Annotated in this window: 51 protein-coding genes and 1 pseudogene (1 of these 52 running past the window's edge); 31 read left to right on the forward strand and 21 right to left on the reverse strand. The window is 64.9% G+C overall.

Annotated elements, in window-relative coordinates; translation table 11 throughout:
• A pseudogene (locus CH289_RS06705) lies at positions 1–175 on the reverse strand (NTF2-like N-terminal transpeptidase domain-containing protein); the annotation flags it as partial.
• A 184-nt stretch (positions 176–359) separates the two neighbouring features.
• On the reverse strand, positions 360–2,183 hold the full coding sequence (locus CH289_RS06710; RefSeq protein ID WP_441347094.1) for a penicillin-binding transpeptidase domain-containing protein: 1,824 nt from the start codon (positions 2,181–2,183) through the stop codon (positions 360–362).
• A 245-nt stretch (positions 2,184–2,428) separates the two neighbouring features.
• On the opposite strand from CH289_RS06710, the gene CH289_RS06715 reads away from it, so the two are divergent.
• Together CH289_RS06715 and CH289_RS06720 are read left to right on the forward strand one after the other, a co-directional pair.
• A complete protein-coding gene (locus CH289_RS06715; protein WP_094727619.1) occupies positions 2,429–3,991 on the forward strand; it encodes an ABC-F family ATP-binding cassette domain-containing protein in 1,563 nt (520 codons plus the stop codon).
• A gap of 9 nt (positions 3,992–4,000) precedes the next feature.
• On the forward strand, positions 4,001–5,686 hold the full coding sequence (locus CH289_RS06720; RefSeq protein ID WP_094727620.1) for a SulP family inorganic anion transporter: 1,686 nt from the start codon (positions 4,001–4,003) through the stop codon (positions 5,684–5,686).
• Position 5,687: 1 nt separating this feature from the next.
• Here CH289_RS06720 and CH289_RS06725 read toward each other — a convergent pair whose 3' ends face one another.
• Positions 5,688–6,011, reverse strand: coding sequence for a winged helix-turn-helix transcriptional regulator (locus CH289_RS06725; protein ID WP_230594018.1), 324 nt, complete (start codon positions 6,009–6,011; stop codon positions 5,688–5,690).
• 78 nt (positions 6,012–6,089) lie between these two features.
• On the opposite strand from CH289_RS06725, the gene CH289_RS06730 reads away from it, so the two are divergent.
• Positions 6,090–6,983: an imine reductase family protein gene (locus CH289_RS06730; RefSeq protein ID WP_094727621.1), complete on the forward strand. Its 894-nt coding sequence runs from the start codon at positions 6,090–6,092 to the stop codon at positions 6,981–6,983.
• 4 nt (positions 6,984–6,987) lie between these two features.
• Positions 6,988–7,773 (forward strand): alpha/beta fold hydrolase, encoded by a 786-nt coding sequence (locus tag CH289_RS06735; protein WP_037139877.1) that lies wholly within the window; start codon positions 6,988–6,990, stop codon positions 7,771–7,773.
• Positions 7,774–7,916: 143 nt separating this feature from the next.
• On the opposite strand, the gene CH289_RS06740 is transcribed toward CH289_RS06735, so the two are convergent.
• Positions 7,917–9,233, reverse strand: coding sequence for an MFS transporter (locus CH289_RS06740; RefSeq protein WP_020112349.1), 1,317 nt, complete (start codon positions 9,231–9,233; stop codon positions 7,917–7,919).
• A gap of 101 nt (positions 9,234–9,334) precedes the next feature.
• On the opposite strand from CH289_RS06740, the gene CH289_RS06745 reads away from it, so the two are divergent.
• Positions 9,335–10,486, forward strand: a complete 1,152-nt coding sequence (locus tag CH289_RS06745; RefSeq protein ID WP_094727712.1) for an LLM class flavin-dependent oxidoreductase — start codon at positions 9,335–9,337, stop codon at positions 10,484–10,486.
• A 14-nt stretch (positions 10,487–10,500) separates the two neighbouring features.
• On the opposite strand, the gene CH289_RS06750 is transcribed toward CH289_RS06745, so the two are convergent.
• The 6 genes from CH289_RS06750 to CH289_RS06775 form a co-directional block, all read right to left on the reverse strand.
• Positions 10,501–12,183: an AMP-binding protein gene (locus CH289_RS06750; RefSeq protein ID WP_170949252.1), complete on the reverse strand. Its 1,683-nt coding sequence runs from the start codon at positions 12,181–12,183 to the stop codon at positions 10,501–10,503.
• Positions 12,184–12,298: 115 nt separating this feature from the next.
• Positions 12,299–13,405, reverse strand: coding sequence for an ABC transporter ATP-binding protein (locus tag CH289_RS06755; RefSeq protein WP_019667815.1), 1,107 nt, complete (start codon positions 13,403–13,405; stop codon positions 12,299–12,301).
• A gap of 18 nt (positions 13,406–13,423) precedes the next feature.
• Complete coding sequence (locus CH289_RS06760; protein WP_019667814.1) at positions 13,424–14,305, reverse strand: carbohydrate ABC transporter permease; 882 nt, start codon at positions 14,303–14,305, stop codon at positions 13,424–13,426.
• Complete coding sequence (locus CH289_RS06765) at positions 14,305–15,255, reverse strand: carbohydrate ABC transporter permease (protein WP_019667813.1); 951 nt, start codon at positions 15,253–15,255, stop codon at positions 14,305–14,307. The genes CH289_RS06760 and CH289_RS06765 overlap by 1 nt, the downstream gene beginning before the upstream one ends.
• Positions 15,252–16,604, reverse strand: a complete 1,353-nt coding sequence (locus tag CH289_RS06770; RefSeq protein ID WP_441347093.1) for an ABC transporter substrate-binding protein — start codon at positions 16,602–16,604, stop codon at positions 15,252–15,254. Before CH289_RS06770 ends, CH289_RS06765 begins: the two co-directional genes overlap by 4 nt.
• The gene (locus CH289_RS06775) at positions 16,601–17,641 is read right to left on the reverse strand and encodes a sugar-binding transcriptional regulator (RefSeq protein ID WP_080738078.1); all 1,041 of its coding nucleotides are present in this window, start codon (positions 17,639–17,641) and stop codon (positions 16,601–16,603) included. Before CH289_RS06775 ends, CH289_RS06770 begins: the two co-directional genes overlap by 4 nt.
• 92 nt (positions 17,642–17,733) lie before the next feature.
• Between CH289_RS06775 and CH289_RS06780 the strand changes: the two genes are divergently transcribed.
• Positions 17,734–18,756: an NAD(P)-dependent alcohol dehydrogenase gene (locus CH289_RS06780; protein WP_094727713.1), complete on the forward strand. Its 1,023-nt coding sequence runs from the start codon at positions 17,734–17,736 to the stop codon at positions 18,754–18,756.
• Complete coding sequence (locus tag CH289_RS06785) at positions 18,753–20,225, forward strand: mannitol dehydrogenase family protein (RefSeq protein ID WP_094727622.1); 1,473 nt, start codon at positions 18,753–18,755, stop codon at positions 20,223–20,225. Before CH289_RS06780 ends, CH289_RS06785 begins: the two co-directional genes overlap by 4 nt.
• Positions 20,226–20,268: 43 nt before the next feature.
• Here CH289_RS06785 and CH289_RS06790 read toward each other — a convergent pair whose 3' ends face one another.
• Together CH289_RS06790 and CH289_RS06795 are read right to left on the reverse strand one after the other, a co-directional pair.
• Positions 20,269–21,483, reverse strand: a complete 1,215-nt coding sequence (locus CH289_RS06790) for an L-talarate/galactarate dehydratase (RefSeq protein WP_020112357.1) — start codon at positions 21,481–21,483, stop codon at positions 20,269–20,271.
• A gap of 161 nt (positions 21,484–21,644) precedes the next feature.
• A complete protein-coding gene (locus tag CH289_RS06795; RefSeq protein ID WP_019667807.1) occupies positions 21,645–22,724 on the reverse strand; it encodes an ABC transporter ATP-binding protein in 1,080 nt (359 codons plus the stop codon).
• A gap of 161 nt (positions 22,725–22,885) precedes the next feature.
• On the opposite strand from CH289_RS06795, the gene CH289_RS06800 reads away from it, so the two are divergent.
• Entirely contained in the window at positions 22,886–23,698 is an 813-nt protein-coding gene (locus tag CH289_RS06800; RefSeq protein ID WP_094714277.1) for an NAD-dependent epimerase/dehydratase family protein, read from the forward strand.
• Positions 23,699–23,780: 82 nt separating this feature from the next.
• On the opposite strand, the gene CH289_RS06805 is transcribed toward CH289_RS06800, so the two are convergent.
• Positions 23,781–24,959 (reverse strand): hypothetical protein, encoded by a 1,179-nt coding sequence (locus tag CH289_RS06805; RefSeq protein WP_094714276.1) that lies wholly within the window; start codon positions 24,957–24,959, stop codon positions 23,781–23,783.
• Positions 24,960–25,004: 45 nt separating this feature from the next.
• Between CH289_RS06805 and CH289_RS06810 the strand changes: the two genes are divergently transcribed.
• The 6 genes from CH289_RS06810 to CH289_RS06835 all read left to right on the forward strand — a co-directional run bounded on the left by CH289_RS06810 (position 25,005) and on the right by CH289_RS06835 (position 31,532).
• The gene (locus tag CH289_RS06810; RefSeq protein ID WP_094714275.1) at positions 25,005–26,075 is read left to right on the forward strand and encodes a dienelactone hydrolase family protein; all 1,071 of its coding nucleotides are present in this window, start codon (positions 25,005–25,007) and stop codon (positions 26,073–26,075) included.
• 279 nt (positions 26,076–26,354) lie between these two features.
• A complete protein-coding gene (locus CH289_RS06815; RefSeq protein WP_033190310.1) occupies positions 26,355–27,296 on the forward strand; it encodes a carbohydrate ABC transporter permease in 942 nt (313 codons plus the stop codon).
• Positions 27,297–27,300: 4 nt separating this feature from the next.
• A complete protein-coding gene (locus CH289_RS06820) occupies positions 27,301–28,182 on the forward strand; it encodes a carbohydrate ABC transporter permease (protein ID WP_026348247.1) in 882 nt (293 codons plus the stop codon).
• A gap of 3 nt (positions 28,183–28,185) precedes the next feature.
• Positions 28,186–29,511, forward strand: a complete 1,326-nt coding sequence (locus CH289_RS06825) for an ABC transporter substrate-binding protein (RefSeq protein ID WP_019667800.1) — start codon at positions 28,186–28,188, stop codon at positions 29,509–29,511.
• A 12-nt stretch (positions 29,512–29,523) separates the two neighbouring features.
• Entirely contained in the window at positions 29,524–30,684 is a 1,161-nt protein-coding gene (locus CH289_RS06830; RefSeq protein WP_020112362.1) for an enolase C-terminal domain-like protein, read from the forward strand.
• 44 nt (positions 30,685–30,728) lie between these two features.
• Positions 30,729–31,532 carry an IclR family transcriptional regulator gene (locus CH289_RS06835; protein WP_179276756.1) on the forward strand — a complete coding sequence of 268 codons (804 nt, stop codon included), beginning with the start codon at positions 30,729–30,731 and terminating at the stop codon, positions 31,530–31,532.
• Between the two features lie 13 nt (positions 31,533–31,545).
• Here CH289_RS06835 and CH289_RS06840 read toward each other — a convergent pair whose 3' ends face one another.
• Both CH289_RS06840 and CH289_RS06845 read right to left on the reverse strand, forming a co-directional pair.
• Positions 31,546–32,481, reverse strand: a complete 936-nt coding sequence (locus tag CH289_RS06840) for a 2-hydroxyacid dehydrogenase (protein WP_256977073.1) — start codon at positions 32,479–32,481, stop codon at positions 31,546–31,548.
• Positions 32,482–32,492: 11 nt separating this feature from the next.
• The gene (locus tag CH289_RS06845; protein WP_094727625.1) at positions 32,493–33,842 is read right to left on the reverse strand and encodes an enolase C-terminal domain-like protein; all 1,350 of its coding nucleotides are present in this window, start codon (positions 33,840–33,842) and stop codon (positions 32,493–32,495) included.
• A gap of 192 nt (positions 33,843–34,034) precedes the next feature.
• On the opposite strand from CH289_RS06845, the gene CH289_RS06850 reads away from it, so the two are divergent.
• The 6 genes from CH289_RS06850 to CH289_RS06875 all read left to right on the forward strand — a co-directional run bounded on the left by CH289_RS06850 (position 34,035) and on the right by CH289_RS06875 (position 40,877).
• On the forward strand, positions 34,035–34,859 hold the full coding sequence (locus tag CH289_RS06850) for a siderophore-interacting protein (protein ID WP_094727626.1): 825 nt from the start codon (positions 34,035–34,037) through the stop codon (positions 34,857–34,859).
• A gap of 26 nt (positions 34,860–34,885) precedes the next feature.
• On the forward strand, positions 34,886–35,902 hold the full coding sequence (locus tag CH289_RS06855) for an ABC transporter substrate-binding protein (protein ID WP_033190316.1): 1,017 nt from the start codon (positions 34,886–34,888) through the stop codon (positions 35,900–35,902).
• Positions 35,903–36,062: 160 nt separating this feature from the next.
• Positions 36,063–37,661: an aldehyde dehydrogenase (NADP(+)) gene (locus CH289_RS06860; protein WP_020112367.1), complete on the forward strand. Its 1,599-nt coding sequence runs from the start codon at positions 36,063–36,065 to the stop codon at positions 37,659–37,661.
• 31 nt (positions 37,662–37,692) lie between these two features.
• The gene (locus CH289_RS06865; RefSeq protein ID WP_020112368.1) at positions 37,693–38,619 is read left to right on the forward strand and encodes a 5-dehydro-4-deoxyglucarate dehydratase; all 927 of its coding nucleotides are present in this window, start codon (positions 37,693–37,695) and stop codon (positions 38,617–38,619) included.
• Positions 38,619–39,899, forward strand: coding sequence for a glucarate dehydratase family protein (locus CH289_RS06870; protein ID WP_094727627.1), 1,281 nt, complete (start codon positions 38,619–38,621; stop codon positions 39,897–39,899). The genes CH289_RS06865 and CH289_RS06870 overlap by 1 nt, the downstream gene beginning before the upstream one ends.
• A gap of 84 nt (positions 39,900–39,983) precedes the next feature.
• Complete coding sequence (locus CH289_RS06875; protein WP_020112370.1) at positions 39,984–40,877, forward strand: LysR family transcriptional regulator; 894 nt, start codon at positions 39,984–39,986, stop codon at positions 40,875–40,877.
• Between the two features lie 67 nt (positions 40,878–40,944).
• Here the strand turns inward: CH289_RS06875 and CH289_RS06880 are convergent, their stop codons facing one another.
• From CH289_RS06880 to CH289_RS06890, 3 genes are all read right to left on the reverse strand, one after another.
• On the reverse strand, positions 40,945–41,790 hold the full coding sequence (locus CH289_RS06880) for a DUF559 domain-containing protein (RefSeq protein WP_094654802.1): 846 nt from the start codon (positions 41,788–41,790) through the stop codon (positions 40,945–40,947).
• Positions 41,791–42,094: 304 nt separating this feature from the next.
• Positions 42,095–42,490 carry a universal stress protein gene (locus CH289_RS06885; RefSeq protein WP_037184075.1) on the reverse strand — a complete coding sequence of 132 codons (396 nt, stop codon included), beginning with the start codon at positions 42,488–42,490 and terminating at the stop codon, positions 42,095–42,097.
• On the reverse strand, positions 42,487–43,482 hold the full coding sequence (locus tag CH289_RS06890) for a 2-hydroxyacid dehydrogenase (RefSeq protein ID WP_027498917.1): 996 nt from the start codon (positions 43,480–43,482) through the stop codon (positions 42,487–42,489). Before CH289_RS06890 ends, CH289_RS06885 begins: the two co-directional genes overlap by 4 nt.
• A 343-nt stretch (positions 43,483–43,825) precedes the next feature.
• Here CH289_RS06890 and CH289_RS06895 point away from each other — a divergent pair, with 343 nt between their 5' ends.
• The 7 genes from CH289_RS06895 to CH289_RS06925 are packed head-to-tail and all read left to right on the forward strand — an operon-like array spanning position 43,826 to position 51,216.
• On the forward strand, positions 43,826–45,406 hold the full coding sequence (locus CH289_RS06895) for an ABC transporter substrate-binding protein (protein ID WP_037140225.1): 1,581 nt from the start codon (positions 43,826–43,828) through the stop codon (positions 45,404–45,406).
• Positions 45,407–45,415: 9 nt separating this feature from the next.
• Positions 45,416–46,345: an ABC transporter permease gene (locus CH289_RS06900; protein ID WP_020112376.1), complete on the forward strand. Its 930-nt coding sequence runs from the start codon at positions 45,416–45,418 to the stop codon at positions 46,343–46,345.
• A gap of 8 nt (positions 46,346–46,353) precedes the next feature.
• The gene (locus CH289_RS06905) at positions 46,354–47,337 is read left to right on the forward strand and encodes an ABC transporter permease (RefSeq protein ID WP_094727628.1); all 984 of its coding nucleotides are present in this window, start codon (positions 46,354–46,356) and stop codon (positions 47,335–47,337) included.
• On the forward strand, positions 47,334–48,359 hold the full coding sequence (locus CH289_RS06910) for an ABC transporter ATP-binding protein (protein ID WP_020112377.1): 1,026 nt from the start codon (positions 47,334–47,336) through the stop codon (positions 48,357–48,359). Before CH289_RS06905 ends, CH289_RS06910 begins: the two co-directional genes overlap by 4 nt.
• Positions 48,352–49,362: an ABC transporter ATP-binding protein gene (locus tag CH289_RS06915; RefSeq protein ID WP_020112378.1), complete on the forward strand. Its 1,011-nt coding sequence runs from the start codon at positions 48,352–48,354 to the stop codon at positions 49,360–49,362. The genes CH289_RS06910 and CH289_RS06915 overlap by 8 nt, the downstream gene beginning before the upstream one ends.
• 28 nt (positions 49,363–49,390) lie before the next feature.
• A complete protein-coding gene (locus CH289_RS06920; protein ID WP_026348092.1) occupies positions 49,391–50,107 on the forward strand; it encodes a sulfite exporter TauE/SafE family protein in 717 nt (238 codons plus the stop codon).
• Positions 50,108–50,142: 35 nt separating this feature from the next.
• The gene (locus CH289_RS06925) at positions 50,143–51,216 is read left to right on the forward strand and encodes an SDR family oxidoreductase (RefSeq protein ID WP_020112379.1); all 1,074 of its coding nucleotides are present in this window, start codon (positions 50,143–50,145) and stop codon (positions 51,214–51,216) included.
• 1 nt (position 51,217) lies between these two features.
• On the opposite strand, the gene xylB is transcribed toward CH289_RS06925, so the two are convergent.
• Positions 51,218–52,606, reverse strand: coding sequence for a xylulokinase (xylB, locus tag CH289_RS06930; protein WP_020112380.1), 1,389 nt, complete (start codon positions 52,604–52,606; stop codon positions 51,218–51,220).
• A 123-nt stretch (positions 52,607–52,729) separates the two neighbouring features.
• Between xylB and CH289_RS06935 the strand changes: the two genes are divergently transcribed.
• From CH289_RS06935 to CH289_RS06950, 4 genes are all read left to right on the forward strand, one after another.
• Entirely contained in the window at positions 52,730–53,425 is a 696-nt protein-coding gene (locus CH289_RS06935; protein ID WP_020112381.1) for a TetR family transcriptional regulator, read from the forward strand.
• A 133-nt stretch (positions 53,426–53,558) separates the two neighbouring features.
• A complete protein-coding gene (locus CH289_RS06940) occupies positions 53,559–54,716 on the forward strand; it encodes an acyl-CoA dehydrogenase (protein WP_019666868.1) in 1,158 nt (385 codons plus the stop codon).
• A gap of 5 nt (positions 54,717–54,721) precedes the next feature.
• Positions 54,722–55,567, forward strand: a complete 846-nt coding sequence (locus tag CH289_RS06945; RefSeq protein ID WP_026348093.1) for a 3-hydroxybutyryl-CoA dehydrogenase — start codon at positions 54,722–54,724, stop codon at positions 55,565–55,567.
• A 164-nt stretch (positions 55,568–55,731) separates the two neighbouring features.
• Positions 55,732–56,643, forward strand: coding sequence for an SDR family oxidoreductase (locus CH289_RS06950; protein WP_020112382.1), 912 nt, complete (start codon positions 55,732–55,734; stop codon positions 56,641–56,643).
• Positions 56,644–56,686: 43 nt separating this feature from the next.
• On the opposite strand, the gene fabG is transcribed toward CH289_RS06950, so the two are convergent.
• Together fabG and CH289_RS06960 are read right to left on the reverse strand one after the other, a co-directional pair.
• Complete coding sequence (fabG, locus tag CH289_RS06955) at positions 56,687–57,445, reverse strand: 3-oxoacyl-ACP reductase FabG (protein ID WP_019666871.1); 759 nt, start codon at positions 57,443–57,445, stop codon at positions 56,687–56,689.
• Between the two features lie 68 nt (positions 57,446–57,513).
• Positions 57,514–57,671: the 3' end of a 1-acyl-sn-glycerol-3-phosphate acyltransferase gene (locus tag CH289_RS06960; protein WP_019666872.1), read on the reverse strand. 577 nt of this gene lie beyond the right edge of the window; 158 of the gene's 735 nt are visible here — the last part of the coding sequence; its start codon lies off the right edge, out of view; the stop codon is at positions 57,514–57,516.

A 57,671-nucleotide genomic window follows, 5' to 3' on the forward strand; every position in this document is an offset into this window, starting at 1 on the left:
CCCCCAAACCGTCGAACATCTGTTGGAGACTCGCAGCCGCAGCGTTCGGATACGTGGTCAACGCCGCCGCAGCCTGGACATCACGGTCGTTCAGCGCCGCCACGAACTGGTCCACGACGCGCTCGCCCTCACTGGGCGGACTGTCCAGCGCCCAGAACGCAACAGTCGACGTCACAGCAAGACTTGCCCCCACAGCAACCACGTAGCGGCCGCGTATCCGGCGCACAACCGGCATCCCCACAGAACTCATGAGTCACAATATTCACTAGAGTCACACGAGTAACAAGCACGGTATTCACTCGCTCCGGTCACGATTCGGCGTCGCCGGCTCCCTCTTCGGTCAATGCACCGCCCGACGCTCAGCGCAGGAATCGACCTGCAGCGTCGACGGCGGGTGCGGAGCTCTGGGCGTCGTACACGAAGACTGCGAAGGCGAGGTCGTCCTGAATGCCGACGAACCAGCCGTGTGCGCCTTCGTTGCTGGGACCGAATTCGGCGGTGCCGGTCTTGCCGAGCAGGCCGGGGATGTCCTGCAGCTGAGTGGCCGTTCCGGCGGTGACTGTTTCTCGCATCATCGTCTTGACCTGGTCGGCGACGGTGGCATCGACAGGCGCCACCGTCTTGTCGGCGACACCGGGTTGACCCTGGACCAGGGTCGGGGGCTTCAGGGATCCACCGGCGATCGACGACGCCACCAGCGCCATCCCGAACGGTGTTGCCGTGACGGCTCCCTGACCGATGGCCGACTCGACGCGTGCAGCCGGGGTGTCCGCGAGAGGGACGCTGCCGGTGACGGAGGTCAGCCCAGGAGTCACGTAGTCGACGCCGAGGCCGTACTGCAGTGCCGTCTGCTGGAGTCCGTCGGCGGGCAGGCCGACGCCGAGTCGTCCCATCGTCGTGTTGCACGAGCGAGCGAATGCCGTGTGCAGTGGCACGTCGCCCAGATCGAAGTTGTCGTCGTTGGGTATCTGCCTGCCCTCGATGTTCTCGGTGCCGGGGCACGGCAGGATCGTGTCGGGGGTCGCTGTTCCGGCTTCGAGGGCGGCGGACGTGGTGACCGTCTTGAACGTCGACCCGGGCGGGTAGAGACCGGTCAGCGCGATCGGCCCCTGCGCATCGGCGGCCGAGTTCTGCGCGACCGCCAGAACGTTGCCGGTGGACGGTTGCAGTGCGACGATCGCCGCTTGCTGCGGGATCGACGCAAGCGCGTTCTCTGCTTTCAGCTGCAGGCCGGTGTCGAGCGTCGTCGCGATGTCCGGCGCGGGGGTGGCGTCGAGCCCGGCGAGCTGCGTCACCGTACCGTCGGCGTTCACCGACTGAACGGACCAGCCCTTGTTGTCGTCGACCTGGGACTGCCACAGCTCGGACACCCCGGTCAGCGCGGGCGACGTCAACGCTCGGTCGGTGGTGAGCAGTCGAAGCTGCGGGGCAAGCGTGACGCCCGGCGTCGCGGACAGGGGTGCGGCGATCGGATCGATGTCCGACTGCCGGAGCGACACCACCGTTGTGGAATTCCCCTGAGAAGCAGCCTGATCGGCGGCAATCGACTCCGCCGTGATGGTCGGCACGATCGGCGTGATGTACGACGCGACGGCCGCCGGGTCGGCGGTGGAATCGACGTTCACCAGGGTGACCGTCTGCTGCGACATCAACTCGGTGCCGCTTCGGTCGAACACTCGGGGAGCGACGAGCGCGTCGGTCGGGGTGTATCTGACGGTGGTGTCGGCGGACAGTCCCGGTGCCAGTACGGCCGGGTCCCATTGAATGCGCCAGCCCTGGTCGGTTTCGGTTGCCGTGGCGGAGGTGTCGTACTGCCACTGCTTCGGTTCGCCGTCGGGTTCCTCGGTGCCGTCGTTGGTCGTCGAGAACCGCCAGGTGGCGTCGAGGGTCACCGCGCCGCCCTCCTCGGATGCCGAGGCGACCTCGAAATCGGGAGTCGCCGTCACGGTGCCGCCCCCGCTCAAACCGTCGTACAGGCCGTTCAGCGACGCTGTCGCGGCGGCAGGGTCGGTGGTGAGCGCGGCCGCCGCGTCGGCCGACCCGCTGTTGATCGCGTCTACGAATGCTTGCGCGGTGGTCATGGGTTCCGGTGGACCGTCGTCCCCGCAGCCGGCAAGAACCAGTGCCACCACAGCACACAGAGCGGGAACCGTCTTCATGGATGTGCGCACCCGTCCGATCATGCCTGATTCCTACGTGAGTGGAAATGACAGGTGATTTCTGGTCGCTCCGCAGGCTCCGCGCCTGTCCCAGGGCCTGCATTTCCACTCACGTAAATGGGTTGCGGGGGACCCGAAGCGGGTCTATCGTGGTTCTCGCCTTGCTGCCAACAGAATCGGAGAGGCCGTTGCTCTTCTAGAGGTTTTCTCGCCTGCATCCCTGCACGCACACCTCTGGAGCAATCATGTCTACATCCCCTTCCTTGCGCATGTCCGATCTCACCTTCGCGTGGCCGAGCGGCGATCCCGTTTTCGACGGACTCGACGCTGTGTTCTCCTCCGGCAGAACAGGACTCGTCGGATCGAACGGGGCCGGTAAGTCCACCCTGCTGAAGATCGTCACAGGCCAGTACACACCGACCCGCGGTTCGGCCACCGTCGACGGAGTCGTCGGCTACCTTCCACAGGACATCGCCCTGCACACCGATCGCCGGGTCGACGACATTCTCGGCCTTCGTGCTCTCCGAGAAGCGTTGCATCGCATCGAATCCGGTGACGGATCCGAGAACGACTTCGGTGTGGTCGGCAACCGCTGGGACGCCGAGGACCAGGCCGTCGCACTGCTCGGGCAACTCGGTCTTGGCCACATCGTTTCTGTCCGAACCGATCTGGACCGTGTCATCGGAACCCTGTCGGGCGGGGAATCGATGCTGTTGGCTCTGACCGCACAGTTGCTGGCGGAGCCGGACGTACTGCTGCTCGACGAGCCGACGAACAACTTGGATCTGCACGCTCGCGCCCGGCTCTACCAGGCTGTTCAGTCGTTCGACGGCGTCCTGGTGGTGACGAGTCACGACGTCGAACTCCTCGATCTCATGGACTCCACGGCCGAGCTGAGGGCCGACCGATCCGGGCCGACTCGGCTGCGGATGTTCGGCGGCAACTACTCGCACTATCGATCGGTGATCGATGCCGAGCAGGAGGCTGCTCGGGCCGCACTGCACGATGCCAAGAACGACGTTCGCAAACAGGAACGCGAATTGGTCGAGGCCAGAACGAAGATCGATCGACGGGCGCGGTACGGCAAGAAGATGTACGAGCAGAAGCGCGAGCCCAAGATCGTCATGGGCGCGCGTAAACGGGCAGCTCAGGTTTCGGCGGGCAAGTTACGCAACAACCACATCGAGAAGGTCGACGACGCTCAGGAGGTACTTGCCGCTGCCGAGGAACGGCTCCGTGACGACAAGGAGATTCGCGTCGACCTTCCCGACACGGAAGTGTTTGCCGGACAGCAGATCACGGCGGTCGACGAACTCGCCATCGTCGGTCCGGAGCGGATCGCGTTGATCGGGCCGAACGGCAGCGGGAAGACCACCCTGCTGCGTGCGATCGACAAGGCGGGACCATCGGTACCGTGGCGGTACCTGCCGCAGCGCCTCGATGTGTTCGACGAATCACGAACGGTGGCAGAGAATGTCGCCGATGTGGCCGTTCACGCCACCAACGAGCAGATCCGCGCCCAACTCGCGAGATTCCTGTTCCGCGGCAGCGACGCGGACGCCGTGGTGTCGACGTTGTCGGGCGGGGAGCGCCTGCGGGCGGCGATCGCCCGAATCCTGCTTGCCGACCCTGCACCGAAACTGCTCATGCTCGACGAACCGACGAACAATCTGGACCTCGCCAGCAAGAAGCATCTGACCGAGGCGCTGGCGAGCTACCGGGGCGCACTCGTCGTCGTCAGCCATGATCTGCCGTTCCTACGAGACCTCCAGCCGACGAGATGGGTGGAGTTGGGCCCAGACGAGGAGACCGATTTGCCGGAGTCACTGTAGGTTCGAGCGATGACCGTAGCGGGAATCGTCGGCCGACTGCCCGGAGTAGTCACTGCCCGCGGTTACCGCCGCGAGTGGCTGCGCAGCGACATCACGGCAGGCCTGGTACTGACAGCTCTTCTCATTCCAGCCGGAATGGGATACGCGCAGGCAGCAGGGTTGCCCGCGTACGCCGGGTTGTACGCCACGATCGTTCCGCTGCTCGCGTACGCGGTCGTCGGTCCGTCGAAGATTCTGGTCCTGGGGCCGGATTCGTCGCTGGCGCCACTCATCGCCGCCGCCGTCATCCCGTTGGCCGTCACCGACGACCCGTCGAGCGCTCTGGCGTTGGCGGGGATCCTCGGCGTGCTCGTCGGCGTGATTTTGATCGCGGGTGGCTATCTTCGGCTCGGGTTCGTCACCCAGCTGCTGTCGAAACCCATCAGGCTCGGTTATCTGAACGCGATAGCGCTCATCGTCATCGTCGGCCAGCTGCCGAAGGTCCTGGGGTTCTCCGTGGATGCAGACGGTGTGACGGGGCAGTTCACGGAGATCGTCCGTTCCGTTCTGGGCGGCGACATCGACCCGGTCACCGCTGCTGTCGGACTCGGATGTCTCCTCGTCATTCCCGCTTTCCGACGGTGGATCCCGCGCATTCCCGGCGTTCTCGTTGCGGTCGTCGGCGCGATGGCCGCAGCCGCGCTTCTCGATCTCACCGATCGATTGTCGATGGTCGGCGAGCTACCCCGCGGACTGCCTCTCCCCTCGTTCGGAGGGGTCGACTGGGGTGACGTCGTGTCGCTGATCGGGCCCGCCGCCGCGATAGCCCTGCTGGCGTTCGCCGACACGGGCGTTCTGTCCCGCACTTTCGCGGCCCGACACGGCGAAGAGGTGAACGGCAGCACCGAGATGAAAGCCATCGGCGTGGCCAACGTCGCCGGGGGTTTGTTCGGCGGATTCCCGATCTCGGCGAGTGGATCTCGAACACCGGTCGCCGAACAGAACGGTGCTCGAACTCAACTGACCGGCGTCGTGGGAGCCCTCGCGGTCCTCGCGTTCGTCCTCGCCGCACCCGGGGTCACCGCCTACCTCCCCGACGCGGCGCTCGGTGCCGTCGTGATCGTGGCCGCGACGTCGTTGATCGACGTGTCCGGTCTCGTACGGATGTGGCACATGAGCCGGGTCGAATTCGGGCTGGCGGCAGCCGCTTTCCTCGGCGTCGCCCTCGTCGGGGTGCTGCAAGGAATACTCGTCGCGATCGCCCTGTCGTTCTTCGCCGTCGTCGCGCGCGCCTGGCAGCCGTACCGCACCGAGCTGGTCCGAACGTCGGACCGTCCTGGCTTCCACGACATCGACCGGCATCCCGACGGTGAACGGATCCCGGGTCTGCTTCTCGTCCGATTCGACGCGCCGCTCTTCTTCGCCAACGGCGACATCTTCGACCAGTACATTCGCACTGCCGTCGCAGATGCTCCGGTCCCGGTGGAATGGGTGGTCGTGGCTGCCGAACCCATCACCGGGCTCGACACCACAGCCGTCGACGAACTCGTCGAGCTCGATCAATTCCTGGAGGACAAGGGAATTCGCCTTGCTTTCGCCGAGATGAAAGGCCCGATCAAGGATCGGCTCATCCGTTTCGGCGTGGGCAGCAGATTCGACGGGTCCAGATTCCACTACACCGTCGAAGCCGCCGTCGATGCCTTCCATCGCCGCTGAACTACTCCCGCGATCTGCGCGCGAACAGGCGATCACCCCATTCCGACAGGGGATCGAGAAGTGAGTTGAGCTCGCTCCCGTCCGTGCTGAGCCGGTAGTCGACGCGCAACGGAAACCCGTCGGCTGCGGTGCGCACCACGAGACCGTCACGAACGAGCTCGCGCAATTGGTCGGCAAGCACCTTCTCGGAAATCCCACCGATCTGTGTGCGCAGCTCCGCGAAACGACGATCGCCCTCCGCGAGCCGCCACAGAATCGTCGGCTTCCACTTCGACCCGATCAAGCCGAAGACCACGTTCACTCCACATGGATTCGGATCGTTCACGACGCACCCCTCCCGCGGCTGTACTTACTTCATTGTGCGTACTCGACGGCAGCGCTGCACCCGGGAATCATTCCGATCATGACCAAGTCGACAGCAATTCTGGGCCTCGGCGCGATGGGTGAAGCAATCACACGTGCAGCGGCGGGCAAGGGACATCACCTTCGCGCATGGAACCGAACCCCGAGGACGATCGATGGAATCGACGTCGAGATGTCGGCAACGGTGGAGGACTGCACGCAGAATGCCGTCATCGTCGTCGTGTGCGTGCGAAACCACGAGATCAGCCGAACCGTCATCGATCGCATTCCAGCAACGAACACCAGCGGAGTGTTGATCAACTTCTCGACAGGTACTCCCACCGACACCGTCGACTCGGCTGCGCTGGCCGCTGCCCGAGGAGTCCGGTACGTGACCGGCGCGATGATGGTGCCGACTTCGATGGTGGGAACCGAGCACTGCTCGGCGCTCTACGCGGGCGCGGAGGAGGACTTGACCGCCGCACAGCCGATCCTCGACGCACTGGGAGGAAGCAGCGACATCGTCGGGGACGATCATTCGACGCCACCGGCGCTCGATCTCGCGATGCTCGACATCTACTTCTCCGGCATGTACGCCTACTTGCACGCAGCTGCATTGGCCGCAGCTCACGGTGTCGAGCCTGCAGCGTTTCTGCCCTATGCCCGGGGGATCGTCGACACTCTCGGCGGTTCCCTGCCCGCGTCGACGACGTCGCTTCGACACCGTCGGTACGACCAGGGCGACGCCCGGCTGGACATGTGCTTGTCGTTCCTGACGCACATCGTCGAATCGAGTCACCAAGCGGGAATCGACCCCGGTCTGGCGGAACACGTCAGAGCAGCGTCCGCACGGGCTTTGGACCATTGGCCCGCTGCCACGGATTGGGATGTGGTGGCAGAGAAGTTCCTGGGCGAATCCCGCTCCCGACCACGTATGGCCGATACAGGACAATGATGCGGTGGACTTCGCTACCAACCCCGCCGACGGAACCCGCATCGCCTTCCAGGTCGTGGGATCAGGACCACCGTTGCTGCTGGTGCACGGCAGCCTGCTGACGCACACGATCTGGCGAACCTTCGGATACGTCAAGGCACTTCGACCCAGCCGGACGTTGATCCTCGTCGACATGCGCGGCCACGGGCGAAGCGACAAGCCGCACGAGATCGAGGCGTACACGATGGACTCCATCGTCGGCGACCTCGTGGCAGTCCTCGACGCGGTAGGCGTTCCCAGCGTCGATTACTGGGGCTACTCCTACGGCGCCCGAGCCGGCCTGACCCTGGCAGCGCGCGCACCCGAGAGGGTGACCAAGCTGATCTCCGGCGGCGGTTCTCACGGACCGCAGAAAGGCGCCTTCGACCGGCTGTTCTTCCCCGGTTGCGCCGACGTCCTCGCCGACCGAGGAATGGACGGATTCATCGAGGAGTGGAACAAGCACCGACTGTTCCCCGTCGACGCCGCTACACGTGCTGTGTTCTCCGCCAACGACTCCGACGCCATGGCGGCCTACTTCCGGGCATCCGACGCAGAACCCGGACTGTCCGACGCCGACCTGCGCGGCCTGAAGATCCCGTCACTGTTCTACGTCGGATCCCAGGACACCACGCGACTCGACGACACCGCATCCGCAGCCGCACTCGTGAAGAACTCCGAACTGCACACCATCCGCGGATTCGACCACTCGACCACCCCCGCCGCAAGCGCCGAAGTCCTCGCCGTCGTCGAACCGTTCCTGAAGCATTAGCGTCGTACCCGCTTTTCGGACACCCGCTTTCGGGCTCCCGCCTTTCGGGCTCCCGCTTTTCAGGCTCCCGCTTTTCAGGACCGAATGTGCCGTTCGGTCACTTGAAGTGACCGAACGCCACGTTCGGTCCGGAAAAGACACGGTCAGAGGTACAGATCCCGCTTACGGACGAGGGCTGTGGCGATGACGCTGATGACGGAGGTTCCGACGAGGAACGTGCAGGCCAGCCAGGGTGATCCGCTGCCTGCTGCGATGAGGGCGGTCAGGATCAACGGTGTGACGCCCGAGGCGTAGATGCCGGAGAACTGGTAGACGATGGACAGTCCGGTGTAGCGGATTTCCGTCGGGTAGAGGCTTGCGTACAGCGTTCCTTGTGCGCCGTAGAACAGGGCGTGGACGAATCCGAAGACCAGGACGAGGCCGAGGCCGAACAGCCACAGGCTTCCGGTATCGAAGAGGGCGAACACCGGGAACACTGCCGCTCCGTAGAGTGCGATGCCGATGACGTAGATCCTCTTGGCGCCGTATCGGTCGACGAGCAGTCCGGACAGCGGGAGCAGCAGTGCCATGACGACGGCTGCGACGGTGACGACGAGCAGCACCGGAACCTTCTCGAAATCCAGTTGTGTCGTTGCGTAGGTGATGGCGAAGACACCCCACGTGTTGAAGGCAGCGCCTTCACCCCACCGCGAGAGAAGACCGAGCACGGTTCCTCGAATGGACTTGCGCGCGAACACCTCACGGACCGGTGCCGACGAGCGTTGCTTCAGGTCGGTGACTTCCTGGAACGCCGGTGTCTCTTCCACTTTCAGGCGTACCACGAGGCCGACTGCCACGAGCACCAAGCTGAGCAGGAACGCGATGCGCCATCCGTAGGCGAGGAAGGCGGCGTCGTCGAACACTGTTTGCAGAAGCGCGAACACCGCTGTGCCGAGCGCCAAGCCGAGTGCCAGTCCGATCTGCGGGATGCTTCCGAACAGGCCGCGCTTCTTCGCCGGACTGTGCTCGACGGCGAGCAGTACGGCGCCGGCCCATTCGCCACCGAGTGCGAAGCCCTGGAGTATCCGAAGAAGGAGCAGAAGGATCGGTGCGAGTACGCCGATCTGTTCGGTCGTCGGCAACGCGCCCATCAGTGCCGTGGCGATGCCCATGATGAACATCGTCAGAGCGAGCGTCTTCTTCCGGCCGATCCGGTCGCCGAAGTGCCCGAACACGACGCCGCCGATGGGTCTGACGACGAATCCGACGGCGAAGGTCGCGAACGACAGCATCGTGCCGACGAACGAGCTCTGATCGGGAAAGAAGAGTCGGTTGAACACCAGGCTTGCGGCGGTGGCGTAGAGGAAGAAGTCGTACCATTCGACTGTCGTTCCGAGGAGGCTCGCCGCGACGACGGTGCGGAGTCGTTTGCGTCTGGCCGGGTCCGATTCGGCCGGTGCGGCCTCGGCGAATGCAGTCATGTGGAGCCAGAGTAAGCCTGCTTCGACAGCAGGTCATGGATTCGAATCAGCCTGATTGCAACCCTGGACACCGTCTGTGGACGTTGCCAGAATCGGACAACATGTCTCTACGCTTCCATTGGTTCCTGCCCACGTACGGCGACTCCCGCAATCTGATGGCGGGCGGACATGGATCGTCGATGTCCGGAGATCGACCCGCGACGCTGAAGTATCTCAACCAGATCGGCGCCGCAGCGGAGAGCAACGGATTCGAGGCGGTCCTGACGCCAACGGGTGCGTGGTGCGAGGACGCGTGGTTGACGACGGCGATGATGATCGACACCACCGAAACCCTCAAGTTCCTTGTCGCCCTACGGCCAGGTCTGCTCAGTCCGACGTTGGCCGCTCAGATGGCCGCGACGTTCCAGTGGCAGTCCGGCGGACGTCTCCTGCTGAACGTCGTCACCGGTGGCGAGGACCACGAGCAGCGACGGTTCGGCGATTTTCTGGACAAGAACCAGCGCTACGAGCGCTGCGGTGAATTCCTCGACGTCACCCGTCGCCTCTGGGCGAACGACGGGCCGGTGTCCTTCGACGGCAAATACATCAAGGTGGAAGAAGCTGCGCTGCAGCGTCATCCGGATCCGGTGCCGCCGATCTTCTTCGGTGGTTCGTCGCCGGCCGCGGGAACGGTGGCGTCGCAGTTCGCGGACACCTACCTGACGTGGGGGGAACCAGTAGCGGCGGTCGCATCGAAGATCGCGTGGATCAGGGACCTGGCGGAGGTGCAGGGCCGCACCCTCGATTACGGCATCCGGCTGCACGTCATCTCACGAGACACGTCCGAGCAGGCGTGGGCAGAGGCGGACCGCCTGCTCGGCGGCCTCGATCCCAAGACCATCGAAGCGGCGCAGGAAAGCCTGTCCCGCTCGGTGTCCGAGGGCCAGCGTCGTATGCGTGAACTGCACGGCGGCGGCAGCGCGTACACGGCAGGCGCCGACGCCCGCTCACTGGAGATCGCGCCCAATCTGTGGACGGGAGTCGGCCTGGTCCGCGGAGGGGCGGGCACAGCCTTGGTGGGCTCACACGAGGAAGTGGCCGATCGCATCGCCGAGTACGCGTCGATCGGGCTCGATCACTTCGTTCTCTCCGGTTACCCGCACCTCGAAGAGGCCTACCACTTCGGTGAAGGCGTGCGGCCGATCCTCGAGAAGCGCGGTCTCACACGGGCCCGTGACTCGAGAAATGTTTCGGTCGGAACACCTTTCATGTGATGCTCCTATGAGCATCACATGCGGATGGTGTCGTCTCGATACTCCCCGGACAGGACTTCACCGGAGTTCTCGCGGGCTCGAAGCTCGACGCGTCGAATCTTGCCGGAGATGGTCTTCGGAAGCTCGAAGAACTCGATTCGACGCACCCGCAGGTACGGCGCCAGATGTTCGCGGGCGTACTTCAGGATCTCGATTGCTGTGTCCTCGTTCGGTTCCCAGCCGGCGGCGAGGGCAACGTAGGCCTTCGGCACGGCCAGGCGCGTCTCGTCGGGAGCAGGGACGACGGCCGCTTCGGCCACGGCTGGGTGCTCGATGAGCACGCTTTCGAGCTCGAAGGGCGAGACCTTGTAGTCCGACGCCTTGAACACGTCGTCGGTGCGTCCGACGTAGGTGATGTAGCCGCGTTCGTCACGGGATGCCACATCGCCGGTGTGGTAGTACCCGCCGGACATGACTTCGGCGTTGCGAGCCGGGTTGTCCAGATAGCCGGTCATGAGATTGAACGGATGCTGCTCGAGGTCCAGGCAGATTTCACCCTCGTCCGCGCGCTCACCGGTCACCGGATCGATGATCACGACGGGCACACCGGGGAGCGGTCGACCCATCGAACCGAACTTCAGCTCCGCGCCCGGCGTGTTCGCCACCAGCGCAGTGGTTTCCGTCTGACCGAAACCGTCACGGATGTTCAGGCCCCACTGCTTCTGCACGTGCGAGATGACTTCCGGGTTCAACGGTTCGCCCGCACCGATGGCCTCACGCAGCGCACCCCGGCCACCGGAAATGTCGGCCTGAATCAGCATGCGCCACACCGTCGGCGGGGCGCAGAACGTCGTCACCTCGGCGCGACGGATCTGCGCGAGCAGAGCCTTGGCGTCGAACCGGGTGTAGTTGTAGACGAAGATCGTCGCCTCGGCGATCCACGGTGCGAAGAAGCAGCTCCACGCGTGTTTGGCCCACCCGGGTGAACTGATGTTGAGGTGGACGTCGCCCGGCCTGACACCGAGAAAGTACATCGTGCTGAGGTGGCCGACGGGGTAGGACACCTGGGTGTGCTCGACCAGTTTCGGCTTACTCGTCGTTCCCGAGGTGAAGTACAGCAGAAGGCGATCGTCGGGGGCTGTCACCGTCTCGAACGGTTGCGCGTCCTGGACGTCGTACGCCGAACGGAAGTCTGTCCAACCGTCGTGCGCACCGACCGACAGCTTCAGATACTCACCCGGCACCTCGTCGAACTTCGGTGCGTCGGCGGGGTTGACGATGACGGCCTTGGCTTTCCCGCGCTGCAGGCGGTCGGTCAGGTCCGCGGAGCCGATCGCCGTGGTCGTCGGCATCAGAACGGCGCCGAGCTTCATGACGGCCAGCATCGACTCCCAGAGCTCGACCTGGTTGCCGAGCATCAGGATCACCGAGTCGCCTCGGCCGATGCCCAGAGATTCCAGCCACCGCGCCACCTGGTCGGAACGCCGCGACATGGCGTCGAACGTGTACTTGCCCTCGGACCCGTCCTCCTCGACGATCCACAGGGCGGTGCCGTCGTTGCCTCGTGCGTACGCGTCGAACCAGTCGATGGCCCAGTTGAACTTCTCACCGAAGGCGGGCCACTGGAAGTTCTCCGTCGCAGCGTCGTAATCGCCGTAGGCATCCAGCAGTACGTCGCGGGCCTGCTTGAACGCGGTGTAGGCCGTTCCGTCCGTCATGATCACTCCCTAGCTGTGGCGCACATCTCACTTACTCTTCACGCTATTGAGTCGAGTGGTGAGCGCGCTACCCCCGAACAGGGGTACGGGGGTAGCCGCTTGGTTCCGGGGGTGCTCAGATCCGCTCACCCGATTCCGGGTGGAACAGGTGAATTGCACCGTCCAGCCGTGTGAGGGCGACGCTTTCGCCGATCTTCGCGGGAGCGCGAACGGCCGAGCGTGCGACGAGGGACACCGGTCCACCGTCGAGTCCCTTGACCTTGGGGTCGTCGAGGTGGGCGTAGACGTACGATTCGCTGCCCAGCTCCTCGATGAGGTCGACCTTGCCCTCGAAACCTTCCCCGCTTCCACGCGTGATCCCGAGCTGCTCGGGCCGAAGCCCGACGGTCACGTTGTCCAGTCCGAGCGAGGCGAGCTTGGTCAGTTCGTCGCGTTCGAGAGGCAACAGGAAGTTGCCGATCTGCACTCCGCCGGACCCGATGGGCACCGTCATGAGGTTCATCGCGGGCGAGCCGATGAAGCCGGCGACGAAGGCGTTGACCGGATTGTCGTAGAGGTCGGTGGGCGACGCGAACTGCTGCAGCTTGCCACCGCGCAGCACGGCAACCCGGTCACCCATCGTCATGGCCTCGACCTGATCGTGGGTGACGTACACGGTCGTCGTGCCGAGACGACGCTGCAGGGCCGCGATCTGCGTACGCGTCTGCACGCGCAGTTTGGCGTCGAGGTTGGACAGAGGCTCGTCCATGCAGAACACCTGGGGCTCACGAACGATGGCGCGGCCCATGGCAACTCGCTGACGCTGACCACCGGAGAGCTTGCCCGGCTTGCGGTCGAGGTACTCCGTCAGGTCGAGGATCTTGGCGGCCTCCGCGACCTTCGCCTTGCGCTCCTCCAGCGGGACGCCGCGCATCTTGAGCGCGAAGCCCATGTTCTCCCCGACGGTCTTGTTGGGGTAGAGCGCGTAGTTCTGGAAGACCATGGCGATGTCGCGGTCCTTGGACGGCACGCCCACCATGTTCTTGCCACCGATCTCGATGGCACCGCCGTCGATCTCCTCGAGCCCGGCGAGCATGCGCAGAGCGGTGGACTTGCCGGAACCGGACGGTCCGACGAGGACGACGAACTCACCGTCCTGGATGTCGAGGTCGAGTGAATCGACGGCGAGCTTGTCGGCACCTTCGTAGACGCAGGATGCCTTCTTGTACGTGATTGCAGCCATTTCAGTGAGCTCCTGTACCTATTTGATGGCGCCGAAGGACAGACCGCGCACGAGCTTGTTCTGCGCGAACCATCCGGCAAGGACGACGGGGAGGGCTGCGAAGGTCGCAGCGGCGGACAGCTGTGCCCAGTACAGGCCCTGTCCGGTGATGAAGCCGACGAGGTAGACCGGAATGGTCTGTGCCTGAACGGCGGTGAGGTTGACGGCGAAGAAGAACTCGTTCCACGAGAAGATGACGCAGATGAGCGACGTCGCGGCGATACCGGGAGACACGAGCGGCAGGATCACCTCACGCACCGAGGTCCACAGCGATGCACCGTCCATGCTGGCGGCCTCGAGCAACTCGCTCGGAACTTCCAGGAAGAACGACCGCATCATCCACACCGCGATGGGGAGATTCATTGCGGTGTAGAGGATCACGAGTGTCCAGATGTTGTCCAGCATGCCGATGTCGCCGACGATGACGTACAACGGAACGATTGCCGCGACCACCGGGAGCATCTTGGTGGAGATGAAGAAGAACAGCACGTCCTTCGTCTTCTTCACCGGCCGCAGCGACAGAGCGAACGCGGCCGGAACACCCAGCAGCAGAACGAGAAGCGTCGAGACCACGGTCGCGAACGCCGAGTTGAGCAGGGTGGTGCCGATACCGCTCTCGAGCACTCCGCGGTACTGATCCAGCGTCGGGGTGAAGAACAGCTTCGGTGGGTCCGAGTAGGCGTCGGCCTCCTGCTTGAAACCGGTCAACACCATCCACAGCACGGGGAAGAAGAACGTGATGCCCGCGACCCAGGCGACGAACGACCAGATGGTGCCCGGGCCCCACTTGCTCTTGCGCTTGATGGCGACACCGTCGGATGTCTGCGGTACTGCTTTCTTGTTCGTGGTAGCGGTACTCATCACGCAGCCTCCTCGTTTCCACTGAAGCTCTTGAAGATCAGTCTCAGCGCCAAGGTGCTGACGATGATGGTGGCCACCACCGTGACCACACCCATGGCCGCGGCCTGCCCGATGTCGAATCCGAGGAAGGCGCGCTGGTAGATGTAGAACGGCAGGTTCGCCGAGGCGACACCCGGGCCGCCCGAGGTCATCATGTACACCGCGTCGAAGGTGTTGACCAGGTAGATCGCACCGAGGACGGCACCGAGTTCGATGAACCGCCGCAGGTGCGGGAGGGTGAGCTCCCGGAACAGCTTGAAGGGCCCTGCGCCGTCGACTCGCGCCGCCTCGGAGATGTCCTTGGGCATCGACTGCAGACCGGCGAGAATCAGCAGCATCATGAACGGCGTCCACTGCCAGATCAGGTTGGCCATGACGGCCGGCAGCGGGTAGCGAGAGACCCAGTCGATCTGGTCCACGCCGAACGGGCTGAGCACGAAGTTGATCAGGCCGAAGACCGGATCGAACATCGTGGTCTTCCAGATCAGCGCACCGGCGACCGGAGTGATCAGGAACGGTGTGATCAAGAGCGTACGGATCAGGCTGCGGCCGATGAACTTTCGATCCAGCAGCAACGCCAGGAACAGACCGAGGATCACCGAGATGATGACGGTGCCGACGATCATGATCACCGTGTTCAGTGCGACTTCACGAAACTGACTGTCGCGGAACACGTCGACGTAGTTGTTGAGCCAGTTGAACTCTCGCGAACCAGGTCGGACGAGGTTCCACGACTGAGTCGAGTAGTACAGCGTGAACAGGAAGGGGATCTGGGTGACGACGATAGCGAACACCATCGCGGGCAGGAGCGGGCCTCGTCGACGCCACCCCTCGGCCTTGGAGATGGTTCTCGGTCTCGGTACGAACTTCTCGGAATCGGCTTCCGCCGATCGCGTTTCGGTGGTGGTCATCCCTGGCCCTCCTGGTACGTCTTACCGACCACTTCGGCGTACTGCTGCGCTTGTTCGAGCGCGTCCTGGACGCTGATTCGTCCTGCTACTGCTGCACTGATCTGCTGGCTGACACGAGTTCCGAGGTCCTGGAACTCGGGAATGGTCAGGAACTGCACGCCCGTGTACGGGACGGGGTCGACCGTCGGATTGTTGGGGTCCGCACCGTTGATCGAGTCCAACGTCACCTGGCCGTACGCCGCAGACGCTTCCTTGTACTCGGGAATCTCGTAGGTGGACAGGCGGCTTCCGGGCGGAACGCGCTCCCACCCCAGCTCGTTTCCGACCTTGTTCAGGTACTCCTTGCTGGTCATCCACGACACGAACTTCCATGCGTCGTCGGGATTCTCCGAGGTGGTGGGGATTCCGAGCGCCCAGGAGTACAACCAGCCATTGTCGCCCTTGGCTTCGCTCGGGGCCTTGGCGTATCCGATCTTGCCGACGACGTTGCTGGACGTCGGATCCTCGAGCACCGACACGGCGGAGGTGGCGTCGTACCACATCGCGGTGTTGCCCTGCGAGAGCTGCGTTCCGCACTCGCTGAATCCGCTGGTTGCGGCGCCGGGCTGGCCGTGCTCGCGGACGGTGTCGACGTAGAACTGAACGGCGGCTTCGGTTTCCGGGCTGGTGAGCTGTGCGTTCCAGTCCTCGTCGTACCAGCGTCCACCGAACGAGTTGATGACGGTGTTCAGCGGGGCGAGAACCTCTCCCCAGCCGGGCTTTCCGCGGAGGCAGATTCCCGAGACGTCAGGGCTGTCGAGTTTCGCGGCGGCGTCGGCGACTTCCTGCCACGTCGGCTCCTCCGGCATCGTGATGCCTGCCGCTTCCATCAGATCCTTGCGGTACATCAGGAACGACGACTCACCGTAGAACGGGACGGAGTACATGCTGCCCTCGTAGGACAGTGACTCCTTCAGCGTCGGAATGAAGTCGTCCTCGTCGTAGCCAGGCGTCGCGTCGGCGTACTCGGACAGGTTGGTGAGCCAGCCGTTCTCGGCCCACTGCGGGGTCTCGAAGTTGCTGATCATCACGACGTCGAACTCACCGCCACCGGTGGCGACGGACGCGGTGATCTTGGCACGAGCCTCGTTCTCCGACAGAGACACGAACTTCAGATTGATACCCGGGTTCTCGGCCTCGAACTCGGGCGCCAACGAGATGGCGTCGGACATCTGCGAGTTCGACACGATGGCGACGGTGATCGTCGTGCCGTCACCGTCACCACCGATCGAACCTGCGCCGGCACAGCCGGACAGCGTCAGGGTCGTCGCGAGCGAGGCCGCGACGACCACCTTGGGTAATAACCTCACTGGGACACACCTTCCGTTGTATGCGCCATCAACCAACGCGCACTTTCGATGTCGGTGACGAGTACGGAGGCGAAGCCACCGCGAAGTGCACCGAGTATTGCCTGGTGTTTCTTCACACCACCGGAGATCAGAATTGCCCGGTCGCACGACCGAATGGCGTCGAGTCCGACGGACACCGTTCGGTCCGGAAGCGAACCGCCCGTCGGGGTCCCGTCGGCATCGAAGAATCGTCCACCGATTTCACCGACGGCGCCGAGACTGCGGAGCTCGTCGATGATCTCCAAGTCGATGAAGCTGCCCTCGAACAGCGTGGTCGACGTGGAAACGGGACCGAGGCCGTACATCATCGCTTCGGCCTCGGTCCCGGCTTGTAGGGCGCGGGATATCACCGAATCCTGCTGCAACGCCGTCACTGTCGCCGGATCGGCGTACAGCGGCGCGTTGAGCCGGACGGGCCGCGCCTGCAGATATTCCGCGCAGCGGCCCAGGGTGTACTCCACACCGGTCTGGTAGTCGGCCGAACTCATCGACCCGTCGAGCTGGACCACCTGGGCGCATTTCGCGCCCCTCGACTTCAGCGAGTGTGCGACGGCCACGGTTTCCGGGCCCCACGTGAATCCGAGTGTGTCGGTCGACGCCAACCGCCTTGACAGCACCGCGGCCGCGGCACGCCCCAGCGATCCGTACCCCCGGTCGGTGCCGTCGATGACGTCGGGAACGACGAGAGCTTCCGTCAGCCCGAAGGTTCGCTCGAGATCGCGCTCGATATCGGCGTGCACGGTGCCCTGCAACTCATCGGGCACGTTGATCTCGATGGTGACCAGCCCGAGCGCTCGCGCTTTGGCGACCAGCCGTCCTGCGGTGGGGCGGGAGACCCCGAGCTTGGCGGCAATCTCCGCCTGCGTCGCCCCCTCGACGTGATACATCGACGCCGCACGGAGGGCGAGCCGCAGGTCGTCGGTGGTTTTCGACGAACGCTGCGGTCCCGGAACCTCGGGGACCGAAATTGTCACAACTCTCCTGCGGACGGTGAGCATATGCTCAGGGTGTGTTCTTCTGCTCATTAAGCTAACATTCAGGTGTGATCTACACAACACCAACCCAAGAGGAGTTTCAGGTGCCACAGTCGATGCAGGTCAGCGTTCTCAGCGGACCCCACGAGATTCGACTGGAGGAGCGACCGGTTCCCACCCCGGCGGCCGACGAGGTTCTGGTCCAGGTCACCGCCGTCGGAGTCTGCGGATCCGACGCGCACTACTACCGGGAAGGCCGAATCGGCGACCACGTCGTGAACGGCCCACTGGTACTCGGACACGAAGCAGCAGGCGTGATCGTCGGAGTCGGTTCCGCAGTGGCCGACACCCGAATCGGCCAGCGCGTCTCGATCGAACCTCAGCGCCCGGATCCGACGAGCGCACAGTCGCGCGCCGGCCGATACAACCTGTGCCCGTCCATGGAGTTCTTCGCGACGCCGCCGATCGACGGCGCCCTCGCCGAGTACGTGTTGATCCAGTCGGTCTTCGCGCACACGATTCCCGACGAGATCTCCGACGAAGCCGCTGCCCTCTTCGAACCGTTGTCGGTCGGCATCGCGTCGGCCCAGAAGGCACGGATCACGGCGGGTTCCAGCGTGTTGATCGCGGGCGCGGGCCCGGTAGGCCTCGTGACCGCACAGGTCGCCCGCGCATTCGGCGCCACGACCGTGATCGTCAGCGACATCGACGCGGCTCGTCGGGTCAACGCATCCACCTTCGGCGCGACGCAGGTCCTCGACCCTGCAACGGACGATGTTCGAGAGCTCGAGGTCGACGCGTTCATCGACGCGTCCGGTGCGGCCAGGGCCGTCGTCGACGGCATTCATGCGGTTCGGCCCGCAGGTACCGTGGTGCTGGTGGGTATGGGTGGATCCGACTACGCGTTGCCGATCTCGTTGATCCAGAACCGCGAACTCGTACTGACCGGAGTGTTCCGCTACGCCAACACCTGGCCCATCGCTCGTGAACTGGTTCTCGGCGGACTGGTCGACCTCGACGCAATGGTCACCGCACGGTTCGATCTCGCTCACGCCGAGGACGCGTTGAACGCGGACAAGGCCGCTGGAAGCATCAAAGCTGTTGTCATCCCAGGACTCTCGAAGGAGACCGACGTATGAAGCTGAACTCGCGCACACTCGACGACTTCATCGAGGACGTCGCAGTGCCCACCTACGATCGGTCCGACGTGACGGCCGGGATCGTGCATTTCGGTGTCGGCGGGTTCCACCGCGCCCACCAGGCGATGTACGTCGACCGACTGCTTCAGCAGGGCGAGGCGTCGGAGTGGGGAATCTGCGGTGTCGGCGTCCTCCCCGGTGACCGGAAGATGAAGGACGTCTTGGACGCCCAGGACTGCTTGTACACGCTGGCGCTCAAGCACGCGGACGGCACCTGGGACACCCGAGTCATCGGGTCCATCGTCGAGTACCTCTTCGCACCGGACGATCCCGAGGCCGTGATCGAGAAGATGGCCGCGGAGTCGACGCGTATCGTCTCGCTCACCATCACCGAAGGCGGATACAACTTCTCCGCGACGACGGGCGAGTTCGACGCCGAGAATCCGTCCATCCAGGCCGATCTGAAGGACGGGGCCGTTCCGTCGACGACGTTCGGGTTGGTCGTCGCCGCTCTCGCGCGACGCAAGGACCGCGGACTGAAGCCGTTCACCATCATGTCCTGCGACAACATCGAGGGCAACGGGCACATCGCGCAGTCGACATTCACTGCGTTCGCGCACCTGAAAGATCCCGAGTTGGCGCAGTGGCTGACCGCCGAGGGCACATTCCCCAACTCGATGGTCGATCGCATCACGCCGGTGACCACTCCCGAAGTGGTGCAGAGCCTTTCGGAGCGTTACGCGCTGGACGATCAGTGGCCTGTCGCGGGCGAGCCGTTCACGCAGTGGGTCCTCGAGGACAAGTTCACGCTCGGTCGCCCTCCGTTCGAGGACGTCGGAGTACAGGTGGTCGAGGACGTCACGCCGTACGAGCTGATGAAGCTGCGACTGTTGAACGCGAGCCATCAGGCACTCGCGTACTTCGGCTACCTCAGCGGCTACCGGTTGGTGCACGAGGTAGCCCAGGACTCACTGTTCTCCGAGTTCCTGCTGGCCTACATGAACAACGAAGCGACTCCGACGCTGCAGCCGGTCCCCGGCATCGATCTGGGTGACTACAAGAAGACACTGATCGAACGCTTCTCCAACCCGGAGATCCGCGACACCGTCGCGCGGCTGTGCGCGGAGTCGTCGGACCGAATTCCCAAGTGGCTGTTGCCCGTCATCCGCAAGAATCTCGAAACCGGCGGAGACATCAGGTTGTCCACTGCCGTCGTCGCCAGCTGGGCACGGTACGCCGAAGGTGTCGACGAGCAGGGTCAGCCGATCGAGATCGTCGACCAGCTCGCCGACACCCTGATTCCGATTGCCCGGAAGCAGCACGACGATCCCACGGCCTTCATCGCCAACCGCGCAGTCTTCGGCGACCTGATCGACAACGAACGCTTCGTCACCGAATACCGCACGCAGTTGGACTCTCTGCACTCCGAAGGCGCCCGCGCGACCCTGGAACGCCTCCGCCACACGTGAGTGGAGATGTAGGGCAGGGCCTACATCTCCACTCACACAGGGGTTACTTGCCGAACTCCGCCGTTCCGACGGTCCAGGCCTTGGCCTGATCGCTGAGCGTGAAGCCGAGGCCCGGGCGGTCGGAGAGATGCATCCTGCCGTCGCGGGTTTCGAGGTGCTCGTCGAACAGCGGATCGAGCCAGTCGAAGTGCTCCACCCACGTCTGCAACGGGTACACCGCCGCGAGGTGGAGGTGAATCTCCATCGCGAAGTGCGGTGCGAGCTGCAGGTTGTGGTGCTCGGCCAGCGAGGCCAACTTGAGGAACTGCGTGATTCCGCCGATACGCGGGGCGTCGGGCTGAATGATGTCGACCGAACCTGCCTCGATCAAGCGGACGTGCTCTCCGACGCTGGCCAACATCTCACCGGTCGCGATGGACGTGTCGAAGGTGCGCGCGAGCATCGCGTGACCTTCGGCGTCGTAGGCATCGAGCGGTTCTTCGATCCAGACGAGGTCGAACTGTTCGAGAATGCGGCACATACGGTTCGCCGTCGGGCGATCCCATTGCTGATTGGCGTCGACCATGAGCGGGACGTCGTCGCCGAGGTGCTCGCGGACAGCTGTGACGCGGGCGATGTCGGTGCGCCAATCCGGCTGACCCACTTTGAGTTTGATGCCGCCGATTCCGGCCGCGAGGGATGCCGTCGCATTGTCCAGGACTTCTTCGATCGGGGTGTGCAGGAACCCGCCGGAGGTGTTGTACGTCTGCACGGAATCGCGTGTCGCACCGATGAGTTTCGCGAGCGGCAGCTGCGCACGCTTGGCCTTGAGGTCCCAGAGTGCGATGTCCACGGCCGCGATGGCCTGTGTGGCAACGCCGCTGCGCCCGACCGACGCCCCTGCCCACTGCAGCTTGGTCCAGATCTTGGCGATGTCGCTGGGATCCTCGCCGATCAACACCGGTGCGATCTCTTTCGCGTGTGCGAACTGGGCCGGTCCACCGGCACGCTTGGAGTAGCTGAAACCGATTCCTTCGTGGCCCTGCTCGGTTCTGATCTCCGCGAACAGGAACGCGACCTCGGTCATGGCCTTCTGCCTGCCGGTCAGAACCTTGGCATCGCTGATGGGGTTCTTCAGCGGCAGCGTGATCGACTTCAGCGTGACGTGTGCGATCCGGTCGATGGTCGCGTCGCCGGCCGCGAGTGCCTTGATCGCCGCGTCGGGTGCGGTGAGGCCGCTGGTGGGCTTCGAGGTTCTTGTCTCTACGTCGATGGACACTGCGACTGATCTCCCTTGAACGGCTGGTGGTGTACCTCACACGCTAGGGGGTCCATTCATTCAAGTCCAAGACTATTTGTGGATACATCGATACTGGTTCAGCATCGCCGACGCGGGATGGAAATACACCGGACTGCATGCATCTCCATCCCGAAAGCCCGTCAGTCGACGAGGCGTTCGCCGGTCACGGTCGAGAACAGATGCGTCCGCTCCGCCGCATAGGACAAGGTGATCTTCTCGCCCCGACGTGGCGGAATGCGGCCGTCGGCGCGCACGACGATGGGCTGCTTGGCTCCGTTCACGTCGGCCTGGCCGTAGACGTAGGCGTCGGCGCCGAGTTCTTCGACGACGTCGATGGTGACCTCCAGGCCCTCTCCCGTCGTGATCTCCAGATCCTCGGGACGTACGCCGAGCGTGACCGAGCTTTCCCCGATGCTCGCAACAGCCGAGCGTGGGACCGGCACGATCTCCCCGCCGAAGCTGACGCCGCCGTCGACAAGCGGAAGTTCCAGAAGGTTCATCGCGGGCGACCCGATGAACCCGGCGACGAACACGTTGTTCGGGTGCTCGTACATCCGGCGCGGAGTGTCGCATTGCTGCAGCACGCCGTCCTTGAGCACCGCGACGCGGTCGCCCATCGTCATGGCCTCGACCTGGTCGTGGGTGACGTAGACGGTGGTGGTGGCGAGGCGACGCTGGAGCGCGGAGATCTGCGCGCGCGTCTGCACACGCAGCTTGGCATCGAGGTTGGACAGCGGCTCGTCCATGAGGAACACCTGCGGCTTCCGGACGATCGCGCGGCCCATCGCGACACGTTGACGCTGACCGCCGGACAGCGCCTTGGGCTTGCGGTCGAGGAACTTGGTGAGGTCGAGAATCTTGGCCGCATCCTCGACGCGCCGCTTGATCTCGCCCTTGTCCTCACCCGCGATACGCAGGCCGAAGCCCATGTTCTCGCCGACGGTCATGTGCGGGTAGAGCGCGTAGTTCTGGAACACCATCGCGATGTCGCGGTCCTTCGGCTGGAACTCGGTGACGTCGTTGCCGCCGATGGTGATCGCGCCGCGGTCGACGTCCTCGAGCCCCGCGAGCATGCGGAGCGACGTCGACTTTCCGCAGCCGGACGGGCCGACGAGGACGAGGAACTCGCCGTCCTCGATCGCCAGATCGAGCTGATCGACGGCAGGCTTGTCCCCGCCGGGAAAGAACTTGGTGACGTTCTCGAACGCAACTGTTGCCATGATGGGTGTGCTCCTTCACCGGCAGGAACGTGCCGGACGATCCGAGTGGGAGTTGAACGTATTGTTCATGTATGTGAACTTGAGTCAAGATGGTGACTTCGTTTCGAACTATGCACTAACGTGATGCGCAGCACAAGACTTTTCGACGGAAACGAGGAAACATGACGACGCTGTTGATCACCGGCGCGGCCGGAAACATGGGCAAGATGCTCCGGCCACTGCTACGTCGCCCGGACCGGACACTGCGGTTGTTCGACATCGCCGAGATCGCCGATATCGACTCCGCCACAGAAGAATTCGTCCAAGGATCGGTCACGGATCGCGACGCCGTATCGCGTGCGGTCGACGGCGTCGACGCCATCCTGCATCTCGGCGGCCTCAGCACCGAGGACTCCTGGGTCAACATCCTCTCGGTCAACGTCGACGGCACCCAGGCGATCTTCGACGCTGCCGTGACCCACGGAGTGACCCGGGTGGTGGCAGCGTCGAGCAATCACGCGGTGGGCTTCTGGACGCACGACGAGGCAGGCGGAAAGCCGTTGCCCGGCGACGTCGGCCCGCGTCCCGACGGCTTCTACGGCTGGTCGAAGGCTGCCGTCGAAGCACTCGGACGGCTGTATCACGATCGTTTCGGAATCGACGTGGTGAATCTGCGCATCGGATCGAGCTTCGAGAAGCCACCGAACTACCGCGGCCTGGCCAGCTGGATGTCGCCGGCCGACACCGCCCGCCTCATCGAAGCTTCACTCTCCGACAGCGCCAAGGGATTCCACACCGTCTGGGGAATCTCGAAGAACTCCCGCGCCTGGTGGTCGGGCGAGCAGGGCGCCGCCATCGGATACGAGCCCCAGGACGACGCCGAGCAGTTCGCCGACGAATTCCTCGCCGACCACGAATGGACCTTCGACGACCCGATCCTCCAGCGCGTCGGTGGTGCCTTCTGCGACCACCCACTGGGCACACGCATGCACTAGTGGGCTGCCCTGTTCGCACCGAACGTGACGTTCGGTCACTTGAAGTGACCGAACGTCACGTTCGGTGCGGCGGGGGTGGCGGCTAGGAGTAGTCCGCGATGACGGAGCCGAGGGCGTTCAGCTGTGGCTTGTTGACCAGTCCGAGGTGGTAGAGGTGGAGTTCGTTCGCCCCGGCTGCGACGGTGGCGGCGACGTGGGCGCCGGTGTCGTCGAGTTTCTTCGGCGGCAACACGGAGACGTAGGCGCCGACGGCGGTGTTCTCTCCCACCAGGGCTCGGGTGCGCTGCACGACGGAGACGGTTTCGGCGGTTCCGGGCCAGGCCGAGACGAGGACGGCGTCGACGTCGGAGGCGGCGGTGCTGGTCAAGGCAGGCGATGGGCCGGTCTTCCAGGGATCGGGGTGGCCGTGCAGCGTGACGCGGACGTCGGGCGACTCGGTTCGGACGGCGGCGAGTACTGCTCCGCGCAGCCGGTCGGCGTCGGCGTGGCGCACGGTCAACACGGCGTCGGCTTCCTCGCTGTCGAGTACGTCCTCGATCGTCGACGACGGCGCCAACGTTCCCGCGGACAATGCGCCGATTCCGTCGCGCAATTTCGCGACGATCTTGTCCGAGTCGACGCCGTGTTCGGCCCAGGCGGACAGCTCGCGGGGAGTGCAGCTGATCGACATCAGGGTGTCCCCGATTCCGGGGTAGGCCCCGTCGGTCTTTTCGTGCGGCCCGACGTGCGCGATTCCCAGCTGACCTGCGGCTTCGACGGACACGCCGTGCACGTCGACACCGCGGATCGCTTCGCTTGCCAGGGTGCGTGCGTACGCGACGATGTCCGGGTGGCCGGGTGCCAGTGCGTACGGGTACCGGTCGCCGAATGCGTTGACGACGGTTGCGTCCGGGTTGGCCTGGCCGATGATCGTGCTGTGGGACAGCACGATCCACGCGTGCACCTTGATTCCGGCTGCCACGAGAAGCGCGGCGGCGTCGCCGAATGCGTCCTCGGAGCCACCCCATGATGCCGTCGGGGCGGCGATCGCAAGGCCGTCCCACGCGTCGCCGCGCACGGGCCGGTACAGAGCCGCGTGGTGGGCGTCGACCACTTTGTGCTGCGGATGCAGGGGGGTGGCTGCGCGGGTCGAGTGGTAGCTCGCGGCGAGCGCGACCTCTCGAACGCCGAGGTCCAGGGCGCGCTGGACGAAGTGCGGGTCGCCCAGCACGTCCCACGGGTAGGCGTGCGCGACGATGCGGTCGACGGTGTGCTCGGACATTCAAACCCCTCAGGATGGATTCAACAGATGGGACGGAGTTCACACATGGGAACACATGACGAGCGCGGCTGTCCACGATCGGACCGTCGAGCAGCGATCCTCCGCGCCCTGGGGTCCACACCCGACCTGCACGAGAGCACTCCCCACGTCGCCTTCGGCCGCACGTGGCACGTCGACACAGCCGCAGAGACGGAGAACTCCGGCGTCGACGGCATCGAGTTGACCTGGACGGTGCCCGGGGAGACGGCTCCGACCGAGGCCTGGCTGCTGACGCCCGCGAACCGCACGGACCGTGACCTGCCCGCCGTTCTGCTCCTCCACGCGCACGACGGGATCAAGTTCCACGGCAAGGAGAAGGTGGCCGACGGTCCGGACGGACCGATCGCCGCCCTGTCCGACATGCGACGACGCGGGTACGACGGTAGGTCCGTGGCGGCGGGACTCGTCGCCGCCGGCTTTGCCGTCCTGGTGCACGACGTCTTTCCCTGGGGCAGTCGCCGGGTGGCGTGGGAGGACTTTCCCGAGCGAGCAAAGAAGGCAGCCGGCGCGTCGGCGCTGGATTCGAGCGCTCGGTACGAGGTCGCGGCTCGTGAGCACGAGCACGGACTGGCGAAGACAGCTGCCTTGACCGGGTCTTCGCTGGCTCGACAGGTTCTCCGGGAGGACCTGGTGGCGCTGGAGGTGCTGCGGGGGATTCCTGGTGTGGATGCGTCGAGAATCGGTGTCACCGGGTTCTCGGGTGGAGGCGCCAGGGTCGCGCATCTGCTCGCCGCGGCGGAGGTGAAGGCAGCGGTGATCACCGCGATGATGAGCACGTTCGCCGACGTCGCGGACGGTCACGCCGACGACACCACCTGGCTGATGATCACCCCAGGCCTTCCGGCTGTGTGCGATTGGCCGGACGTGGCCGCCTCCGGTTTCCCGACGCCGTTGCTGGTTCAATTCGCCCAGCGTGACAGCCATTTCGGGCCGAAGGGTATGTCCGACGCAGAAGCTGCACTTCAGCACGCGTACGGAGGATCCGACGCGCTCACCACCCAGTGGTTCGAGGGCGGCCACGTGTTCACCTCGGACATGCAGGACGCCGCAGCTGCGTGGTTGGGCAGAATGGTATGACCCGTCACGCTTGACACGGCTTGTGACTGCGGTCATAGTAAGTCACAGCAATTCACATAGAAGACGTGAGTTCATGTACGTGAACGGATGAGAGCGATCGAGCGACCCTAGAACGACGCCTGAACGACGCCTGAACGACGCGCCCGTACCGCAGCGTCTGCGGCTCGCTCGCCCAGCCCCGTCACCCGGAACCCCGTCACCCGGACTTACCTGAACCGTTCCTCTTCACGCCCACCGGAACCCATGCCGCACAGGCCCGTCACCCTCGGAGCGTCACCCATGGTCACCACCACCGAACCCAGATCGGGAGGAACGGCTGCGTCCACCGCAGCTGCCCCGATCCGGAAGAAGCGCCGCATCTCGGCGCCCTACATCCTCATCGCACCCGTCGTCGTACTGCTCGTGGTCTTCATCTTCTACCCCGTGGGCAGTGTCTTCTACTACAGCCTGCAGTACTACAACCCGACGACGCCGTGGGACAACGGTTTTGCCGGCCTCGAGAACTTCAAGCTCATGTTCGCCGACGACGCGTTCTGGAACAGCCTCGTCGTCACCGCCAAATGGGTCGGTGTGCAGGTCGTCTTCCAGCTGATCCTCGGACTCGGGCTGGCACTGCTGGTCAACGAGGTCTTCCGCGGTCGCGGACTCGCCCGCGCGCTGGTGTTCTCGCCGTGGGCCGTGTCCGGAGTTCTGACGACCGGCATCTGGCTGCTCATCTACAACCCGTCGACCGGATTGTTCAAGCTACTCGGCGACATGGGCATCGGCGACGGCACGGCCGCGCCCATCGCCGATCCCGACACCGCGTTCTGGGCCACGTCGGTCGCCGAACTGTGGCGTGGTGTCCCGTTCTTCGCGATCCTGATCCTCGCGGAACTGCAGAGCGCACCGAAGGATCTGTACGAGGCTGCGAACGTCGACGGCGCCAACCGCTGGCAGCGGTTCCGTTTCGTCACCCTCCCGCACCTCAAGGCCGTCATCATTCTCTCGACGCTGCTTCGCGGCGTGTGGGAGTTCAACAACGTCGACCTGCTGTACACACTGACCGCCGGTGGACCGGCAGACGTCACGACGACGTTGCCGCTCTACGTCTCGCAACTCGCCACCACTGCCCAGGACTTCGGATACGGCTCGGCACTGACCACCGTGGCATTCGTGATCCTGCTCTTCTGCTCGATCCTCTACTTGCGCCTGAGCAAGTTCAACAGCGACAAGGCCTGAGAACATGACCACTACCGCCGATCGACCGGTGATCACCACCCCGGCACCCGACTCCCACACCGAACTGCGCGTGCACAAGACCAAACCGCGTTTCTTCAGTGTCGGCTTTCCGCTCGCGCTCTACCTTCTGTTCACGCTCGTTCCGTTCTACTGGATGATCGTGTTCGCGTTCCGTCCCGCGGGATCGAACTCGATGCTTCCTTGGCCCATCACGTTCGATCACTTCGACACCGTGTGGAACACACTGGGTTTCAGTTTCTTCTTCAAGAACTCCCTGATCGTCGCCGGGTTGTCCTTGGTCCTGACGACCTTCGTGGCCCTGGCAACCGGATACGCGTTGGCTCGCTTCAAATTCCGCGCCAAGATCCCCCTTGTCATGGCGTTGCTGTGCAGCCAGTTCGTGCCCGGCGCCATGCTGCTCATCCCGCTGTTCCAGGTGTTCCGCGAGATGGGTCTGGTGAACAACCTGTTCGGCCTCATCGTCGCCGATACGGTGTTCCAACTACCTTTGGCCGCGATGCTGATGGCAGGCTTCATCTCCCAGATCCCCGTGGAGCTCGAAGAAGCAGCGATGGTCGACGGATGCTCCCGCATGAAAGCGTTCCGAATCATCATGCTGCCACTGCTGCGGCCCGGCCTCATCGCCGTCGGCTCGTTCGCCTTCATCGGCAGCTGGAACAACTTCCTGTTCGGCCTGATGTTCATCAGCAGCCAGGAGAAGTTCACGCTGCCAGTCGGATTGAGCTACACCATCGGTTCCTACAACGTCGACTTCGGTGTCCTCGCGGCCGGCGGTCTCATCGCTGCAGTGCCCGTCGTCGCCGTTTTCGCCGTCATCCAGAAATACCTCGTCCAGGGCCTCAGCGCCGGAGCGGTGAAGGGCTGAACAATGACGACCACACATTTCGCCAGAAGAACGTTCCTCGTCGGCGCCGTCACCGCACTCGTCCTCGCCGGATGCAGTTCGGAAACATCGTTGCCCGACGGCGCACTGGGCGACCCGAACAGCGGCACCCTCACCTTCTGGGACAACAATGCCGGACCGGATCGAACTCCGCTGTACGAGGAGCTGATTCGCCGGTTCGAAGCTGCGAATCCCGGTATCGACATCGAGTACGTCGGTCTGCCGTCGGACAGTGCGCAGCAGAAGTACCAGACGGCACTGGCCGGCGGCTCGGCCCCGGACCTCGGCATCGTATCGACGGCCTACCTGGCTCCGCTCGTCGCTCAGAACGCCGTCATTCCGCTGGACCAGTTCCTCGACGCCTCGCCTCAGAAGGCGGACTACGACCCCAAGATCATCGAATCCGCGCGTGAGTCCGGCGGCGGAGAGGTGCTCTACGGTCTGCCGTTCACCAGCAACAACGCAACGCTGTGGTACCGCGCCGACTGGTTCGACGAGGCAGGCCTGGAACCACCGGACACCTGGGACGAGTTCTACGAGGCGTCGGACGCACTGACCGACAAGGCCGCCGGCCGGTACGGATTCACCATCCGCGGCGGAGCGGGATCGATCTATCCGCTCCTGCAGCACATGTTCGCGACGACCGGTATCGAGAACTTCTTCGACGGCAGCGAATCGACGGTCAACCGCCCCGAGATGGTCGAGGCCATCGAACGATTCGCCGCTCTGTACGACGTCGACACTCCCACCGCCGACGTCAACAACGGATTTCCGCAGATGGTGGCCAGCTTCGGGGGCGGGTCGGTTGCGATGATGCAGCACAACCTCGGCTCGCTCAGCAACCACAGGAAGGCGCTCGGCGACAAGGTCGGCGCAGTCGCACTTCCACTCGCGGACAACGGCGTCCGCACGGTGATGACCGACCCGTTCCCGTCGTACACGGTCTTCAAGTCCAGTCAGCACCAGGCTGCAGCCTGGAAGTTCCTCGAGTTCATGACGTCTCCGGAGTCGCAGGCGTACTGGAACGAGAACGTCGGCCAGATTCCGGTCAACACCGTTGCGCGATCGGCGCCGTCGTTCCAGGACATGCCGTCCGTACAGGCCGCTCAGGCCGCACTCGACGACCCGAAGACCGTCCTGGTCACGCCGCCGGACTACCTGCCGGACTTCGGCAAGATCGTCCAGGTGCAGATGCTGGGCCAGTGGCAGAAGGTTCTGATCGGGCAGCTCAGCGCCCAGGACTTCGCCGACGACTTCGCCGAGAAGCTCAATCGTTCCAAGGCCAAATACGATGCCCGTCAGGGCAAATAGGGGATAAGCACCATGTCCAGCGTCATCACGGAAGTTGCCGTGCAGGTGTTCAAGACGGAGGCGCGCACGTCGGTCGACTCCTACGGACACCGTCACCCCGGCCCGTCCAGCCAGTCCACCCAGGCGTTGCTGCGCATCACCGACTCCGACGGAGCCAGCGGCTACGTTCTCGGCAAGCCCAACTACCTGCGTCAGGACCAGGTGGAGCAGTACTTCCAGTCGGTCCTGATCGGCACCGATCCGCTCGCCCGCGAGTCCGTCGAGAAGAAGTTCGCGATCCGTCAACGCACCAAGGCCGTCGAACTGCCCGAGCACACGCTCAGCTACGTCGACCAGGCTCTGTGGGATCTGGCGGGCAACAAGTTCAGCACACCGGTGTGGAAGTTGCTGGGCGGAGCCCGATCCGAGGTGAAGGCGTACGCGAGCACCATGTGCGGTGACGACATCGAGGGCGGCCTGTCCTCACCGGAGGACTTCGCGTCCTTCGCTCGCGATCTGAAGGCACGCGGTTACCAGGGCATCAAGCTGCACACCTGGATGCCGCCGCACCCCGGCGCCCCCGACCTCCACCGCGACATCGACGCCTGTGCCGCGGTACGCGACGCCGTCGGCCCCGGCTTCTCACTGATGCTCGACGGCTACCACTGGTACTCGCGCACCGAAGCCCTCACGTTGGGCCGCGAACTCGACCGGTTGAAGTTCGCCTGGTTCGAGGAACCGATGGACGAGTTCTCGTTGCGTTCGTACAAGTGGCTCGCGGACCAGATCGACACCCCCGTCATCGGTCCCGAGACCACTCCGGGACGGCACAAGTCGAGGTCGGAGTGGATCGCCAACGAAGCCTGCGACATCCTGCGGGTCGGCGCGATGAACGGCGGCGGGATCACGCCGGCGATGAAGACGGTGCACATGGCCGACGGGTTCGGGCTCGAGTGCGAGATCCACGGCAACGGTGCCCCCAACCTCGCGCTCGTCGGCGGGGCGCCCAACGTTCACTGGTACGAGCGGGGGCTGCTGCACCCGCACACCGACTACGACTGGGTTCCCCCGCACCTCAAGTCCATCGTCGATCCCATCGACGAGAACGGAATCGTGCACATGCCGGACCGCCCCGGCCTCGGTGAAGAGATCGACCACGAGTACGTCTCGGAAAACCTTGTCGAAGAATACTGATGTCTGTAGGTGAAACTGCGTTCCAGATGAGGGACACTGTCCTCATGGTGAACGATCTCAAGGCTCCCGCACCCGCTGCTTCCGACTCCCAGCCGGTGAAGTCTGCGGAACGGACCATTCACATCCTCGAGACCTTGGCCGCCTCGCCGACCCGGATGAGTCTCGGCGAGCTGCAGGAGGCGTGCAAGTACCCACGGTCGTCCTTGCACGCCCTCCTGCGCACCCTGAAGGAACTGCGGTGGATCGAGGCCGACGAATCGGGTTCGCGCTACGGCATCGGCACTCACGCACTGCTGACCGGCACGTCCTACCTCGACAAGGATTCCGTCGTGGGGCGTGCCGCCGCAGTACTGGAGGCGCTGCGATCGGACGTCCGGCACACCGTTCACTTCGCCCGACGCGACGAGGACCACGTCATCTACCTCGCCAGCCGGGGCTCGAAGCTGGAAGTCCGGCGCATGCACCGCGTCGGACGCAAGCTGCCGTGCCACGTCACCGCGCTGGGTCAGGCGCTGCTGGCGGAGCTGACCACCGACGAGGTGACTCAGCTGCTGCCCCAGCAGCTCGAGCGGTACACCGACAACACCATCGTCGACCGCGACGCGCTGATCGCGGAGCTGGCCGAGGTGCGCAAGCGCGGGTGGTCACTGGAGCAGGAACAGGGAACGGTCGGCGTGGTCTGCATCGCGACGGTGGTGCCCTACCGCATTCCCGCAACCGACGCGCTCAGTGTGTCGATGCCCGCGGAGGTGGCGTCGTATCCGGGCGAGCTGGAACGTATTGCAGGCGTTCTGACCAAGCATGCCGACGCCTGGGCTCGTGAGCTCCGCGCCGAGGGCGTGCGCTGACCCGGCCGAGCGTTCACAGGCGTGAGATGTTGGCGGCGATGTCCGCGACTCTCCCGACGAACGTGTGGTGGGTGACGCCGGAGGAATGCGGGGTCATCAGAATGTTGTCCAGATCCGCGAAGGGCAGCGTGCTCGGCTGACCGACGCCGTCGGGGCCGGGGTACCGGTACCACACATCGATCGCGGCAGCGGCAATCACATTCCGGGACAATGCATCGAACAGTGCCTGCTCCTGAACGAGTGGACCACGGCCGACATTGACGAGGACGCCGCTACTGCCCAGCCCGGACAACTCGTCCGCACCGATCATGCCGCGCGTCGCGTCGGTCAGCGGCGCCGACACGACGACGACGTCGGACCATTCCATCAGTTTTCCGAGTTCGGCTGTGCTGCCGAACCATTCGAGGCCGACGTCGGCTGCTGTACCGCTACCGGTCACTGCGGCTCCGTGCGCTCCGTAGGCGTCGAACAGCCTCCATGCCTGGCGGCCGATGTGCCCGAAGCCGACGAAGCCGATCCGGGCACCCACGAGCGACAGTGGTTGCGGAATCGACGGGTCGTAGACGGAGGTGCGGAACACGCCGGCCCGCAGCGCCCGGTCCTGCGCCAGGAAGTTGCGACGCAACATCACCGTCGCGGAGACGATGTATTCCGCTATCGACCGTTCGTGGTGAAAGGTGGTGCACACCTCTACGTCCGGGCTCAGTCCGGATCGGTCGACGTTGTCGGTTCCAGCACCGACGACGTGAACCATCGTCAACCGGGACCCGGCCGCACCCATCGCTGCGCTGAACTTTCCGCCCACGTACACGTCGGCGTCGGGCAGTTCCTCGAGCACACGAGATTCGTCGAACGGAACCACCCAGACCACTTCGGCCCCGACGGGTAATGCCTTCTCGAACTCCGCCCTGTGCGGCAGTACGTTCCGATCACCGACGACGATTTTCAGCGCGCGTGCAGTCATCGCAGTAGCGCCGGTCGCTTGCTGTCGAAGGCCCATCCGTCGATCAGATATTGCATCCCGATGGAGTCGTCGCGAGCACCGAGGCCTTCACGCTGATACAGCTCGTGCGCGGCATCGACTTGCTCCCAGTCCAGTTCGACACCGAGACCGGGCTTGTCCGGCACCGTGAGGTATCCGCCGTCGATCTCGAAGGGCTCCTCGGTCACTCGCTGACCGTCCTGCCAGATCCAGTGCGTGTCGATTGCGGTGATGTGCCCCGGTGCAGCGGCGGCAACGTGGGTGAACATGGCGAGCGATACGTCGAAGTGGTTGTTGGAGTGCGATCCCCACGTCAGCCCCCAGGCGTCGCACAGCTGCGCGACGCGGACCGAACCGCTCATCGTCCAGAAGTGCGGGTCCGCCAGCGGAATGTCGACGGCGCCGGAGCGGATGGTGTGGCCCATCTCCCGCCAGTCGGTGGCGATCATGTTGGTCGCGGTCGGCAACCCGGTCGCCCGCTTGAACTCCGCCATGACCTCTCGGCCGGAGAATCCGCCCTCGGGGCCGACCGGATCCTCCGCGTAGGCGAGGACGTCGCGCAATCCGCGGCAGGTCTCAATCGCGTCCTTCAGCAACCATCCACCGTTGGGATCCAACGTGATTCGAGCGTCAGGGAAGCGTCGGTGCAGCGCCGTCACGGCAGCCGCCTCCTCGGCAGCGGGAAGTACGCCGCCTTTGAGCTTGAAGTCCTGAAATCCGTAGCGCGCCTGAGCGGCCTCGGCGAGTCGAACGACGGCATCGGGGGTGAGCGCCTCCGAATGACGGATGCGAGCCCACTCGTCGGCGCCGGCCGGCTCGTCGGATGCAGTCCGGTACGCCAGATCCGTTTTGGCGGAGTCGCCGACGAAGAACAGGTAGCCGAGGGCCTGGACCTTCTCTCGCTGTTGTCCCTCGCCGAGCAGCGCGGCGACGGTGACTCCGAGATGCTGTCCGAGCAGGTCCAGCAGGGCCGATTCGACCGCGGTGACTGCGTGGACGGCGATCCTCAGGTCGAACGTCTGCGCGCCTCGACCGCCGGAGTCCCGGTCCGAGAACGCTGTTCGCATCGACTGCAGGATCGCGTTATATGCGCCGACCGACTGGCCTTCGACCAGAGACCGCGCATCCTCGAGGCACCGCCGGATGGGCTCCCCACCAGGGACCTCGCCGACGCCGGTGCGGCCGTCCGAATCGGTGAGCACCACCAGATTCCTCGTGAAATACGGTGCGTGCGCACCGCTGAGGTTGAGCAACATGCCGTCGTGGCCGGCAATGGGGATCACTCGCATCTCGGTGACGACGGGGGTGGCGGTGGTGCGCGCGTTCATCGGTGGAACCTTCCGTGGTCGTGACTCGGCTCACACGAACCCTATGGTTCCGTACCTATGCGTGTCCAAGACGAGATAGGCATGGATCGATACCCCGCGGGTATCGATGCGGGGACTATGGAATAGCGAAGTATGGCTACCCTAATATCGAAGGGTCCAAAGTTGAACTGGTCTCGACAGGAAGCTGCCCGGATGCCCCCGACCGTTCCCGCTGAACGCAGCCCGTCGGAACCGAGGACGTTCGACGCCGTGACCCTGTCGTCGTGGTACGTGACGCCCTCCATGCTCCGCGTACGCCTGGGCGGTGCCGATCTGTCCGGCTTCGCGACCACCGGCGTCCCCGACGAGCGTCTTCGCTTGATCTTCGAGGACGACACCCTGCGCAGCTACACCGTCCGCCGGTTCGATCCGGCCGGCCCTCACCTCGACATCGACTTCGTGGTGCACGACGGCGGTGTTGCCGCGCAGTGGGCAGTACGGGCGCAGCCGGGCGATCGCATCCGCGTCTCGGAGCCGCACGGATGGTATCGGCCGCCCATCGACACCGAGTGGCAGCTGCTGGTTGCCGACATGACCGGATTACCTGCTCTCGCCCGTGCCGTCGAACAGCTTCCCCGGGGCGCCACAGCGCACGTCATCGCGTCGGTGCCGAGCCGGGAGGACGAACAGCAGGTGCCGAGCGCAGCCACCGTCACGTACGAGTGGACGACCGACCAGGAGTTGCTCGCGGAAGTTCGATCCTTCGACAGACCCAGCGGCACCGGTTATCTGTGGGCGGCGACCGAAGCGTCCGACGCCCGGGCGATCCGGAAGCTCTACCACCGCGAACTGGGGTGGACTCCGGACCGATTCGAGATCAAGGGCTACTGGCGACGCGACAAGGAGACCTGGCAGCAACGGTTCGCGGAGGTCCGTGAGCACATCGATTCCGTCCGTGACCGCGCCCTCGCCGACGGCCTCAGCGGACACGAACTGACCCAGGTCGTCGACGCCGCCCTCGAAGAATCCGGACTCTGACCACCACACCACCACCAGGAGAAGAAATGACCACCCTCACCGCCCACGCACCCGTCACCGACGATCTCTCGCGTAGACACTTCGGAGCCGCGGCCGGCCTCGCGCTCGCGTCGCTGCTCGCGGCCTGCGCACCCGACAGCGACACCACACCCGCTGCAGACGACGGGACACGGACCCTCTCGACGCCCATGGGTGACGTCGTCGTCCCGGCCGGCCCGACGCGAATCGTCAGCCTCGACGCCTATGTGGGCCTGCAGACGCTCGACGAACTCGACGTTCCCGTCGTCGCCACGGGCACGCTGGGTGGAGGTGTCCGCACGCTGGTCGGCGAGGCATCGCAGCAACTGCCGTCCATCGGCGTCACCGCTCTCGGCGATGTCCAACTCGAGGCCATCGCGGCAGCGAACCCCGATCTGATCGTCGGACGTCAGCCCATCGGCGAGCCGTTCTACTCCGAACTGTCGACCATCGCCCCCACCGTGTTGATTCCGTTCACCTACTGGCGTGACCAGTACATCGACGTCGCCGACGCGGTCGGCCGCAAGGACGACGCCGTCGGTGCATTCGTCGGGCTCGACGATCGCATCGCCGATCTCCGAGCCGATATCGCACAGGCGTGGCCCGACGGACTCAGGTTGTCCGTGGTGCGCGTCTCGGACACGTCGGGCGACGTCCGGTCGTACAACACGCTCGCGGCGTCGTCGACGTTCCTGTACGCGGACATCCTGTCCGGCGCGGGGATCGCTCCGACGGCCGACACCGCGCCAGGTGCAGATCCGACCAAGGTCAACGTCGCCGTCAGCTCGGAGAACCTACCGATGATCGACGCGGACGTGATCCTCTACTACGTCGGCGCGGGGGGTCAGGCCGACGCGGGCGATGAGGTGGAGCAGTCACTGGTGTCCAGTCCACTCTGGTCGACGTTGTCCGCAGTGCAGGCCGGACGCGCCTACAAGGTCGACTCCGCGCCGTGGTTCGACGGGTACAACCTCACGGCCGCAGCTGCGGTCATCGACGATCTTCGACGCACCCTGCTCTCGTAGCTCACCTCTTCGGTAGCCCTCGTCGATCGATGCCGTTCAGGTATCGAAGGTAAGACTTTTTGACTTGGACACGTATCGATCGGACTCCTAACGTTGATGTCGAGTCCGAGCCACACCCTCACGCGGTGTCGCCGATCGAGTCGAGTACAAGGAGTCACCCATGACAGCATCACTGACGCAGTCCACCGAACTCACCGGCAAGTCGATCATTGCGGGCAAGGCGGTGCAGGGTTCCGGAACCGCCATCTACGGCATCGATCCGAGTACGGGCCAGTCGCTCGAACCGGCTTACCACCACGGCGATCTGGGCGACGTCGACGCTGCCGCTGCTGCCGCCTGGGCAGCGTTCGCGGACTACCGCGCCACCTCCTCCGAGACCCGGGCCCAGTTCCTCGACGCGATAGCCGACAACATCGCCGCACTCGGCGACACCCTGATCGAGCGTGCAGTCGCAGAATCGGGACTGCCTGTCGGACGCATCACCGGTGAAGTCGGCCGCACGACGGGCCAGCTACGACTCTTCGCTTCCGTACTCCGCGAAGGCAGCTGGAACGGTGCACGCATCGACCCCGCTCAGCCGGATCGCGCTCCGCTCCCCCGAGCCGACATTCGCCAGCGGAAGATCCCACTCGGACCGGTAGTCGTGTTCGGCGCCAGCAACTTTCCTCTCGCTTTCTCCGTCGCGGGCGGAGACACCGCGTCCGCACTCGCCGCCGGCTGCCCCGTCATCGTCAAGGCGCACGACGCGCACCCAGGAACGTCCGAGTTGGTCGGACGCGCGATCTCCGACGCGGTGGCCTCCACCGGAATGCCGTCGGGCACCTTCTCGCTGCTCTACGGCTCCGGCCGTGGGCTCGGTACGGCGCTGGTGACGGACCCCCGCGTCAAGGCAGTCGGATTCACCGGATCACGTTCGGGTGGAACGGCTCTCGTCGCCGCTGCAGCAGGACGCCGCGAACCGATCCCCGTGTACGCCGAGATGAGCTCGATCAACCCGGTGTTCGTTCTGGACCACGCGCTGCAGACCCGCGGCGCCGACCTCGGCCGCGCGTTCGTCGCATCGCTGACACTCGGATCGGGCCAGTTCTGCACCAACCCAGGCCTGGTCATCGCCGTCGACGGCCCCGGCCTCGACTCGTTCGTCGACGCCGCGCGTGCAGCAGTGTCCGAGACCGCCCCGACGACCATGCTCACACCGAACATCGCCGCCAGTTACGCGAGCGGCGTCGAGGAACTCGCACAGTCGGCCACCGAGGTCGCGCGCGGGACGGAAACCGACGCCCCGAACGCCTGCCGCGCAGCGCTGTTCGTGACCGACGCAGATTCCTTCCTCGCGTCCGAGGTGGAGCAGCAGGAGGTCTTCGGTGCATCGAGCCTCGTCGTCAAGTGCACCGACGCGCAGCAGGTTCGGGACGTCGCGGCCCTTCTCGAAGGCCAGTTGACGGCGACGATCCACGCCGACGACACCGACCATGCCGAAGCCGGCAAGCTCCTGTCCGAGCTCGAGCTCAAAGCCGGTCGGATCCTGTTCGACGGATGGCCCACCGGCGTCGAGGTCGGACACGCCATGGTGCACGGCGGCCCGTTCCCTGCGACGTCCAATTCGGCCACCACGTCCGTCGGCTCGCTCGCGATCGAACGTTTCCTCCGGCCCGTTGCGTACCAGGACGTTCCGAACTCGCTGCTCCCCAGCGCTGTCGCGGACGGCAATCCGGACGGAATCTGGCGCCGCATCGACGGCCGACTCACCCAAGACTGACACCTTTCCCTCACCACACAGGAGATACGAAATGCTCGACGGAGTCCTCTTCTTTCCAGTCACCCCGTTCACCGCATCCGGCGAGGTCGACTACGACCTGCTCGCCGCTCACGTCGCCAAGGGCGTCGACGCCGGCCCGGGTGGAGTCTTCATCGCCTGCGGCACCGGCGAATTCCACGCCCTCGAAGCCGAGGAGTTCGGCAAGATCGTCCGCACCGCAGTCGACGTCGTCGCCGGACGCGTCCCCGTCTACGCCGGTGCAGGCGGATCCGTCGCGCAGGCAAAGGCTTTCGCCCGGAGCGCGAAGATCAACGGCGCCGACGGCATTCTCCTCCTCCCGCCCTACCTCGTGACGATGCCGCAGGCAGGGCTCGTCAGCTACACGAAGGCCGTCGCCGAGACCACGGATCTTCCGCTCATCGTCTACAACCGCGGCAACGCGCGCTTCACCGAAGCCTCCGCAGTCGAGGTCGCACAGTTCCCGACAGTCGTGGGATTCAAGGACGGCACCGGCGATCTCGACCAGGTCGGACGCATCGTTCGTGCAGTTCTGGACTCGCTCGAACCGTCGGGCAAGGCTTTTCAGTTCTTCAACGGCCTGCCCACCGCCGAGGTGTCGCAGCAGGCGTACCGCGCGATCGGCGTGACGCTGTACTCCTCCGCGACCTTCGCCTTCGCGCCCGAACTGGCACTGGCCTTCTACCAGTCCATGGAGAGCGGCAACGACAAGCTCACGGCCGCGCTGCTTCGTGAGTTCTTCCACCCGTTGGTGCGCCTGCGCGACCAGGTTCCCGGATACGCCGTCTCCCTCATCAAGGCAGGCGTCACCATGGAAGGCATCGAGGCAGGACCTGTCCGTCCGCCGCTCGTCGACATCAGCGCACCGCATCTGAGCGAGCTCACCGAGATCGTCGCGGCGGGCCGTGCAGTTCTGGCGAACGAGCTCGCGGTCCACTGATGCCCGGCAGTGTTCGCGGACCCGTCCGCATCACCGGCGCACGGATCACGCCCGTCGCGTTCGTCGACCCGCCCCTGCTCAACACCGTGGGTGTGCACCAGCCGTACGCGTTGCGCGCGATCATCCAGTTGGACACCGAGGCCGGCATCGTCGGCCTCGGTGAGACCTACGCCGACACAGCGCACGTCGCCAGGCTCGAAGCAGCCGCCGACGCCATCACCGGCCTGGACGTGTTCGCACTCAACGCGATTCGCGCGGCCATCGACACGCAACTGGCAACGTCGACGATCACCGGTGGCGACGGCGTCGCAGGCATGATCACGACCGCGAGCACCACCGATCGTGTCTTCTCGCCGTTCGAGGTCGCGTGCCTCGATGTGCAGGGCAAGGTCCTCGGGCGTCCCGTGTCGGATCTGCTCGGTGGAAAAGTGCGCGACTCCGTCCCGTTCAGCGCGTACCTGTTCTACAAGTGGGCCGCGCATCCCGGCCGCGAGCCCGACGAGTGGGGCGAAGCGATCGATCCCGACGGCCTGGTTCGTCAGGCACGGAAGATGATCGACGAGTACGGCTTCGGCGCGATCAAGGTCAAGGGAGGCGTCTTCCCGCCCGACGAGGAGATCGCCGGAATCAAGGCGCTGCGGGAAGCGTTCCCCGACCTTCCCCTGCGGCTCGATCCCAACGCCGCGTGGACGGTCGACACGTCGATTCGCGTGGCGTCCGAGCTGGACGGCATCGTCGAGTACCTGGAGGATCCGACGCCGGGACTCGACGGCATGGCCGAGGTCGCTCGGGAGGCGAAGATGCCTCTCGCGACCAACATGTGTGTCGTCGCGTTCGACCAGCTCGCACCGTCGGTGTCGAAGGACTCGGTGAAAGTGGTTCTGTCGGACCACCATTACTGGGGAGGGCTGCAGCGGTCTCGGTTGCTCGCCGGGATCTGCGACACGTTCGACCTCGGACTGTCCATGCATTCCAACAGCCATCTGGGGATCAGCCTGGCCGCCATGGTCCATCTCGCCGGCGCGACGGACAACCTCACCTACGCCTGCGACACCCACTGGCCGTGGAAAAACGAGGACGTGATCAAGCCCGGTGTCCTGAAGATCGTCGACGGATCCGTCGCCGTTCCCACCGGTCCCGGGCTCGGCATCGAGATCGACGAGGACGCACTCGCCGCGCTGCATCAGCAGTACCTCGATTGCGGACTCCGCGACCGCGACGACACCGGGTACATGCAGAGCATCGATCCCAGTTTCGTGAACACCAGTCCACGCTGGTAACTACATCGAGCAAGGCCACTCGTGGGTTAGGTTGATACCCGACCTGACCGCGAGTGGCCTTTTTCGATATCGGGAGTGAATGGGTTGTTTTCCCTCAATCGCCTGACCTGCTTCATCGCCGTCGCCGAGGAGCTGCACTTCGGTCGCGCCGCGGAACGCCTACACATGACTCAGCCACCGCTGAGCCGTCAGATCCAGCAGCTCGAGAACGAACTCGGCGTGCAGCTGATCGACCGCACCAGCCGATCGGTGATGCTCACCGCGGCAGGCATCGCCTTCCTCCCCGACGCCCGACGCATCCTCGACCTCGCCGAAGGCGCGGTACTCACCGTCCGGCGCGTGCCCACCGGAGACCTCGGTACCGTCGTCGTCGGTTTCACGGGAGCGTCGGCGCACGCAGTGCTGCCGCAGCTGCTGGAGAAGGCACGCATCGAGCTACCGGACGTCAAAATCGTTCTGCGCGAGATGGTGTCCGCGGTGCAGATGGAATCCCTCGCCATCGGAGACCTGGACCTCGGTCTTGCTCGACCACCGCTCAAACGCCCCGGCATCGCCTCCCGGCCGGTCCTGCACGAGTCACTCGTCGCTGCGCTGCCCGCCGACCATCCCCTCGCTGAACTCGACAAGCTCACCATCGCCGACTTCGACGACCAGCCGACCATCATGTACTCGCCCGTCGACGCCCGGTACTTCCACGAACTGCTGATCAGTACCTTCACCGTCGTCGGCGTCACGCCCCGATACGTGCAGTACGTGACACAGGTCCACACGATGCTGGTCCTCGTGCGCTCGGGAATCGGAATGGCACTGGTGCCCGAATCGTCCACGACCATGCAACCGAGCGGCGTCGTCTTCCGTCCCGTCGAGACCACCCCCCGACGCCCCGTCGAACTCAACGCAGCCTGGCGCGTGGACAACGACAACCCCGCCCTGCACCGCTTCATGTCCGACGTCCTCCCGTCCCGGGAATGGCAGTAGGTCGGCGGGCGTGATGTAACAGTTCCGCTCTCGGCAGGCGGGATCCCGTCCGAAAAACACGGAATTGTCACACGACACCCGGACGGCGCGACTTCCTCCGTCGTCGAACCACCTCGACGATCCGACGAGCGACCGCTTCCGGGTTCGACAACACATCCACGGCCGAGAACCGAAGGACCAGCCAGCCTTCCAGGACCAAGTCGTTCTGGCGTCGACGGTCCCGGCTGAACACATCCGGTGCACTGTGGAATTCTCGGCCGTCCACCTCGACGATCACCATTGCCCAGACGTCCACGAAGTCGCACAGGTACCGGCCGACCCAGTAGTTGGTCTCGAGGCGCAGGCCCAGGACGATGAGCCGGCGATCCAGCACACGCTCGGGCTCGGATGCGAACCCGGTTGCCGCCGACTCGAGCTGCCGGCGCGCGCGACCGTTACCTTTGCGCCTCGGGAACTCGTCCAACAAGGCGAGCACCTCTTCGGAGGGAACGTCGCCCGTGAGGCGCTCGTCGACGATGCGTGCCACGACCTCCGGCTCCATCACCGAAACGCAGTCGATCAGCGTCCGGGGCCGAGCGACCACCGGGAGCCCCTGGCATTCGGACAGCTCCCCGATCTCCAGCGTGCGTCGATGAACAGTCAGCCAGTCCGGCGTTCGCGCGGTGATTCCGATGGGCACCGTGAAGTCGTGCTGCTCGGGCGCATCGATCCACCCGAACAGCCACGCCGCAGTGCGATGACTGAGCACAGCCCGGGGTTGCCACAGCGTGATGGCATGACACCGGGCAATGACGGTGGGTTCACCGGAACAGTAGATCCGCGGCAGAATCCGTCGAAACCTACGGGAGATGGCGCTACTGGAGATACCCGACGCCAGCAATTGGTCTCTGGTGGCCAGTCCGTGAGGGTGCATGACCCGAAGTGTCGGACACCCGGCTACCCATGATTCGTCGTCGACCTGGGGTTTCGAGAAGCCTGTGGACAACTCGGTGACTGTGGACAACGGGCGTGGTGTAGCAGTTCCGCGCGTCTCGGGCGGGATCCCGCCTGAGATGAGCGGAATTGTGACATCTCACCCACGAGACTCTAAACTGATGTGTCCTCACACAATCTCGGAAAGTGGATCTCACATGCTCGGAATTTTGTTCTCCCTGTTCAGCGACGCGTTCAACATCTTCTCCAACGGACAGAGCCTCGGCTTCTGGTGATCCGTCGGATCAGCGGGGCAGACCTATTGCTGGTTTGACCGCAACCACCGGGCACTGAGCTTCCAGCAGTACTCGCTGAGAGATGCTGCCCAGGAACAGTTTTCCGACCGGTGATCGGCGCCTGATGCCGATCACCACCAGGTCGGTTCCCTCCGCGTAGGACAGGTCTATCAGGTTGTCGGCGTGCGAGCGCCCGGGTTCGTTGTCGTGCACCTTCACCACGACGCCGCCGGCTCCTGCCTCGTCGCGCGCGGATTCGATCGCAGCGCCGAAACCTTCTTCCGAGGCACTGTCCTCCTCGGCGACGACGACGAGGTCGACGCCGCGTTGCACGGCTTCGCCGAACGCGAAGGGCAGTGCGCCTCTACCTTCGACAGTCGGCGAGTAGCCGACCACGACGGTCATCGGGTCACCGGCGTCGTGAGAGTTCCGTTCGCCAGGAACTGGTCCAGGTTCTGCAGCGTCAGCGCTTCCATGGCTGCGCGTGTTTCCACCGTTCCACTGCCGACGTGAGGCAGCAGGACCACGTTGTCGAGGCCGAGAAGCTTCTCCGGTACCGACGGTTCGTCGGCGAAGACGTCGAGCCCGGCGCCTGCCAGCCTGCCGTCGGCGAGCCGTTCCACCAACGCGTCCTGGTCGACGACGCTTCCCCGGGCGACGTTGACGAGGTATCCCTGGGGGCCCAGTGCGTCGAGCACGTCACTGTCCACGAGATGCTTGGTGCCCGAACCTCCCGAGGCAGCGACGATCAGGATGTCCACGCTCCCGGCAAGCCCTGCGGCCGTGGGCGAGTACGTGTACGGGGAGTCGGCGATCTCGTTGCGGTTGTGGTAGCCGATGGAGCAGCGGAACCCGGTGAGCCTGTCCGCGATTGCGCTTCCGATGCGTCCGAGACCGATGATTCCCACTCGCTTTCCGGTGACCTGCGACGTCAGCGGCGAGTTGCCCTCGGCGGCCCAGCGGCCTGCGCGGACGTAACGGTCGTTGAACGACACCTGCCGGAGTGCGTCGATCACGAGGCCCACCGCGAGGTCGGCGACGCAGTCGGTCAGGACATCGGGGGTGTTGCTGACCACGACACCGCGCGCGGAGGCAGCGTCGACGTCGGTGGTGTCGTACCCGACGCCGAAGTGCACGATCGCACCCAGGTTCGGAAGCTGCTCGATGAGTGTCGCGTCCACTCCCGTTCGGCCGGACGTGACCGCTGCGGTGATCGACTCGCCGTGCCGAGCCAGGAACTCGTCACGCTCGGCCGCATCGGGGAGCACGAGGGCGTCGTAGTCGCCGGCGAGGGTGTCCATCAGAGACGGCTTGAGCGGCCCGACCCGAAGCACCCGTCCGGATTTCTTCGAATCACTCTGCACTGCAGATGATTCCGTGGCTCCAACCGTTGCCATAACTCAGCTCCTCACAGGACTCGCCGCGTGCGCGTTTTCCAGTACGCTATGCCGCTTTTCGGATACCTGTCCAACACGTAAATAACATGGATTGATACTCAAACGGCATTGTCGACGTACTTACTACACCCTATCTCCTGCTGCTCGATGCCGTCCGACCAGGTCAGACGCATCGTACTGTGATTCACACCTCTCGATTCGACTCGATGTGACCCACAAAACTCCCTGGTTACGGCCGATTGTCGTGTTGACGCCGATATGCGCCACTCCTACCGTGTGTCTACCGTCACAGATATGCGCTGCACCCGGTGCAGTCGCACTCCCCATCCACTTGGAGGTCACCATGAGCCCTGCACGAGCAGTGCAGCAGGGACGGACCACGCGCAGCGCGATCATCATCGCTGGCGCACTGAGCTTTTCGATGATCGCGAGCGGTTGCACGGTGGCGAACTCCGGCAGCGGTACCGCCGCGAGCGCGGACACCCTCCGCATCGTCCTGCAGGAAGAGCCGCCGACCCTCGAAGCGTGCGACGTCTCCCTCACATCGGTCGGAGTCGTCACGCGGTCCAACATCACCGAACCGCTGATGGAACGGAACCCGAGCGAGGGAACACTCGAGCCGAAGCTGGCCGACTCCTGGACCCAGGTGTCGGACCGTGAATGGACCTTCCAGCTCCACCCCGGCGTCACCTTCAGCGACGGCAGCCCGTTCGAGGCGGAGGACGCAGCGCACTCGATCGAGCGAGCCGTGAACTCGGACCTCGGATGCAACGTCGAGGGTTACGTCTTCGGCGACGCCGACCTGGACGTGAAGATCATCGATCCGCTGACCGTCAGCGTCGCGGCACCGAGTGCGGACCCGATCCTTCCGCTGAAGCTTTCGTTCGTCGAAATGGTGCCGAGGACCTACAGCCTCACCGAACGCGTGCGGGAGCCGATCGGCACCGGACCGTTCGCGATCGACAACTGGGATTACGGTCAGCGTCTGTCGCTCGTCCGCAACGAGACGTACTGGGGCGACAAGCCGGACTACGCCCGCGCGACGTACCAGTGGCGAAGCGAGGGCAGCGTCCGCGCGTCGATGGTGTCCAACGGGGAAGCCGAGATCGCCACCTCGCTCGGACCGGAGGACGGTGCAGGAGACCTCGGAGTCGCCTACCCGAACAACGAGACGACGGCGGTCCGCATCCAGCTCGAGGAGACTCCGCTCGACGACATGCGGGTACGTCAGGCGATCAACTACGCGATCAACCGCGAGGGAATCGTCGACGCCCTGTTCCAGGGACTCGGAAAGCCTGCGGCACAGCTGGTCTCGGACGGAGTGATCGGATACAACGACGAACTCTCACCGTGGCCGTACGACCCCGCCCGCGCCCAGGAGCTGATCGACGAAGCGCGTGCGGACGGCGTACCCGTCGACACCCCGATCCGGCTCATCGGCCGTACCGGTCAGTTCCCGAAGGTCAACGAAACCCTCGAGGTCGTACAGTACGCCCTGTCTCAGCTGGGGATGAACGTGTCGATCGAGATGACGGACTCCGCCGGAACAGCGGAGTACCAGGAACGCCCGTTCCCCAAGGTCGGCCCGTACCTCCTGGTCATTCAGCACGGAAATCAAGCAGGCGACGCCGCGTTCACCGCCGACCAGTACCTCATGAGCGAAGGGTTCCAGAGCGCAGGCGGAACACCGGAGTTCGACGAGCGCGTCCGTCAGGCCGCTGTTCTCACCGGCGACGCTCGGCAGGACGCATACGCACAGCTGTTCGCGGAGGAGCCGAAGGAGATCATGCAGATGGCGTTCATCGCCCACATGGAAGGTGTTCTCGCCAAGGCGGATTCCGTCGACTACACCCCCAACTCGGCCACTGTCGACGAGATGCATCTCGCCGCGATGACCCGCGCCGACTCACCCGAAACGGACTAGAGGCCCATCATGTTCAGATTTCTGCGACGAAGGATCTACACCAGCCTGGTTCCGCTGATCGTCGTGCTTCTCGGTGTATTCCTCCTGGCCCGTCTCACCGGCGACCCGACGAGTCTCTACCTGCCGGAGTCCGCCACCCAGGCCCAGCGTGAGGCGTTCCGGGCGTCGAACGGGCTCGACCAGCCGCTCCTGACGCAGCTGTTCGATTACCTCAGCGGCGTCGTCCACCTCGACTTCGGTGACTCGCTGCGTACCGGTGAAGCCGCGTCGACGATGGCCCTTCGCGCGTTCCCCGCCACGCTGCAGTTGGCGTTCATGACGATGTTCCTGGCGATCGTCGGTGCCATCGTCATCGGGTGCTGGGCGGCGTACCGACCCAACTCCCTCGCCGACCGGATCTCGAGCCTGCTGTCCATGACGGCGGCGAGCATCCCCGATTTCTGGTTCGCGATCATGGGCGTTTGGCTCTTCGCCGTGACCTTCGGAGTGCTCCCGACGTCGGGAACCGGTGCAGGCATGCTGTCGTGGATCCTGCCGATCGCGACACTGCTCATCCGCCCACTGGGTGTACTGACGCAGGTCGTGCGAGGCGCGATGGTGGCCGCGCTGTCCGCGCCGTACGTCAGGCTGGCACGCAGCAAGGGCGCAAGCGACATCCGAGTGGTCACCCACCATGCACTGCGCAACGCAGCGGCACCGGCGCTGACCGTTGCAGGTGACCTCATGGTCGGTCTGGTCAACGGAGCAGTCGTCGTCGAGGCGATCTTCGGATGGCCCGGTATCGGCAAGCTCATGATCGACGCCATCCTGCAGCGTGATTTCGCGGTCCTGCAGGCAGCCGTGCTGTTGACCGCCATCAGCATCTTCGTGCTCAACATCGTCATCGACGCCTGCTACGCACTGCTCGACGCCCGTGTCCGCGACAAGGCGAAGGTCTAGGAGCCACCATGTCACTCGATTTCGAAGCCCCGAAAACGTCCGAGCCGGAAAATGTTCCGGATCCGACGCCGGCGTCGCGCACCAGCTCCGCGCCGCTGTGGAAGCTCCTTCTCCGCGACCGCGTCGCGACCGTCGCAGCAGGCATTCTGGTCCTGGTCTTCCTGACGGCGATCTTCGGCCCGATGCTCGTCGGCGACGCCGCCACCGCGCAGGACCTGAACCGCTCCAACCTGGCACCGTTCTCCCTCGACACCGGCTGGATGAACATCCTCGGGACCGATCCGCTCGGCCGCAGCATGCTCGCTCGTCTGATCGTCGCGTGCCAGACCACGCTGTCGGTGGCGATCCCGGCGGTCATCCTGTCCGCCATCATCGGCTCGATCATCGGAATGTGGGCCGGCTACCACCGCGGGTGGCGTGAGACGACGGCGATGCGCGTCGCCGACGTCATCATGAGCTTCCCGTCGCTGCTGATGGCCGTCGTCGTGCTGTACGTCTTCTCCCCGAGCGCCGCGAACATCGTTCTGGTTCTTGCCATCACCCGCATTCCGATCTACCTGCGTACCGCCCGTGCCGAATCCGCGGAACTGCAGAGCCGGTTGTTCGTCGACGCCGCCCGTACCTTCGGTGCGTCGAGCGGGTCGGTCATTCGTCGGCACGTCGCACCGATCCTGTTGCCGACGCTGCTGACCGTCGCCACCTTGGACTTCTGCTTCGTCATGCTGGCGGAATCGTCACTGAGCTTCCTGGGCATCGGAATTCAGCCACCCGACGTCAGCTGGGGTCTCATGGTCGCGCAGGGCCGCACGTACCTGCAGACCGCCTGGTGGCTGTCGTTCTTCCCCGGCCTTGCCATCGTCATCACCACGGTGTCGGCCACCGTGCTCGCAGCCTGGGCACGCATCGCCACCGATCCCGCTCAGCGCTGGCGTCTGACCGTCCCGCGCTCGGCCAAGTCCCGCCTTCTCCCCGTCCGAAAGGTCGTCTCATGAGTGCACCTGCCCCAGCACGCCCGGACACCGACCGCATCGCCATGGACGTGCGAGACCTGACGGTCGATCTACGCACCCCCTCGGGCGTCATTCGCGCGGTCGACCACGTCACGTTCAGTGCGCGGCGTGGTGAAACCCTGGCTCTGCTCGGTGAATCCGGTTGCGGTAAGTCGATGACGGCACAGGCCGTCGTCGGCCTCCTCGAACCGATCGCCGACGTCACCGACGGTTCCGTGGAGATCGACAGCTCGGATCTCGGCAAGGTCGACCTGGTGTCCGCGAAGTCCAAGGTGCGACGCCACATCGCCGCAACGGAGCTGGCGATCGTCTTCCAGGACGCCCTCACCGCACTCAATCCGGTGTACACCGTCGGCACCCAGCTGGCCGAGCCGTTCCGCATCCACCGCGGACTGAGTGCGAAAGAAGCCAAAGTGGAGGCCATCTCGCTGATGCGCCGCGTCGGGATTCCGCAGCCGGAGTCGAGAGCGGACTCCTATCCCCACCAGTTCTCCGGTGGTATGCGTCAGCGTTTGCTCATCGCGATGGCCGTGGCCCTCAGCCCGTCGGTGCTGCTGGCCGACGAGCCGACCACGGCTCTGGACGTGACGGTGCAGGCACAGATCATGACCCTCCTCCGCGAGCTACGGACCGAACACGACATGGCCGTCGTGCTCATCACGCACGACCTCGCACTCGTCGCCGAGGAAGCCGACCGAGTGGCGATCATGTACGCGGGCAACGTCGTCGAGACGGGCCTGGTGTCCGAGGTGTTCGCCGATCCTCGCCACCCGTATACCAAGGGACTTCTCGATTCCGTTCCCGTACACGCGGTGCGCGGAGAGGACCTCAAGTCCATCGGTGGCACTCCGCCGGATCTGCACTCCGTGCCCGACGGATGCGTCTATCAAGCTCGATGCCCGCTCGCCCGGGACATCTGCATCGACCGACGCCCGTCCCTCGAACCCGTCGGAGACGGCCGATTCTCCGCCTGCCACTTTTCGAACGAGGTGTCTCATGTCTGAAACAGCCCGAGCAGAACAGCTTCTGACGGTCCGCGGATTGAACAAGACGTTCAAGGTGAGCGGAGGTGATCTCCGCGCACTCGATGCCATCGATCTGGATCTGCGTCGAGGCGAGACCCTCGGACTCGTCGGCGAATCCGGTTGCGGTAAGTCGACACTCGCCCGGACGCTGATGATGCTGGAGCGGCCGGACTCCGGAACCGTCGACTTCGACGGTGTCGACCCGTTCTCGCTGAAAGGCAAGGATCTCCTGGGGTTTCGCCGACGCGTCCAGATGGTGTTCCAGGACCCGTACGGTTCCCTCAACTCACGAATGACGGCCGCGGACATCATCAGCGAGCCGTGGCGGAGCCACAAGACCCTGTACAAGACTCGCCGGGATCGGTCCGCGAGAGTCCGAGAGCTGCTGCACCTGGTCGGTCTACGCCCGAGCGACGAGCACCGCTTCCCGCAGGAGTTCTCCGGCGGCCAGCGTCAGCGTCTCGGCATCGCTCGCGCACTGGCACTGAACCCCGACGTGATCATCTGCGACGAGCCGGTGTCGGCATTGGACCTCTCGGTGCAGGCACAGGTACTCAACCTGCTCAACGATCTGCAGAAGCAACTCGGGATCTCCTACGTGTTCATCTCGCACGATCTGTCGGTCGTCCGACACGTCGCCGACCGGGTGGCCGTCATGTACCTGGGCCGCATCGTCGAATCCGGGGCCACCGACGCCGTCTTCGACAGGCCGAGCCACCCCTACTCCGCTGCACTGATGTCCGCAGCGCCCAAGCTCGACGCTGCGTCACGCGGAGAGCGCATCCTGCTGAAGGGCGAGGTCCCGTCTCCGCTGAACCCACCGTCGGGATGCCGGTTCCGCACCCGCTGCTGGAAGGCGACCGAACTGTGCAGCTCGGACGCACCACCGGTTGCCCGCGACCGCAACGAAGTCGACCACATGGCCGAATGCCATTACCCACTCGTCGAGAACGATCTGGGCCTCGTCGCGGCCGGAACATGAGAGGTGTGCGGTGATCGGTGATCTGCCGCTGTCCGGGTTCGCCGTGGTGGCGTGCGCGATCCTGTTCGCGTCGTGCATGCAGGCGTCGATCGGATTCGGCATGGGAATGCTCGCGGCGCCGATCGTCGCGATCGTCGACCCGGGCCTCGTGCCCGGGACCCTGATCATGCTGGCGATTCTGGTCAGCACCATGGTGTTGATCAAGGAGGGAACGTCACTGGATCTCTCCGGCGCCAGCTGGGCGCTCGCCGGCCGGGTTCCCGGCACGATTCTCGGGGCGTTGCTGTTGGTGGCACTGCCGGAGCGTGGATTGGCGTTGATGCTCGCGGGTGTTGTTCTCCTCGGAATCGCGCTGACGTCGTTCGGATGGATTCCCCTGCCGCGCAGGCGGAATCTGATGGTGGCGGGAGCTGCTTCGGGCCTGCTGGGCACCGCCACGTCGATCGGCGGTCCGCCCATGGCGCTGGTGTGGCAGCGCAACACGGGTGCCAAGCTCCGCAGCACCATGAGCGCGTTCTTCCTCGTCGGATCCGTCATGTCGTTGGTCGCTCTCGCAGCCGCCGGGGCGGTGGACGGCCACACGGCCTGGCTGTTCGTTCTGCTCGCGCCGGCCACGATCCTCGGCTACGTACTGTCTCGTTTCGTCAACCGACTGATGGACCGGAGGCGGCTGAGACTCACCGCCATCGCGGTGTCGACCATCGGTGCTGTCGTCCTGATCGGACAGCAGCTCGCCACCCTGTGAGTGTCAACTACTCACCAACTGGGTAGTTACGGGACATGAGCGAACCCCGACACCGCGCCCTGATCGTCGGTGCCACCGGAATCTCCGGTCAAGCACTATGCCGCGAGACCCTCGCGAAAGGCTGGACCACCTACGGGCTCAGCCGCAGCGGAAAGACCCCCGTCGACGGCGTCACGCCCGTGGCGGCCGACCTGCTCGACACCGCAAGCCTGACCGACGCTCTCGCCGAGGTGAACCCCGACATCGTCTTCTTCACGGCATGGATGAAGAAGGACTCCGAGAAAGAGAACATCGAGGTCAACTCGGCCACACTGCGTAACGTCCTCGACGTGCTCGGGCCGTCCGGAACGGTGAAACACGTCGCGCTGATGACCGGCCTCAAGCACTACCTCGGGCCGTTCGACGCCTACGGCGAAGCCGTGATGGCCGAGACCCCGTTCCACGAGTCGGAAGAGCGACTCGACACACCCAACTTCTACTACGCCCAGGAAGACGAATTGTTCGCCGGAGCGGACAAGTACGACTTCACGTGGAGTGTGCACCGTGCGCACACGATCTCCGGCTTCGCCGTCGGCAACGCGATGAACATGGTGCTCACCCTGTCCGTCTACGCCTCGATCTGCGCCGAGTTGGGCACCCCCTTCGTCTTTCCCGGGTCGGACACCCAGTGGAACGGCCTGACCGACCTCACCGACGCGGACCTGCTCGCCGAACAGATGGTGTGGGCATCGTCGAACGACAACGGTAGGAACGAAGCGTTCAACATCGCCAACGGCGACGTGTTCCGCTGGCGCTGGATGTGGCCGCAGTTCGCGGAGATGTTCGGTGTCGAGCCCGAAGGGTACGACGGCGAACCGCGCCCGCTCGAACCTCGGATGGCGGATGCCGCCGAGACGTGGGCACGTATCGCCGCGACGCACGATCTGGTCGAACCCGACGTCACGAAGCTCGCCTCCTGGTGGCACACCGACGGCGATCTCGGTCGCGACATGGAATGCCTCACCGACATGAACAAGTCCAAGAAAGCCGGATTCCTCGGCTTCCGATCGACACCCGACGGCATCGCATCGGTGGTGCAGCGCTACCGCGACGCCCGACTGATCCCCTGACCTACACCCCTTCGGTCAGGTCCCTGACCTCTGCGTACCGTGCGCGGATCGACGGCGTCGGATCGGCCTCGTAGGTGCGGGCGGGCGCCGACTCCCATTGCGGCGGCTCGGGAGTCTGCGCCAACGCCCATGCAGCTTGGCGGGCGGCGCCGTCCGCGACGTACTCGCCCGGCTCCGGAACCACTACGGGCATACCGAGAATGGCAGGCGCCAGCTCACGCAGTGCTGCCGACTTGGCACCGCCGCCGACGAGCAGGACTCGCGTGGTCTCGATTCCGGCATCCCGGAGTGCGTCGATGCCGTCGGCGAGCCCGCACAGCAGGCCCTCGACGGCTGCGCGGGCCAGGTGACCCGGCGTCGAATTACCCAGGCGCAGACCGTGAACGGCCCCGGACGCGGCCGGCCGGTTGGGAGTCCGCTCGCCTTCGAGGTACGGAACGAGAACGAGGCCGTCACTCGGCGTCGCCAATGCGAGCCGGGACAGTTCTGCATGGTCGACGCCCAGCAGCGACGCCGTCGCGTCGAGCACTCTGGCTGCGTTCAACGTGCAGACCAACGGCAGCTGACGTCCGGTCGCGTCGGCGAAACCGGCGATGATTCCCGACGGGTCGGCCGCGGCGACGTCGGTCACCGCCGAGACGACACCCGACGTGCCGACCGATACCACCACGTCGCCTGGGCGAGCAGCCAATCCGAGTGCGGCTGCCGCATTGTCACCGGTACCGGGACCGATCACCACACCGCCTGCCGTCTCGCCGATACGCTCGAACGGCGTTGCAACTCGGGGCAATCGGGGGGTGCGGCCGCGGAATCCCAGTTCCAGCAAATCGTGTCGGTACTGTCCGGTCGCCGCCGAGAAGTACCCGGTACCGCTGGCGTCGCCGCGGTCCGTGGCGAGCGCGTCCAGACCCGGGGCGCCGGCAAGCTGCCAACTCAGCCAGTCGTGCGGAAGACACACCGCTGCAGTGCGATCTGCGTTCTCCGGTTCGTTGTCCGCAAGCCACCGAAGCTTCGTCACCGTGATCGACGCCAGCGGAACCACGCCGACCGCGTCGGCCCACCCCTGCGCGCCCAACTCGTTCACCAGGTCGGCACCCGACGGCGCCGACCGTGTGTCGTTCCACAGAAGGGCAGGCCGAACGACGTCGCCCGACGAGTCCAGACAGACCATCCCGTGCTGCTGAGCGCCGACGGACACGGCGTCGACGTCCTCCAGTCCACCCGCGTCGGCGACAGCGGTGTCGAGCGCCTTCTTCCATTCGGCCGGGTCGATTTCGGTTCCGGACGGGTGCGACGCCCGCCCACTACGAACGAGCTCTCCCGAATCCGCATCGCGTACAAAGACTTTGCACGATTGAGTGGACGAGTCGATACCTGCGACGAGAGCCAAGATCGAAGATCCTTCCAGCGCGAGAAACGGTTCAGTCGACTCTACCGGCCCGGACGAACGACGCAGCCGATTCCGTAGGTAGGAGTTCTCGACACTCGCGAAACTGGGATACCTTCGTCAGCTATGCGTGACACCGAGGACTCCGAGGCCTTTCGTCTGACCGTGGCGAAGGCCGCACTCGACCTGTTCTCCGTCCGCGGATACGACGCCACCTCGGTGGACGACATCGCCGAGGCGTCGGGCATCTCGCGTCGTACGTTCTTCCGTCAGTTCAAAGGCAAGGACGACGTCATCTTCGTCGACCACGAGATCCTCCTCGCTCAGGCCGCCGCGTTCCTCGACGCCGAACACGACGATCCCTGGGTTGCCGTCTGCGACGCCGCCCAGCTCGTCTTCGATCGTTTCACCGACTGGAAGGAGTACGCCCGACTCCGCTACCAGGTGGTTCACCAGAATCCGGCGCTCCGCGACCGAGAGATCGTGACCGTGTTCAAGTACGAGCGATTGTTCGTCGACTACCTGCGCAGCGCCGCCCCCGACCACTCGCACCTCGAAACGATCCAGTTCTGCGCGACGGTCACAGCCACCCACAACTACGTACTCCGGCGCATGATTCGCGACGGCATCGACACCGCGCCCGGCGACCTGCGCGCCGCCTTGAGCACGGTGCGCGAGGGATACGGGTCCTCGGCAAGAGGGGCAGGCACCGACTCTGCCGACTCCGAGGGCCGATCCGACGACGTCGTGGTGGCCGTGTTCCGGCGGGGAACATCGACCGAGGCCGTCGTCGACGCACTCGGGGAGCACCTGGACGGGTGACATCTCGGCTTGTCGGGCGAGCGGAACCTGGCACCCAGTGCCAGGAAACCTTGCTCGAATGTCCAAGTCTGCCGTAGTCTCGACTCATACGTGGCACTGAGTGCCTACCGATCTATGCCGTAGGAGTTGCACCATGGCCGGTAATCCGGACTTCGACCTCTTCCGCCTTCCGGAGGAGCACGACGAGCTGCGCGCAGCCATCCGCGCGCTGTCCGAGAAGGAAATCGCCCCGCACGCGAAGGCGGTCGACGAGGATTCTCGCTTCCCGGAGGAGGCGCTGACGGCTCTCAACAACTCCGGCTTCAACGCCATCCACGTCCCCGAGGAATACGAAGGCCAGGGAGCGGACTCGGTTGCCACCTGCATTGTTATCGAAGAGGTCGCCCGCGTCTGCGGTTCCTCGTCGCTGATCCCCGCAGTGAACAAGCTCGGCACCATGGGCCTGATCCTCAACGGCTCCGACGAGCTGAAGAAGCAGGTCCTGCCGTCGCTCGCCGGCGGCGCCATGGCGTCCTACGCCCTGTCCGAGCGTGAGGCGGGTTCCGACGCCGCCAGCATGCGGACTCGCGCCGCAGCCGACGGTGACGACTGGATCCTCAACGGATCGAAGTGTTGGATCACCAACGGCGGCAAGTCCGACTGGTACACAGTCATGGCCGTCACCGACCCCGACAAGGGCGCCAACGGCATCAGCTCGTTCATCGTGCACAAGGACGACGAGGGCTTCGTCGTCGGCCCGAAGGAGAAGAAGCTCGGCATCAAGGGATCGCCGACGGCGGAGCTCTACTTCGAGAACTGCAAGATCCCCGGCGACCGCATCATCGGCGAGCCCGGCACCGGCTTCAAGACTGCGCTGCAGACTCTCGATCACACGCGTCCCACGATCGGCGCTCAGGCTGTCGGCCTCGCACAGGGTGCACTCGACGCTGCGATCGAATACACGAAGGACCGCAAGCAGTTCGGCCAGTCCATCTCGAGCTTCCAGGCCGTGCAGTTCATGCTGGCCGACATGGCGATGAAGGTCGAAGCAGCGCGCCTCATGGTCTACACCTCGGCTGCCCGCGCCGAGCGCGGCGAGAAGAACCTCGGATTCATCTCCGCCGCATCGAAGTGCTTCGCGTCCGACGTCGCGATGGAGGTCACCACCGACGCCGTTCAGCTGTTCGGCGGCGCCGGATACACCACCGACTTCCCGGTCGAACGCATGATGCGCGACGCCAAGATCACGCAGATCTACGAGGGCACCAACCAGATCCAGCGTGTCGTCATGTCCCGGGCGCTGCTGAAATGAGCACCATCGAACTGGTAGGAGTCATCGGCGGCGGCACCATGGGTGCCGGTATCGCCGAGGTCGCTGCGCGTGCGGGCTCGTCGGTCATCGTTCTCGAGACCAGCCAGGCAGCCGCCGACGCAGCCGAGGCACGCCTGGACAAGTCCTTCGCTCGCGCAGTCAAATCCGGACGCATCGAGGCCGACGCAGCCGAGAAAGCCCGTGCGGCAATCTCGTTGACGCTGGACATCGAGGACTTCGCGGACCGTGACCTGGTCGTCGAAGCCGCACCGGAGATCGAGTCGCTCAAGCTGGAGCTGTTCGGCAAGCTCGATTCCATCGTCAAGCCCGAGGGCATCCTCGCGACCAACACGTCGTCGATCCCGGTCATCAAGATGGCGAACGCCACGAAGCGGCCGGGCCAGGTCGTCGGCGTGCACTTCTTCAATCCCGTTCCGGTGCTCCCGCTCGTGGAGATCGTCGTGAGCCTGGTGACCAGCGAAGACACCGTCGCCGCCGTGACCGAGTACGCGGGGAACACGCTGGGCAAGAAGACGATTCGCTCCGGAGACCGGGCCGGGTTCATCGTCAACGCTCTGCTCATCCCGTACCTGGTGTCCGCGATCAGGATGTTCGAATCCGGCTTCGCCAGCGCCGAGGACATCGACGAGGGCATGGTCAACGGGTGCGCCCACCCGATGGGACCCTTGCGCCTGACCGATACGGTCGGTCTCGACGTCACCCTGGCCGTCGCGGAATCGCTGTACGCAGAGTTCGGCGAGACCCACTACGCACCGCCTCCGCTGCTTCGACGCAAGGTCGAAGCCGGGCAGCTCGGCCGCAAGACCGGTCAAGGCTTCTACACCTACTGATCCACCGCTCCAACGGGGCACGACTGCGCCACTGTGGCTTTCTGACAGCCCTGCACAACGCTCAGACGGTTGCTGTGGCGCAGTCATGCGTTTGCGACGCATGACTGCAGGGAAAGCAGCGGGAGTACTGAATCGAGACACCGGTTCGCATTCACACTCCACGTTTGGGAGACGCATTCACCGTGACGGACCAATACACATTCACCGATCCTGTGACGCAGTACCGTCAGGAGGGGTACCCCGAGCAGCATCAGGATCCGCCGGGTCTGGCCTCGGATCTGGAACCGAAGGCCGATCACGGCGAGGACACCTACCGTGGCACGAACAGGCTGGCGGGACGCAAAGCCCTTGTCACCGGTGCCGATTCGGGCATCGGACGCGCTGCGGCCATTGCCATCGCGCGTGAGGGCGCGGATGTCGTGCTCAACTATCTGCCGTCCGAGGAGAAGGATGCGCAGGAAGTCGCGCAGCTGATTCGCGACGCCGGACGCACTGCAGTACTCGCGCCTGCCGATCTGACCGACGAGCAGGGTGCCCGCGGGATAGTCCGGACAGCCGTCGAGGAACTGGGTGGGCTGGACCTGCTCGTCACGGTGGCTGGGAAGCAGCAGTTCGTCGAGGATCTGGCCGACCTGACCTCCGAGCAGTTCGATGCGACGTTCAAGACCAACGTCTACGCACTGTTCTGGACCATTCAGGAGGCTGTTCCGCACATGCCGCCGGGATCGACCATCGTCAACACCAGTTCCATCCAGGCGTACACCCCCTCGCCCGGCCTGGTGGATTACGCCACGACCAAGATGGCCATCAACACGATGAGCAAGGCCCTCGCGCAGCAGTTGGCGCCCAAGGGAATTCGAGTGAACGTTGTGGCGCCGGGCCCGTTCTGGACGCCGTTGCAGGCGTCGGGCGGGCAGCCGACGTCGGCTCTGCCGGAGTTCGGCAAGGAGACCCCGATCGGCCGCGCCGGTCAGCCCGCCGAACTCGCCGGGGCCTACGTCTACCTGTCGTCCGCGGAATCGGGCTACGTGACGGGTGAGACCCTCAACGTCAACGGCGGAATGCCGACGCCGTAGAGCGGAGGGGAGGTCTGCCGGGTAGGCAGACCTCCCACGGCCGCTAGTCCTTCGGGCCGCCGGCGGCGTAGACGACCTGACCGGAGATGAATCCTGCGCCCTCGCTCACGAAGAACGACGCGAGGTGTGCGATGTCGTCGGGGTTGCCGACTCGGTTGACCGGAATCTGTGACGCTGCAGCGGCTTTGAAGTCCTCGAACGGCACGCCGACGCGTTCGGCCGTGGCAGCCGTCATCTCGGTCTCGATGAAACCGGGAGCGATGGCGTTGGCGGTGACGCCGAACTTGCCGAGCTCGATGGCCAGGGTCTTGGTGAACCCTTGCATGCCTGCCTTGGCGGCCGAATAGTTGGCCTGCCCGCGGTTACCGAGAGCGGAGGTACTGGACAGGTTGACGATGCGACCCCACTTCGCGTCGATCATGTGCTTCTGAACTGCACGGGTCATCAGGAACGAACCACGCAGGTGCACGCCCAGTACGGAGTCCCAGTCCTCGACGGTCATCTTGAACAGCAGGTTGTCGCGCGTGATTCCGGCGTTGTTGATCAGCACGGTCGGTGCGCCGAACTCGGTGGCGATGCGGTCCACCGCGGTCTTGACCGACTCCTCGTCGGCGACGTTCGCACCGATGGCAACAGCCTGCCCGCCCGCAGACTGGATCGCTCCGACGGTATCGGAACACGCTGCCTCGTCGAGGTCGACGACGGCGACGCCGAATCCGTCCTTGGCCAGGCGTTTCGCTACCGCCGCGCCGATCCCCCGTGCTGCTCCGGTCACCACTGCGGTCTTGACTGCATCACTCACGTGCGTCTCCCTGAAGTTGCGATGGATGAAACCTCTGTCACCTGTTCTACCAACAACCGAGTGACCGCTCAGTAAGCGGCCACCGCGCCGTCGAGGGCCTGCTGCATACCGTCGGACACAGTGCGCGTGATGTGCAACGGCTTCTCCGGCAGATCGGTGATCGGAGTGTCGATGTACACGCTCGCCGATTTGAGCTTCTGCGGGTCGCCGTAGCTCAGCCCGATGC

This window comes from Rhodococcus sp. RS1C4, assembly GCF_002258225.1.
In the GTDB taxonomy this organism is placed as follows: Bacteria; Actinomycetota; Actinomycetes; order Mycobacteriales; family Mycobacteriaceae; genus Rhodococcoides; species Rhodococcoides fascians_E.

What these genes read in the sequence shown, in the direction of transcription:
- CH289_RS06830 (WP_020112362.1), top strand. Translation starts at nt 29,524, where the DNA reads ATGTCCAGCGTCATCACGGAAGTTGCCGTGCAGGTGTTCAAGACGGAG.
- CH289_RS06870 (WP_094727627.1), top strand. Translation starts at nt 38,619, where the DNA reads ATGCCCGGCAGTGTTCGCGGACCCGTCCGCATCACCGGCGCACGGATC.
- CH289_RS06810 (WP_094714275.1), top strand. Translation starts at nt 25,005, where the DNA reads ATGGGAACACATGACGAGCGCGGCTGTCCACGATCGGACCGTCGAGCA.
- CH289_RS06940 (WP_019666868.1), top strand. Translation starts at nt 53,559, where the DNA reads ATGGCCGGTAATCCGGACTTCGACCTCTTCCGCCTTCCGGAGGAGCAC.
- CH289_RS06855 (WP_033190316.1), top strand. Translation starts at nt 34,886, where the DNA reads ATGACCACCCTCACCGCCCACGCACCCGTCACCGACGATCTCTCGCGT.
- CH289_RS06910 (WP_020112377.1), top strand. Translation starts at nt 47,334, where the DNA reads ATGAGTGCACCTGCCCCAGCACGCCCGGACACCGACCGCATCGCCATG.
- CH289_RS06740 (WP_020112349.1), bottom strand. Translation starts at nt 9,233, where the DNA reads ATGACTGCATTCGCCGAGGCCGCACCGGCCGAATCGGACCCGGCCAGA.
- CH289_RS06820 (WP_026348247.1), top strand. Translation starts at nt 27,301, where the DNA reads ATGACCACTACCGCCGATCGACCGGTGATCACCACCCCGGCACCCGAC.
- CH289_RS06925 (WP_020112379.1), top strand. Translation starts at nt 50,143, where the DNA reads ATGAGCGAACCCCGACACCGCGCCCTGATCGTCGGTGCCACCGGAATC.
- CH289_RS06895 (WP_037140225.1), top strand. Translation starts at nt 43,826, where the DNA reads ATGAGCCCTGCACGAGCAGTGCAGCAGGGACGGACCACGCGCAGCGCG.
- CH289_RS06730 (WP_094727621.1), top strand. Translation starts at nt 6,090, where the DNA reads ATGACCAAGTCGACAGCAATTCTGGGCCTCGGCGCGATGGGTGAAGCA.
- CH289_RS06795 (WP_019667807.1), bottom strand. Translation starts at nt 22,724, where the DNA reads ATGGCAACAGTTGCGTTCGAGAACGTCACCAAGTTCTTTCCCGGCGGG.
- CH289_RS06815 (WP_033190310.1), top strand. Translation starts at nt 26,355, where the DNA reads ATGGTCACCACCACCGAACCCAGATCGGGAGGAACGGCTGCGTCCACC.
- CH289_RS06710 (WP_441347094.1), bottom strand. Translation starts at nt 2,183, where the DNA reads ATGATCGGACGGGTGCGCACATCCATGAAGACGGTTCCCGCTCTGTGT.
- CH289_RS06760 (WP_019667814.1), bottom strand. Translation starts at nt 14,305, where the DNA reads ATGAGTACCGCTACCACGAACAAGAAAGCAGTACCGCAGACATCCGAC.
- CH289_RS06825 (WP_019667800.1), top strand. Translation starts at nt 28,186, where the DNA reads ATGACGACCACACATTTCGCCAGAAGAACGTTCCTCGTCGGCGCCGTC.
- CH289_RS06785 (WP_094727622.1), top strand. Translation starts at nt 18,753, where the DNA reads ATGAAGCTGAACTCGCGCACACTCGACGACTTCATCGAGGACGTCGCA.
- CH289_RS06845 (WP_094727625.1), bottom strand. Translation starts at nt 33,842, where the DNA reads ATGAACGCGCGCACCACCGCCACCCCCGTCGTCACCGAGATGCGAGTG.
- CH289_RS06720 (WP_094727620.1), top strand. Translation starts at nt 4,001, where the DNA reads ATGACCGTAGCGGGAATCGTCGGCCGACTGCCCGGAGTAGTCACTGCC.
- CH289_RS06780 (WP_094727713.1), top strand. Translation starts at nt 17,734, where the DNA reads ATGCAGGTCAGCGTTCTCAGCGGACCCCACGAGATTCGACTGGAGGAG.
- CH289_RS06850 (WP_094727626.1), top strand. Translation starts at nt 34,035, where the DNA reads ATGCCCCCGACCGTTCCCGCTGAACGCAGCCCGTCGGAACCGAGGACG.
- CH289_RS06915 (WP_020112378.1), top strand. Translation starts at nt 48,352, where the DNA reads ATGTCTGAAACAGCCCGAGCAGAACAGCTTCTGACGGTCCGCGGATTG.
- CH289_RS06900 (WP_020112376.1), top strand. Translation starts at nt 45,416, where the DNA reads ATGTTCAGATTTCTGCGACGAAGGATCTACACCAGCCTGGTTCCGCTG.
- CH289_RS06865 (WP_020112368.1), top strand. Translation starts at nt 37,693, where the DNA reads ATGCTCGACGGAGTCCTCTTCTTTCCAGTCACCCCGTTCACCGCATCC.
- CH289_RS06805 (WP_094714276.1), bottom strand. Translation starts at nt 24,959, where the DNA reads ATGTCCGAGCACACCGTCGACCGCATCGTCGCGCACGCCTACCCGTGG.
- CH289_RS06860 (WP_020112367.1), top strand. Translation starts at nt 36,063, where the DNA reads ATGACAGCATCACTGACGCAGTCCACCGAACTCACCGGCAAGTCGATC.
- CH289_RS06750 (WP_170949252.1), bottom strand. Translation starts at nt 12,183, where the DNA reads ATGACGGACGGAACGGCCTACACCGCGTTCAAGCAGGCCCGCGACGTA.
- CH289_RS06755 (WP_019667815.1), bottom strand. Translation starts at nt 13,405, where the DNA reads ATGGCTGCAATCACGTACAAGAAGGCATCCTGCGTCTACGAAGGTGCC.
- CH289_RS06935 (WP_020112381.1), top strand. Translation starts at nt 52,730, where the DNA reads ATGCGTGACACCGAGGACTCCGAGGCCTTTCGTCTGACCGTGGCGAAG.
- CH289_RS06835 (WP_179276756.1), top strand. Translation starts at nt 30,729, where the DNA reads ATGGTGAACGATCTCAAGGCTCCCGCACCCGCTGCTTCCGACTCCCAG.
- CH289_RS06880 (WP_094654802.1), bottom strand. Translation starts at nt 41,790, where the DNA reads ATGCACCCTCACGGACTGGCCACCAGAGACCAATTGCTGGCGTCGGGT.
- CH289_RS06800 (WP_094714277.1), top strand. Translation starts at nt 22,886, where the DNA reads ATGACGACGCTGTTGATCACCGGCGCGGCCGGAAACATGGGCAAGATG.
- CH289_RS06905 (WP_094727628.1), top strand. Translation starts at nt 46,354, where the DNA reads ATGTCACTCGATTTCGAAGCCCCGAAAACGTCCGAGCCGGAAAATGTT.
- CH289_RS06885 (WP_037184075.1), bottom strand. Translation starts at nt 42,490, where the DNA reads ATGACCGTCGTGGTCGGCTACTCGCCGACTGTCGAAGGTAGAGGCGCA.
- CH289_RS06775 (WP_080738078.1), bottom strand. Translation starts at nt 17,641, where the DNA reads ATGCTCACCGTCCGCAGGAGAGTTGTGACAATTTCGGTCCCCGAGGTT.
- CH289_RS06890 (WP_027498917.1), bottom strand. Translation starts at nt 43,482, where the DNA reads ATGGCAACGGTTGGAGCCACGGAATCATCTGCAGTGCAGAGTGATTCG.
- CH289_RS06715 (WP_094727619.1), top strand. Translation starts at nt 2,429, where the DNA reads ATGTCCGATCTCACCTTCGCGTGGCCGAGCGGCGATCCCGTTTTCGAC.
- CH289_RS06765 (WP_019667813.1), bottom strand. Translation starts at nt 15,255, where the DNA reads ATGACCACCACCGAAACGCGATCGGCGGAAGCCGATTCCGAGAAGTTC.
- CH289_RS06745 (WP_094727712.1), top strand. Translation starts at nt 9,335, where the DNA reads ATGTCTCTACGCTTCCATTGGTTCCTGCCCACGTACGGCGACTCCCGC.